Annotated in this window: 36 protein-coding genes and 1 riboswitch (1 of these 37 cut by a window edge); of the genes, 22 read left to right on the top strand and 14 right to left on the bottom strand. The window is 72.7% G+C overall.

Translation table 11 applies throughout. The annotated features are described in order from the left end of the window. Positions 1-699, bottom strand: a 699-nt coding sequence (locus DSZ44_RS14595; protein WP_146237575.1) for an N-acetylmuramic acid 6-phosphate etherase, incomplete at its 3' end; no start/stop codon positions are given. A gap of 147 nt (positions 700-846) precedes the next feature. On the opposite strand from DSZ44_RS14595, the gene DSZ44_RS14590 reads away from it, so the two are divergent. From DSZ44_RS14590 to DSZ44_RS14580, 3 genes are all read left to right on the top strand, one after another. Continuing rightward, entirely contained in the window at positions 847-1,722 is an 876-nt protein-coding gene (locus tag DSZ44_RS14590) for a MurR/RpiR family transcriptional regulator (RefSeq protein ID WP_220035212.1), read from the top strand. Between the two features lie 107 nt (positions 1,723-1,829). Then, on the top strand, positions 1,830-2,669 hold the full coding sequence (locus DSZ44_RS14585) for an endo alpha-1,4 polygalactosaminidase (protein WP_110853362.1): 840 nt from the start codon (positions 1,830-1,832) through the stop codon (positions 2,667-2,669). A gap of 23 nt (positions 2,670-2,692) precedes the next feature. Next, the gene (locus DSZ44_RS14580; protein ID WP_110853361.1) at positions 2,693-3,688 is read left to right on the top strand and encodes a Gfo/Idh/MocA family protein; all 996 of its coding nucleotides are present in this window, start codon (positions 2,693-2,695) and stop codon (positions 3,686-3,688) included. A gap of 4 nt (positions 3,689-3,692) precedes the next feature. Here the strand turns inward: DSZ44_RS14580 and DSZ44_RS14575 are convergent, their stop codons facing one another. Beyond that, on the bottom strand, positions 3,693-4,292 hold the full coding sequence (locus tag DSZ44_RS14575) for a GNAT family N-acetyltransferase (RefSeq protein WP_258369549.1): 600 nt from the start codon (positions 4,290-4,292) through the stop codon (positions 3,693-3,695). 166 nt (positions 4,293-4,458) lie between these two features. Between DSZ44_RS14575 and DSZ44_RS14570 the strand changes: the two genes are divergently transcribed. After that, positions 4,459-5,535: an NAD(P)-binding domain-containing protein gene (locus DSZ44_RS14570; protein ID WP_110853369.1), complete on the top strand. Its 1,077-nt coding sequence runs from the start codon at positions 4,459-4,461 to the stop codon at positions 5,533-5,535. Positions 5,536-5,622: 87 nt separating this feature from the next. Here the strand turns inward: DSZ44_RS14570 and DSZ44_RS14565 are convergent, their stop codons facing one another. Both DSZ44_RS14565 and DSZ44_RS14560 read right to left on the bottom strand, forming a co-directional pair. Next, on the bottom strand, positions 5,623-7,524 hold the full coding sequence (locus DSZ44_RS14565) for a SpoIID/LytB domain-containing protein (protein ID WP_110853359.1): 1,902 nt from the start codon (positions 7,522-7,524) through the stop codon (positions 5,623-5,625). A 148-nt stretch (positions 7,525-7,672) separates the two neighbouring features. After that, on the bottom strand, positions 7,673-9,334 hold the full coding sequence (locus DSZ44_RS14560; RefSeq protein WP_110853358.1) for an FAD-dependent oxidoreductase: 1,662 nt from the start codon (positions 9,332-9,334) through the stop codon (positions 7,673-7,675). A 63-nt stretch (positions 9,335-9,397) separates the two neighbouring features. Here DSZ44_RS14560 and DSZ44_RS18390 point away from each other — a divergent pair, with 63 nt between their 5' ends. The 4 genes from DSZ44_RS18390 to DSZ44_RS14540 all read left to right on the top strand — a co-directional run bounded on the left by DSZ44_RS18390 (position 9,398) and on the right by DSZ44_RS14540 (position 14,124). Next, positions 9,398-9,961 (top strand): TetR/AcrR family transcriptional regulator, encoded by a 564-nt coding sequence (locus DSZ44_RS18390; protein WP_110853357.1) that lies wholly within the window; start codon positions 9,398-9,400, stop codon positions 9,959-9,961. Positions 9,962-10,049: 88 nt separating this feature from the next. Further along, positions 10,050-10,625: a PadR family transcriptional regulator gene (locus DSZ44_RS14550; RefSeq protein WP_110853356.1), complete on the top strand. Its 576-nt coding sequence runs from the start codon at positions 10,050-10,052 to the stop codon at positions 10,623-10,625. Next, entirely contained in the window at positions 10,622-11,365 is a 744-nt protein-coding gene (locus tag DSZ44_RS14545; protein ID WP_110853355.1) for an ABC transporter ATP-binding protein, read from the top strand. Before DSZ44_RS14550 ends, DSZ44_RS14545 begins: the two co-directional genes overlap by 4 nt. Further along, on the top strand, positions 11,365-14,124 hold the full coding sequence (locus DSZ44_RS14540) for an FtsX-like permease family protein (protein ID WP_110853354.1): 2,760 nt from the start codon (positions 11,365-11,367) through the stop codon (positions 14,122-14,124). Before DSZ44_RS14545 ends, DSZ44_RS14540 begins: the two co-directional genes overlap by 1 nt. Before the next feature lie 136 nt (positions 14,125-14,260). On the opposite strand, the gene hrpA is transcribed toward DSZ44_RS14540, so the two are convergent. Then, positions 14,261-18,508 carry an ATP-dependent RNA helicase HrpA gene (hrpA, locus tag DSZ44_RS14535; protein ID WP_258369547.1) on the bottom strand — a complete coding sequence of 1,416 codons (4,248 nt, stop codon included), beginning with the start codon at positions 18,506-18,508 and terminating at the stop codon, positions 14,261-14,263. 151 nt (positions 18,509-18,659) lie between these two features. Here hrpA and DSZ44_RS14530 point away from each other — a divergent pair, with 151 nt between their 5' ends. Further along, positions 18,660-19,655 carry an endonuclease/exonuclease/phosphatase family protein gene (locus DSZ44_RS14530; RefSeq protein WP_146237574.1) on the top strand — a complete coding sequence of 332 codons (996 nt, stop codon included), beginning with the start codon at positions 18,660-18,662 and terminating at the stop codon, positions 19,653-19,655. A 47-nt stretch (positions 19,656-19,702) separates the two neighbouring features. Here DSZ44_RS14530 and DSZ44_RS14525 read toward each other — a convergent pair whose 3' ends face one another. Beyond that, the gene (locus DSZ44_RS14525; RefSeq protein ID WP_146237573.1) at positions 19,703-20,158 is read right to left on the bottom strand and encodes a hypothetical protein; all 456 of its coding nucleotides are present in this window, start codon (positions 20,156-20,158) and stop codon (positions 19,703-19,705) included. Positions 20,159-20,292: 134 nt separating this feature from the next. Then, positions 20,293-20,757, bottom strand: a complete 465-nt coding sequence (locus tag DSZ44_RS14520) for a hypothetical protein (protein ID WP_110853351.1) — start codon at positions 20,755-20,757, stop codon at positions 20,293-20,295. A 212-nt stretch (positions 20,758-20,969) separates the two neighbouring features. Beyond that, positions 20,970-21,063, top strand: a riboswitch (SAM riboswitch). A 31-nt stretch (positions 21,064-21,094) separates the two neighbouring features. Here DSZ44_RS14520 and DSZ44_RS14515 point away from each other — a divergent pair. Then, on the top strand, positions 21,095-21,988 hold the full coding sequence (locus DSZ44_RS14515; RefSeq protein WP_258369546.1) for a methylenetetrahydrofolate reductase: 894 nt from the start codon (positions 21,095-21,097) through the stop codon (positions 21,986-21,988). Then, positions 21,985-24,378 (top strand): 5-methyltetrahydropteroyltriglutamate--homocysteine S-methyltransferase, encoded by a 2,394-nt coding sequence (gene metE / locus DSZ44_RS14510; protein ID WP_110853349.1) that lies wholly within the window; start codon positions 21,985-21,987, stop codon positions 24,376-24,378. The genes DSZ44_RS14515 and metE overlap by 4 nt, the downstream gene beginning before the upstream one ends. A gap of 90 nt (positions 24,379-24,468) precedes the next feature. Here the strand turns inward: metE and DSZ44_RS14505 are convergent, their stop codons facing one another. Next, complete coding sequence (locus tag DSZ44_RS14505; RefSeq protein ID WP_110853348.1) at positions 24,469-25,704, bottom strand: saccharopine dehydrogenase family protein; 1,236 nt, start codon at positions 25,702-25,704, stop codon at positions 24,469-24,471. 120 nt (positions 25,705-25,824) lie between these two features. After that, the gene (gene trpS / locus DSZ44_RS14500) at positions 25,825-26,949 is read right to left on the bottom strand and encodes a tryptophan--tRNA ligase (protein ID WP_110853347.1); all 1,125 of its coding nucleotides are present in this window, start codon (positions 26,947-26,949) and stop codon (positions 25,825-25,827) included. Between the two features lie 90 nt (positions 26,950-27,039). Between trpS and DSZ44_RS18385 the strand changes: the two genes are divergently transcribed. Continuing rightward, the gene (locus DSZ44_RS18385; protein WP_181424660.1) at positions 27,040-27,372 is read left to right on the top strand and encodes a YtxH domain-containing protein; all 333 of its coding nucleotides are present in this window, start codon (positions 27,040-27,042) and stop codon (positions 27,370-27,372) included. After that, positions 27,270-28,373 (top strand): Gfo/Idh/MocA family protein, encoded by a 1,104-nt coding sequence (locus DSZ44_RS14495; protein ID WP_258369551.1) that lies wholly within the window; start codon positions 27,270-27,272, stop codon positions 28,371-28,373. The genes DSZ44_RS18385 and DSZ44_RS14495 overlap by 103 nt, the downstream gene beginning before the upstream one ends. A 15-nt stretch (positions 28,374-28,388) precedes the next feature. On the opposite strand, the gene DSZ44_RS14490 is transcribed toward DSZ44_RS14495, so the two are convergent. Both DSZ44_RS14490 and DSZ44_RS14485 read right to left on the bottom strand, forming a co-directional pair. Then, positions 28,389-30,371: a heavy metal translocating P-type ATPase gene (locus DSZ44_RS14490; RefSeq protein ID WP_110853346.1), complete on the bottom strand. Its 1,983-nt coding sequence runs from the start codon at positions 30,369-30,371 to the stop codon at positions 28,389-28,391. Between the two features lie 69 nt (positions 30,372-30,440). Beyond that, the gene (locus DSZ44_RS14485; RefSeq protein ID WP_110853345.1) at positions 30,441-30,680 is read right to left on the bottom strand and encodes a heavy-metal-associated domain-containing protein; all 240 of its coding nucleotides are present in this window, start codon (positions 30,678-30,680) and stop codon (positions 30,441-30,443) included. Between the two features lie 186 nt (positions 30,681-30,866). Here DSZ44_RS14485 and DSZ44_RS14480 point away from each other — a divergent pair, with 186 nt between their 5' ends. The 7 genes from DSZ44_RS14480 to DSZ44_RS14450 all read left to right on the top strand — a co-directional run bounded on the left by DSZ44_RS14480 (position 30,867) and on the right by DSZ44_RS14450 (position 40,772). After that, positions 30,867-31,652: a Crp/Fnr family transcriptional regulator gene (locus tag DSZ44_RS14480; RefSeq protein WP_110853344.1), complete on the top strand. Its 786-nt coding sequence runs from the start codon at positions 30,867-30,869 to the stop codon at positions 31,650-31,652. 85 nt (positions 31,653-31,737) lie between these two features. Continuing rightward, positions 31,738-32,817 (top strand): VIT1/CCC1 transporter family protein, encoded by a 1,080-nt coding sequence (locus DSZ44_RS14475; protein ID WP_502530291.1) that lies wholly within the window; start codon positions 31,738-31,740, stop codon positions 32,815-32,817. A gap of 56 nt (positions 32,818-32,873) precedes the next feature. Continuing rightward, the gene (locus DSZ44_RS14470) at positions 32,874-33,422 is read left to right on the top strand and encodes a hypothetical protein (protein ID WP_110853343.1); all 549 of its coding nucleotides are present in this window, start codon (positions 32,874-32,876) and stop codon (positions 33,420-33,422) included. 210 nt (positions 33,423-33,632) lie between these two features. Further along, the gene (locus tag DSZ44_RS14465) at positions 33,633-37,772 is read left to right on the top strand and encodes an Ig-like domain repeat protein (RefSeq protein WP_146237572.1); all 4,140 of its coding nucleotides are present in this window, start codon (positions 33,633-33,635) and stop codon (positions 37,770-37,772) included. A gap of 175 nt (positions 37,773-37,947) precedes the next feature. Further along, positions 37,948-38,571, top strand: coding sequence for a bifunctional 4-hydroxy-2-oxoglutarate aldolase/2-dehydro-3-deoxy-phosphogluconate aldolase (gene eda, locus DSZ44_RS14460; RefSeq protein WP_110853341.1), 624 nt, complete (start codon positions 37,948-37,950; stop codon positions 38,569-38,571). Positions 38,572-38,601: 30 nt separating this feature from the next. Next, positions 38,602-39,702, top strand: coding sequence for a sugar kinase (locus tag DSZ44_RS14455; protein WP_110853340.1), 1,101 nt, complete (start codon positions 38,602-38,604; stop codon positions 39,700-39,702). A 20-nt stretch (positions 39,703-39,722) separates the two neighbouring features. Next, positions 39,723-40,772, top strand: coding sequence for a LacI family DNA-binding transcriptional regulator (locus DSZ44_RS14450; RefSeq protein ID WP_110853339.1), 1,050 nt, complete (start codon positions 39,723-39,725; stop codon positions 40,770-40,772). A 57-nt stretch (positions 40,773-40,829) separates the two neighbouring features. On the opposite strand, the gene DSZ44_RS14445 is transcribed toward DSZ44_RS14450, so the two are convergent. Further along, positions 40,830-41,375: an NADPH-dependent FMN reductase gene (locus tag DSZ44_RS14445; RefSeq protein WP_110853338.1), complete on the bottom strand. Its 546-nt coding sequence runs from the start codon at positions 41,373-41,375 to the stop codon at positions 40,830-40,832. A gap of 154 nt (positions 41,376-41,529) precedes the next feature. On the opposite strand from DSZ44_RS14445, the gene DSZ44_RS14440 reads away from it, so the two are divergent. Both DSZ44_RS14440 and DSZ44_RS14435 read left to right on the top strand, forming a co-directional pair. Then, positions 41,530-42,693, top strand: coding sequence for a Gfo/Idh/MocA family protein (locus DSZ44_RS14440; protein WP_110853337.1), 1,164 nt, complete (start codon positions 41,530-41,532; stop codon positions 42,691-42,693). Next, entirely contained in the window at positions 42,690-43,565 is an 876-nt protein-coding gene (locus DSZ44_RS14435; RefSeq protein WP_110853336.1) for a sugar phosphate isomerase/epimerase family protein, read from the top strand. Before DSZ44_RS14440 ends, DSZ44_RS14435 begins: the two co-directional genes overlap by 4 nt. A gap of 87 nt (positions 43,566-43,652) precedes the next feature. On the opposite strand, the gene DSZ44_RS14430 is transcribed toward DSZ44_RS14435, so the two are convergent. Next, a complete protein-coding gene (locus tag DSZ44_RS14430) occupies positions 43,653-44,612 on the bottom strand; it encodes a hypothetical protein (RefSeq protein WP_110853335.1) in 960 nt (319 codons plus the stop codon). 197 nt (positions 44,613-44,809) lie between these two features. Beyond that, positions 44,810-46,374: the 3' portion of an FAD-dependent oxidoreductase gene (locus DSZ44_RS14425; protein ID WP_110853334.1), read on the bottom strand. 502 nt of this gene lie beyond the right edge of the window; 1,565 of the gene's 2,067 nt are visible here — the last part of the coding sequence; the start codon falls outside the window, past its right edge; its stop codon occupies positions 44,810-44,812.

The raw sequence follows: 46,374 nt of genomic DNA, 5'->3' as shown, positions 1-46,374 counted from the left end.
CGAGACCATGAGGTTGGACCAGGTCCGCCCGAGGCGGACCATGAGCGCCGTCGAGAAGCTGTGCAGGACAAGCTTCTGCGCGGTGGCCGACTTCATCCGGGTGGAGCCGGTCAGCGCCTCGGGGCCGGTCTCGAGGACGATCGGGACGTCGACGTCGTCGAGGAGCAGCGCGCGCGGGTTGGAGGTGACGAGGGCGGTGAGGGCGCCGCGCTCGCGGGCGTGGGCGAGCGCGCCGGCCACGTACGGGGTGCGCCCGGACGCCGCCAGACCGACGACGACGTCCTGCTCGCACACGTCGGCGACGGCGTCGGCACCCGCGCCGCGGTCGTCCTCGACGTTCTCCGCGGCGCGCACGATGGCGGGCGGTCCTCCGGCGAGGTGGGCGGTGACGACCCCCTCCTCGAGCCGGAACGTCGGCAGCAGCTCGGCGGCGTCGATCACGCCGAGGCGTCCGCTCGTGCCGGCCCCGACGTAGTGGACGGTGCCGCCGGCGCGGACCCGCTCGGTCGCGCCGTCGACGAGGCGGGCGAGGTTCGGGAGGCTGGCGGCGACGGCGTCCGGGACGAGCCGGTCCTCGGCGTTGATGAGGGCGAGCAGCTCGAGGGTGTCGACGACGTCGAGGTCGACGGTGCGGGGGTTGCGCTCCTCGGTGGGCGAGTCGACGGTGACACCCCAGCGGGTGCCCTCTCCTGGCGACATCGCGACTCCTGTTCGGTGGTGCTCCCGGCGCTGGGCCCGTGACAGTCTTGCTCCCGAGGACGATGCCGCCTCGTCGGGGGGATGTCAAGGAGTTACGTCCTTGTACGATTCATGCAAAGTTACTTTCATCGACGAAGGATGGTCACCATGGCCGAGGCTGCCCCGCCCGACGGCGCCGCACTCGTGAGCCGGATCGGCGCGCTGCTGCCCGAGCTGCGCCCCGCCGAGCGGCGCGTGGGGGAGGCGGTCGTCGCCGACCCGACCTCGGTGGCGCGCGAGTCCATCACGGCGCTCGCCGAGCGCTGCCGGACGTCCGCGCCGACGGTCGTGCGCTTCGCCAAGCGGATGGGCTTCTCCGGCTACCCGCAGCTGCGCCTCGCGCTGGCCAAGGCGGCCGGCATCGAGGAGGGCCGCACCGCCCGCGGCCCGATCTCCGGCACGCTCGACGCCGGGGACACCCTCGAGCAGGTGGTCGCGAAGATTGGCTACGCCGACGCGCGCGCCGTCGAGGACACCACCGCGATGCTTGACATCCCGGCCCTCGAGGCGGCGGTCGACGCGCTCGTCGGGGCCCGGCGCATCGACATCATCGGCGTCGGGGCGAGCGGCGTCACGGCGATGGACCTGTGCCAAAAGCTCTCGCGCCTGGGGCTCAGCGCCGTCGACCACCACGACCGCCACGCCGCGCTCACCGCGGTGTCCCTGCGGGGCCCGGGCGACGTCGTCATCGCCGTCTCCCACTCCGGCAGCACGCCCGACGCGATCGCTCCCACCCGCCTCGCCGCCGAGCAGGGCGCGACGACGATCGCCCTCACCAACCACCCGGGCTCCAAGCTCGCGCAGACCGCCGACATCGCGCTCGTGACGACCACCCGGGAGACGACCTTCCGCTCGGGCGCGATGGCGAGCCGGATCGCCCAGCTCGTCGTCGTCGACTGCGTCTTCGTGGGCGTGGCGATGCGGGACATGACCGCCACCCGCTCCGCACTCGACGCCAGCTTCAAGGCCGTCGCCGACCTGTAGCCCCGCGCCCTCCCGGCAGGTTCGCAGGGACGGCCGGCCACCCGGGCAGCGTGGTGACGGACGCCGGCGGTGCGGGAAGGTGCGACGCGCCGGTCTAGCATCCACAGATGCGCACCGTGCCGGCCGTCGCCGCCCTCGCGGCCGGACTCGTCCTGGCCTCGTGCGCCGGGCCCACCTCACCCGACGACATCGCTCGCGACAGCGGGACCTCCGCCCCGCTCCCGCCCACCTCGGGCGCCTTCGACTACCAGCTCGGGGCGGCGTACGGCGAGCCGGGGGAGCTCGACGTCGTGGTGCGCGATGCGGCGGCCGACCCCCTCGAGGGCGCCTACAACGTCTGCTACGTCAACGGCTTCCAGACCCAGCCCGGCACGTTGCCCGACTGGGAGCGCCTCCGCCCTGAGGCGCTCCTGCGCGAGGACGACGGCGCACCGGTCATCGACCCCGACTGGCCTGACGAGGCCGTGCTCGACCCGTCCACGCCCGGGCAGCGCGAGGACATCGTCGCCGTCGTGGGCGTGCTGATCGACGGGTGCGCGGAGGCGGGGTTCGACGCCGTCGAGATCGACAACCTCGACACCTTCCTCCGCTTCGACGGCGTGGAGCGCTCCGGCGCGCTCGCCCTCGCCCGGAAGTACGCGGACCGGGCGCACGCCGCCGGGCTCGCGATCGCGCAGAAGAACGCGGCGGAGCTCGGCGCCGTCGGCCGCGACGAGGTCGGGTTCGACCTCGCGGTCGTCGAGGAGTGCGCGGCGTTCGAGGAGTGCGGTGCCTACCGGGCGGTCTACGGCGCCCACGTCCTGCAGGTCGAGTACGACGACGGCGACCTCTCGCTCGACGAGCTGTGCGCGGCTCCCGAGCGTGCGCCGCTCACCGTCCTGCGTGACCGCCGCCTCGTCGGGCCGGCGACCGAGGGGTACGTCCGCCGGCACTGTCCGACGACGTAGCCCCCACCGCTACCATCACGCGGGTGGAGACAGTGCGGTGGGGCATCATCGGCGTCGGCAACGTCACCGAGGTCAAGAGCGGGCCCGGCTTCCAGCAGGCCGAGCGCTCCACGCTCGTCGCGGTCATGCGCCGTGACGCTGAGAAGGCCGCGGACTACGCCCGCCGCCACGGCGTCCCGCGCTGGTACGACGACGCCGACGCCCTCATCCACGACGACGAGGTCGACGCCGTCTACGTCGCCACCCCGCCCGACTCCCACCGTGACTACGCGGTCCGGGTCCTCGAGGCCGGCAAGCCCGTCTACGTCGAGAAGCCGATGGCCCGCACCACCGCCGAGTGCGAGGACATGATCGCTGCCGCCGAGCGCACCGGTCTGCCGTTGTTCGTCGCCTACTACCGCCGCGCCATGCCGCGCTTCGTCACCGTCAAGAAGATGCTTGACGACGGCGTCATCGGCACCGTCCACGCCGTCGCGGTCCACGCGTCCAAGCCGGCCGTCATCGACGACGGCGCGGACGCGCCCTGGAGGGTGCGGCCCGAGGTGAGTGGGGGCGGGCACTTCGTCGACCTCGCCTCCCACACCCTCGACCTCCTCGACCACCTCCTGGGGCCGGTCACGAAGGTCACCGGGCACGCCGCTCGTTTCGGCCGGGCGACGCTCGCGGAGGACGTCGTCAGTGCGTCATTCCAGCTGGAGTCCGGGGCGCTCGGCAGCGGCCTGTGGAGCTACGGCACCCAGGAGCAGCGCGACGAGGTCCGCATCCTCGGCACGGCCGGGTCGCTGCAGTTCTCGACCTTCGGCCAGGAGCCGATCCTCCTCACCACCGCCGACGGGGAGCGCCGCATCGAGGCGCCCTACCCGGCCACCGTCCAGCTGCCGCTCATCCAGACCGTGGTGGACGAGCTCACCGGTCACGGCACGTCCCCGAGCACGGGGCGCAGCGCGGTCCGCACCGCCCGCGTCGTCGACGCCGTGCTCGCCGACTACCGCGCCGCGAACGGCATCGCGCTGCCCTGAGGCGTCAGCGCGCGCCGAGCGCGCGCAGCCGCTCCGTGAGCCCGAGCCGCACGGTGGGCCACTCCCGGTCGATCACCGAGAAGACGACGACGTCCCGGACGGTGCCGTCGCGCCACACGTCGTGGTTGCGCAGCACGCCGTCCTGCTTCGCTCCGAGCGCGGCGATCGCGCGGCGGGAGCGGTGGTTGTGCCAGTGGGTGCGCAGCTCGACGGCGATGCAGCCGAGCGTGTCGAAGGCGTGGCTGAGCTGGAGCAGCTTGGCCTCGGTGTTGACCCCGGTGCCCTGGGCGCTCGCGGCGATCCACGTCGAGCCGATCTCCAGCCGGCGGTTGTCCTCGCGGATGTTGAGGAACGTCGTGACGCCGAGGGCGGCGCCGTCGGCGTTGCGCCGCAGCACCCACGGCACCACGCGGCCGGCGGCGTGCTGGGCCAACCGGGCCGCGACGTCGTCGTGCATCGCGTCAGGTGAGGGGACACGGGTGTACCAGAGCTCGTGAAGGCGCCCGTCCTGCACGGCCACGGCCAGCTCGTCCGCGTGGTCGAGGCGCAGCGGCTCGAGCGTGACGAGCGCGCCAGCAAGGGGAACGGCGACGGAGAAGCTCACGTGACGCATCCTAGAGACCCCCGCTGTCGTTGAAGGCGACCAGGTGCGAAGGTGCGGGGCGGGGGAGGGGCGGGCGTCACGGAAGGAAGTGGCGGGCCGGTGTGTTGTCACCGGCGTGCCCCCCGTCCTCCTCCAGACCGAGCGTGCCCGTGCGCACGGCGAGACCGTGCACACGGCCGACGTCGTCGTCATCGGGGCGGGGCAGGCGGGGCTGTCGGCGGCCTACCACCTGCAGCGGCGCGGCTACCGGCCCGCACCGGAGACGCGTCCGCGCGGTTTCGTCGTGCTCGACGGCGAGGAGGGCCCGGGCGGCGCGTGGCGCCACCGCTGGGACTCGCTGCGCATGGCGACCGTCAACGGCATCCACGACCTGCCCGGCATGGAGCAGGACCCGCCCGACGCGTGCGAGCCGTCGAACACCGCGCTGCCGCGGTACTTCTCGCGGTACGAGGAGCGTTTCGACCTGCCCGTCGTCCGCCCGGTCCGGGTCGAGGCCGTGGAGCGGACGGATGAGGACCCCCGCGGCCTGCTGCGGGTGCGCACCGACCGCGGCACCTGGCTGACGCGGGCGGTCGTCAACGCCACCGGCACGTGGAACCGGCCGTACTGGCCGAGCTACCCCGGGCAGGAGACCTTCACCGGACGCCAGCTCCACACCGCGGACTACGGGAGCGCCGAGGAGTTCCGCGGCCGGCACGTCGTCGTCGTGGGCGGCGGGATCTCCGCCGTCCAGCTCCTCGACGAGATCTCCCAGGTCACCTCGACGACGTGGGTGACCCGCCGTGAGCCCGTCTGGCGGGACGGCCCGTTCGGCCCCGACGAGGGACGCCGAGCGGTCGCCATGGTCGAGGAGCGGGTGCGCGCCGGTCTGCCGCCGCGCTCGGTGGTGAGCGTGACCGGGCTGCTGTGGACGCCGGCGCTGCGGGCGGCCGCGCGGCGCGGTGCCCTGGACCGCCGGCCCGTGTTCACGAGGATCGTGCCCGACGGCGTGCGCTGGGCGGACGGCACCGTGCAGGCCGCCGACGTCATCCTGTGGGCGACCGGCTTCCGTCCCCAGCTGAGCCACCTCGCCCCGCTGCGTCTGCGCGGGCCGGGCGGCGGGATCGTCATGGACGGCACGCGGGTGGCCGACGAGCCGCGCGTGCACCTCGTCGGGTACGGGCCGTCGTCGTCGACGATCGGCGCCAACCGCGCCGGGCGGGACGCCGTGCGGGAGATCGACACGCTGCTCGCGCAGGACTAGCCGCAAACGACCCGTGCCGCCGTGCGGGAGGAGAGCTGCCGGCGGAGGGCTGGTGGGGCGGCCGGTGGTGCCGGCCGCCCCGACGCCTCAGCCGAGGCGGCGCAGGCCGAGGGTGTCGCGGCGGTCGCCGTTCCAGTCACCGACGAGCACCTCGTCGGTGGCGCGGCCGAAGGCGACGACGCGGTCGGCGTCACCGCCGCTGATCGAGTTCTTCAGGTGGTAGACGTTGCCGCGACGTACGCCGAAGGTGTCGCGCCCGTTGCCGTTCCAGTCCCCGACGATGACGTCGTCGTCCGCCCGGCCGTAGCTGATGACGGAGTCGGCGTCACCACCGGTGAGGGAGTTCTTCACGTGGTAGACGGAGCCGCGGCGCACGGCGAGCGTGTCGCGCCCGTCGCCGTTCCAGTCCCCCACGAGGACGTCGTCGTCCGCGTGCCCGTAGGTGATGACGCGCTGAGCGTCCCCCGGGCGGTTGTCGTTGCGGATGTGGTACTCACGGCCGCGGCGCACGGCGATGGAGTCGCGCCCGTCCCCGTTCCAGTCGCCGATGAGGATGACGTCGTTCGCGCGCCCGTAGGGGAAGGAGTAGTCCGCACCGCCGGCGCGCAGGGAGTTGCTCACGTGGAAGATCTTGCCGCGGCGCATGGTGATGGTGTCGGTGCGGTTGCCGTCCCAGTCACCGATGAGGACCTCGTCGTCGTCGCGGCCGTACTGGAAGACGATCTCCGCCTCGGCGCCGAGGGTGTTGGACAGGAAGAAGCCGGTGGGCGGCGGGGTGACGCGCCACCACTCGCTGAACAGGTCGAATCGGAGGTTGGTCAGCGTGCGGTTGCCGGTGCTGCACTCCACCCGGGCCTCGGTGATGCGGCCGCCGAAGGCGCCGTTCCCGTCGCGCTCGGTGATGACGAGGTTGCGCAGGCGTCCGTTGCTCGGGCAGTAGGCCTCGACGGTGCCCACGCTCAGCCGGTCGGTCCATGTCGTGCGGGTGTCACCGGGAGCGGTGCCGGTGTAGGGGTCGGGCTTGGCGACGAGGTAGGGGCGGGTGCTGGCCTTCGTCCACCCGCCGTTCGTCGAGGAGAACTGGGTGAAGGCGACGGAGCCGCCGTAGGTGCGCACCTCGCCGGCGGTGTCGGCGACCGCGGCGTCCGTGCGGGGGTGGTCGTGAGCGGTGAGGACGTCGCCGTCACGGTCGACGGTGGCGCGGCCGCCGTAGACCTGGCACTGCGTGGTGTCACAGGTGAGGCCGGCAGAGTTCCCGGCGATCTCGGCGAGCACGTAGCTGCGGGCCGCGACGCTCTGGGCGCGCAGCGCCTGGGTGTGCCAGGACGCCGGGACCTCCCGGGGGACGACGCCACGCAGGTACTGCTCCAGCGCCACGTGGTTGCGCACGTCGAAGAGCGTGCTGTTCTCCCGGACGAGCTGGATCGTCCCGCGGTACCAGGTGCCGCGCGTGGAGCTGGAGCCGACGACCGCCCCGACGTTGTTGTTGTCGGCGTTGCGGGCGGTGACGGTCAGCTCGGTGGCCGTGAAGGCGTGGACCGCACCGCCGCTGTGTCGGACCCAGAACCGGTTGTCGTCCGCGCGGTCGACGGTGACGTACCCGCCCGCGTAGGAGCGGGTCGTGTTGCCCGCGCCCGCGACCTGGAGCCGGTTCGCCCCCTGCGGCGCCCACAGCCGCACCGAGTCGGTGTTCTGGTGGGCCATGAGCCGCACGTCCAGCGGGTTGTTCCTCACCGAGCCGACGGCGGTCCCGGGGTAGTAGAACCCGAGGATCTGGCGGTGGGTCAGGCCCTGCAGGGCCGCGCCCTGCGCGCCCCACTGGGACATGCCGATGCCGTGGCCCCAGCCGCGACCCTGGATCTCCCAGGAGCCCGAGCCCGGGCGCGGGTAGGTCTCGTCCGCGGAGGCTGCGGTCGGCAGGCCGACCACCACCCCGAGCGTGAGAGCCGCCGCCAGGGCGGAGGAGAGCAGGTGACGGACGGAACGCATGGCGGCCTCGGCAAAGTTCAGGAGCGGGTGTCTCTGAGCGAGCGTATCCGCCCGCACGGGCGTCCGTCTGCCCCCTCGGCAGCGGATGGCCCCCCGGGGCAGGGCAGGTGCCCCGGGGGACCACCCGGTCAGGCGACGAGGCGGCGGATCAGCGTGCCGTCGTCGCCGTCTGTCGGGCACCGACCGTGGCCATGTGCCGGGCGGCGCGCATCCCGAACACGGCGGCCGGGCCGATGGTGGACCCCGGCCCGGGGTAGGTCCGGCCCATGACGGAGGCGGAGTTGTTGCCGGCCGAGTACAGGCCCTCGATGACGGAGCCGTCCTCCCGCAGCGCGCGCCCGTCGGCGTCGGTCACGACACCGCCCTTGGTGCCCAGGTCCCCGACGACGAGCTTGAAGGCCGTGAACGGGCCCTTCTCGATCGGGCCGAGGTTCGGGTTGGGACGCACGGTCGGGTCGCTGTAGTAGCGGTCGTAGGCGGAGTTGCCTCGGCCGAAGTCACCGTCGATGCCGGAACGGGTGAAGCCGTTGAAGCGGCGGACCGTCGCGGCGAAGCGCTCCTTGTCCACGCCCATCCTGGCCGCGAGCTCCTCGAGGGTGTCGGCCTTGATCATGATCCCGGCGTCCTGCATCTTCTTGTTCGCCCGCGGGTCCATGGCGTAGGTGCGCAGGTAGCGGCGTGCGTGACGGACGTCGGAGACCATCCAGTACGGGCCGTCCTTGTCGTGCTCGAGCATGTGGTGGCCGAGGTCGACGTAGGACTCCGACTCGTTGGCGAACCGCTCGCCGGTGGAGTCGACGATGATCGAGTAGGGGAAGGACCGCTCGCCGACGATGAAGGACGGCGAGCCGCCGGGCAGCGCCTCGATCGAGGCACCCCACCAGGCGTCGTCCATGAGCTCGAGGGCCGCCCCCGCCCGCGCCGCGATGTCGATGGGCTTGCCGAGGTTGCCCGGGGCGCCGGAGGGAGCGCCGTCGATGCCGTGGTGCTTGCGCCGCCACTCGACGTTCTGGTCGAAGCCCCCGGCCGCGAGCATGACGCCGTGCGTCGCTCGGACGGTCACCGCCTTGCCCTCGCGCGTCGTCCGGACGCCGACGACGCGGTCGTCCTCGACGACGAGCTCCTCGAGCGGGGAGCCGAGCCACAGCTCCGTACCGAGCTTCTGGACGACGACGTCGAGGAAGGCTGCCGTCCAGCCCGCCCCGATCCCTGCGAGCTTCTTGCCCGTGAGGAGGCCGCCGAGCGCGCGGAACACGAACTGGGCGCCGCGGACGAAGCCGCCCGGGGTGGACCAGGCGCGGCCGAGCAGCCACACGTCGTCGGTCTTGGCGGGCAACGGGATGGGCGACTGGCTGGTCCTCCACCAGTCCCCGATGCGCTTGGCGTCGAAGGGCTTGACCTCCAGGCCGCGGCCGATCTTGCCGCCGGGCAGCTCGGGGTAGTAGTCGGCGTAGTCGGGTGCCCGGACGAGCTCGATCCCGTACTTCTCCGCGGTGTCGACGAAGTCGGCGACGCCGTCCACGAAGGCTTCCTTGCGCTCGCGGCTGGTCGCGCGGCCTGCGTCGCCGATGGTGGCCTCCAGGTACTCCAGCGCCTCCTCGCGGGAGTCGCTGACGCGGTCGCGCGCCATGAGGGGGTTGTTCGGCAGCCACATGCCGCCGCCGGACATCGCGGTGTTGCCGCCCCACTTGTCCGTGCTCTCCAGCATGAGGACGCGCAGGCCCTTGTCGGCCGCGCCCAGCGCCGTGGCCATTCCCGCGGCTCCGCTACCGACGACGACGACGTCGTAGGTGTGGTCAAAGGTGGTCATCTTTGCTCCCTCCAGTCGGGACAGGTAGACCGGACACAACTGTCCGGTTCCTATGATGCGAGCATGGCGCTTACGGCCCGCGGAGGCAACCGAGGTCCGGCAGCGGCCGCCGACAACCGGCGCGCCCTGCTCCGGGCGGCACGCGACCTCTTCGCCGACAAGGGGTACAACGTCCCGCTGAGCGCGATCGCGCGTGAGGCCGGCGTCGGGCAGGGGGTGCTCTACCGGCACTTCCCGCGGCGTCTCGACCTCGCCTTCGCCGTCTTCGAGGAGAACTTCGCCGAGCTCGAGGCGCTCTCTGCGCGGACCGACCCCGACGTCTTCGAGCGCTTCTTCGAGCGGATCGTCGAGCTCATGGTCGAGTCGGTCGGCTTCGTCGAGCTGGTCGTCGGAGCCCGCGGCGTCGTCGAGGAGTACGACGGTGACGAGCGCCTGGCACGGCTCCTCACCACGCCTCTGGCGCGCGGCCAGGAGGCGGGTCGCGTCGCTTCGCGTGTCACCGTCGACGACGTCGGCCTGGCGCTGCGGATGATCTACGGCGTCGCGGCCACCGCCCGCGGGGACGCGGGGAGGCGGGCCGACGTCGAGCGGGTGCGTGACCTCGTCCTGAGCCGATGGCGCATCTGAGCGTGGCCCGGCTGCGAACGCGCACTCATTGACACGCGCTGGTTACCGAGTAACCTCAGCGGTACTTACTCAGTAACCAAGGAGTGTCATGTCCGTGCGGCACGGTCTGCTCGCCCTTCTCGTCGACGGGCCTATGCACACCTACCAGCTCAAGCAGCAGTTCGAGGAGCGCACCGGCGGGACCTGGCCACTCAACATCGGGCAGGTCTATACGACGGTCCAGCGCCTGGTGCGGGACGGCCTGGTGGAGACCTGCGCGGACGATGGTGGCGAGGTGGAGCGCTTCCGGCTCACGGCGACCGGTGCCGATGCCGCCGCCGCGTGGTGGACCACGCCGGTCTCGCGCGGCACCCCGGCCCGGGACGAGCTCGTCATCAAGCTCGCACTGGCGGCCACCGCGGAGGGCGTCGATGTCCTCGACCTCGTCCAGCGTCAGCGGCGCGAGTCGATGCGTTCCCTGCACGAGTACACCCGGCTGCACCGGACCACCGGTGACGATCTCGCGTGGAGCCTCGTCCTCGACCACCTGATCTTCACCCTCGAGGCGGAGCTGCGGTGGCTGGATCACGTCGAGGCGAAAGTCGTCCGCGCCGCGCGGACACGGACGGAGCGGCGACCCGCCGACCGTGCCGCGACCGAGGAGACGCAGGAGGCACGGTCGTGAGTGCAGCGGACCCCCGGCCGGTCCTGCTCAGCCTGCGCGGCGTGAGTCGCGTGCACGGCTCCGGGGCCACCGCGGTCCGCGCCCTGCGCGGGGTTGACCTCGACGTCCGGATCGGTGAGCTGGTGGCCATCATGGGGGCCTCCGGCTCCGGCAAGTCGACCCTGCTCAACATCGCCGGCGGTCTCGACACCCCGACCGAGGGCACCGTGAACCTCGGCCGGCACGACATCGCCAGTCTCGACCAGAAGGCGCGCGCCAGGCTCCGACGGCGCTCCATCGGCTACGTGTTCCAGGACTTCAACCTCATTCCGGCTCTCACCGGGCTCGAGAACGTCTCGCTGCCACGCGAGCTCGACGGCGTCCCGTTGCGCACCGCCCGCAAGGAGGCTCGCACGGCGCTGGATGAGGTGGGCATGGCGGACCTTGCCGACCGTTTCCCCGACGAGATGTCCGGAGGTCAGCGCCAGCGAGTGGCGATTGCCCGCGCATTCGTGGGCCCGCGTCGTCTCGTGCTGGCTGACGAGCCGACCGGGGCACTCGACTCGGCCACCGGGGAGGATGTCCTGCGGCTCCTGCGTGCACGCGTCGACGCCGGTGCGGGTGGGCTGCTCGTCACCCACGAGGCGCGCCACGCCGCCTGGGCGGACCGGACGATCTTCATTCGCGACGGCGTGGTCATCGACTCCACCGGTGAGCTGGCGGAGCCGGAGTCCCTGTTGAGCGCTACGGACGGGCACTGATGGGCCGCCGCCTGGTGGCGCTGCGCGCCGCCGGACGCATCGCGGCGCGTGATGCGAGACGGGCGAAGGGCCGCACGGCGCTCGTGGCCACCATGATCGGGCTCCCGCTCCTCGTCGGGACCGCCGGTGGCACGCTCCTCTCGTCGCTCGACCCCAGTCCCGAGCAGGTCGTTTCGGAGCGGCTCGGCGAGGTCGCCCAGGCGGAGGTCACCGGGTGGTACGACGAGGGTGTCGAGCAGGGGCCGCTCGGGCACTACGGGGGGTGGTCGACCTTCGGGTCGGTAGACCCGGAGCCGCCGAGTGTCGAGGAGCACGAAGATGCGGTCGCGGCCGTCCTGCCAGCGGGAAGCGTGCTCGTCCGTGCGGGCCTGGGCGGTGGCATGGCCACGAGCGAGGAGCGCGCCCGGCCGAGCTACGCCGAGATCCTCGAGCTGCCGCCCGACCGCCTCACCCAGGTCGTCTCCACGCCATTGGCGGTGGGTTCCATGCCGCGCGCGCCAGGTGAGCTCCTTCTCGACCACGGCACCGCCGAGACCTTCGCCGTCGGTGTCGGTGACCCGCTCGCCGTCGAGGTCGGCGGGCCGCAGCCGGTGACCGGCACGGTGGTCGGCATCCTCGAGCCGGCCTTCCAGGCCGCCCCAGTCCTGGCACTACCCGGCACCCTGCCCGATGACCGGGAACGTGCCGGGGGATGGGGCGCGATGCCGGTGCGCTGGTTCGTCTTCGGTGACGAGCCGGTCATGGCAGAGCACGTTCGGGAGATCAACGCCCTCGGCTCGCTCGTCCTCAGCAGGTATGTCGTCCTTCACCCGGAGGGGCTGGGCTCGGGGTCCATGACGGGCAGCGCGGACGCCGGTGCCGTCGCCGTCGTCGGTGCCGTCGGTGCCGTCGCCCTCATCGAGGCGGTGCTGCTCATCGGGCCCGCCTTCGCCGTCGGCGCACAGCGCAACCGTCGTCAGCTGGCGATGGTGGCGGCCACCGGCGGCAGCGCACGAGACGTGCGCCGGGTGGTCCTCCTCGGCGGTGTCACGACAGGACTCGCCGCATCGGTCCTCGCCGTCGTCCTCGGACTGGTGCTCACCGCCATGGGCGTCTGGCTCGTCAACCTCGTGCGCCCCGCCACGATCCCGGGCCTGCAGGTGCCGTGGCTCGTGCTGCCCGCCATCGTGCTGCTCGGCACCCTCGTCGCGACGGCGGCCGCGTGGCTGCCGTCCCGGCAGGCCGAACGTCTGGACGTCGTCGCGGCGATCGCCGGCCGTCGCGCCGAGGCACGTCCTCGCCGCCGGGTGCCGATCGCCGGCGCGGGGCTCGCGGCCGCGGGTGTCGTCGCCGCGCTCGCCGGAGCCGGAGCCTCCCAGCCCTTCCTGGTCGTCGGTGGGGTCATCGCGCTCGAGATCGGCATCGTGGCCACGGCCGGCAGTATCGTCGCCCTCCTGGCCAGGCTGGCACCGCGCCTGGGAGTCGCCGGTCGCTTCGCCCTGCGCGACGCCGCACGGCAACGGTCCCGCACGGCCCCGGCGGTCGCCGCCATCGTCGCGGCGCTGGCAGGTGCCACCGCTGGGGCCGGGTTCATCGCCTCCTCAGAGGCACAGCAGGAGGCGACGTACCTGGCGTCGGGGCCCGAGGGAACCGTGACCGCGGGCCTCCTGCCCTGGGAGTCCGTCGCTGCGGTGACCACCGACCAGCTGGCCACGCTGACGACAGTTTTGCGGCAGACCCTCCCGGTCGAGGACGTCCACGTCGCCACCATGGCGGCGCTCGCAGATCCCGACAGCCCCTCGGCCGACCAGGCGGCCTATCTCGTCACGAGGTGGCCGGGCGACCAGTCCGAGTGCCCGCTGGACGAGCTGAGTGACCCCGATACCGCCGAGCTCGTCGAGCACGCTGACGATCCGCGCTGCCAGCGCAGCGCGTGGCAGCAGACGCAGCCACTCGTCTCCAGGCTCACCGGGGCGGTCCTCGTCGACGACGGCACCCTGATGACAAGTCTTGGCTTCCCGGAGGGGCAGAAGGCCGCGGCGGCCCTTGCCCGGGGCCGGGTCGTGGTTCCCAGCGAGCTCATGGTTCATCCTGACGGGAAGGTCCACCTGGACGTCGACACCGGCCAGTCCGGCGTGGTCGACACCTACGAGCTCCCGGCCACCGCCGCAGAGCTTGGCGGCAGCCCGATGGACGACGTCTTCGGCATGGTCTTCCCGCCCCGGGTGGTCGAGGAGCTCGGCCTCCACAGCGAGCCCGTCGGACTCCTCGCCGCGACCTCCCGCATTCCCACGGAAGCCGAGGAGGCTGCCGCGTCCGACGCCCTCTACCGGTTCGACGAGACGTCCTACCTCGGTGTCGAGCGTGGGCCGGGAGGCGGGTCGATCGCCGTCTGGGTCGTCGTCGGTGCTGCTCTCGTCGTCGGGCTGGGTGCGACGACGATGAGCATCGCGCTGGCCCACACGGAGACGCGGCCGGACCTGGCCACCCTCGCGGCCGTCGGTGCCTCGCCAAGGCTCCGCCGGCGTATTGCCGCGGCGCAGGCCGGCGTGCTCACACTCGTCGGCGGTGTGCTGGGGACCGGCACCGGGCTTCTGCTCGCGGCGGTCGTCGTCATCGCGATGCGGCACCAGTGGGGGGTGTTGGACCCGCACTGGCAACTCGTCGTCCCGTGGCCGGCCGTTGCCGCGATCGGGCTCGGCGTTCCGCTGCTGGCCATGGCCGCCGCGTGGCTCCTCACGCGGTCACGGCTCCCTATGGTGCGGCGGATCGCGGCGTAGTCCGCGACTCAGGACAGGCTGCGTCGCAGGCGTTGGAGGGCGCCTGCGACGCAGCCGATCGCGATTGAGCAGGTTGATCGGGCGGAATCCCATGTCGGCGGGACGGTGGGCAGGACCGGCGCCCCGGGCGGCGCGGTCAGGCGCTCGCGAGCAGCTTGCGGATGCGCTTCTCGCTCACCTTGACCGGGGTGCCGAGCTGCTGCGCGAAGAGGCTGACGCGCAGCTCCTCGATGAGCCAGCGCACCTCCTCCAGTGTGGCGGCGCGCGCGGGGTCGGCGGTCGCGTGGCGCGCGGCGGAGGCGGCGGCCTCGTACTCCTCCTCCAGCTCGCCCACCCGCCAGGCGAGGTTCGCGTCCTGGTGGACGTTGTCCTTGGCGCGCTCCACCCGCCGGCGGGCGGCCCGCAGGTAGCGCGGGAGGTGGACGAGGCGGTCCGGCGGGGTCCGCGAGACGAAGCCCGGGTAGATGATCCGACCGGCCTGGTCACGGACGTCGGTGAGGGTGTTGAGGAGGAACATCGAGGTCGCCTCCTTGACCGCTGCCTCGAGCTCGCGCTGTGCCTCCAGGGCAGCCACCACCTGCCCGACCACCCGGTAGACCCGCTCCTCGAGGCCAGCGCGGACGGCGTCGCGCAGCTGCGTGTAGCGCTCGGGGTCCATCGGCTCGCGGCCGCCGTGCGCGGCCACCCACTCGTCGGCCAGCGCCGTGACGGCGGCCAGCTGGACGTCCTCCACGAGGGACTCGGTGTCGCGGTAGGGGCTGGCCGCCAGGGTGAGCGCCTCGCGGCCGGTCCAGCGGGACGTCACGCGTCCGCTCGCCAGGGCGGTCTCCTGCAGGAGCAGGCGCCGCACGCCGCGCCGGTGCGCCCGGGACTGCTCGCGCGAGTCGGCGAGGACGAGGAGGTCCACCCGCGGCGCCTTGCCGCGCTCGGTGGCCACCTCGACGAGCGCCGGGTACCCGCGCACGAGCAGCCCCTGCGGGCCGGTCGACTCGACCTGGGCGGGGATCGTCCCGGCGGCCGGCCACCCGGTGAGCCCGTGCTCCTCCGCCAGCGCCGGCGCGGACGGACGTGCGCCCGCGGCGGGTGTGGCGCCCGACGGCTCGGCCTGCGCCGTCGTCGTCGGCTTGCCCCCGCCGGACTCGCGCGCCTCCTCCATCGCCAGCGCGACGGCACCCTTGACCGCGCTGCGCACGGCGGCCTGGGTCTGGGCAGCGAGCCGGCGCTGGAGCATCGGCAGGGACGTGCTCTCGCCGAGCACCTTGCCCGTGTCGTCGGTGACGCGGAAGGTCAGGCGCAGGTGGGAGGGCAGCTTCTCCTCGTCCCACGCGTCGGGCGGGATCGTCACGTCGCGCGCCATGGCGACGGCGGCGGTGAAGGCCTCCCGGAAGGACGGCGCGCCGAAGGGGGCCGGGGCCACCTCCGCCCACGGGGGCAGCAGCGCGAGGACCTCGCGCGCGACGTCGGGTGCCGGCACGAGCTGGACGCGGACCTTCTTGGGCAGCGAGCGGATCGTCGCGACGGCGAGGTCGGGCAGCAGCCCGGGCACGAGCCAGTCGAACCCGTCGGGGCGCAGGCGCCCGAGCACGCTGATCGGGACGTGGACGGTCACGCCGTCGGCCGCGGAGCCCGGTTCGAACTGGTAGGTGAGGGGCAGGGTGAGGTCGCCCTGCTTCCACGTGTCGGGGAAGTCGCCGGAGGTGACGTCGGGCTCGCCGCCGAAGAGCAGCTCGCGGGTGAAGTCGAGCAGCTCGGGCTCCTCGTGGCGGTGCTTCTTCCACCACGAGTCGAAGTGGCGGGCGCTGACGACGGACTCGGGCAGGCGCTCGTCGTAGAAGTCGTAGATGCCGTTCTCGTCGATGACGAGGTCCCGGCGCCGGGTGCGGTTCTCCAGCTCCTCGGCCTCGGCGAGCAGCGCACGGTTGCGCTTCCAGAACGTGTGGTGGGTGCGCCACTCGCCCTGGACGAGCGCGTGCCGGATGAACAGCTCCCGGGCCAGCGCGCGGGCGGAGCCGGTGCCGACACTCGCGAGCGGCACGGTGCGGTCGGCGACGAGCGTCATCCCGTAGAGCAGGACCTTCTCGTGGACCATGGCCGCGCCCTGCCGGGTGGACCAGTACGGCTCGGAGTGGACCTTCTTCGTCAGGTGGGCCGCGGCCGGCTCCACCCACGCGGGCTGGATCCGCGCGGCGGTGCGCGCGAAGAGCCGGGAGGTCTCGACGAGCTCCGCGGCCATCACCCAGTCGTAGGCCTTCTTGCTCAGGCCCGAGCCCGGCCACACGACGAAACGCGTCCCGCGCGCCCCGGCGTACTCCCGGCGCCGCTCGTCGTAGCTGCCGAGGTTGGACAGCAGCCCGACGAGCAGCGACTGGTGGATCGCGTCCGCGCTCGCGGCGTCGGAGGACTGCCCGACGGCGACGGCGGCCGCCGCGGCGTCCTCCCCGACGTCGTCCGCGTGGGGCAGCGCGAGGGGGCGCATCGTCAGGCCCAGCGGCTTGGCGAGCTGGCGCAGCTGGCTGACGACGTCCTGCCACTCGCGCACCCGCAGGTAGTTGAGGAACTCCGCCCGGCACAGCCGCCGGAAGGCCGAGCCCGACAGGTCCCGCTGCTGGGTGCGCAGGTAGCGCCACAGGTTGAGGTAGGCGAGGAAGTCGGAGGTCGGGTCTGTGAAGCGGCGGTGCTTGGCGTCCGCGGCCTGCTGGTGCTCGGAGGGCCGCTCGCGCACGTCCTGCACGGACAGCGCCGCGACGATGACCATGACCTCGGCCGCGCAGCCGTTCTCCTGCGCGGCGAGCAGCATGCGGCCCAGCCGCGGGTCGATGGGCAGGCGGGCGAGCTGGCGGCCCACGGCGGTGAGCCGGTGGCGACCGGCGCCGCCGGGGCGGGCGTCCTCGTCGGCGCCCTCGAGCGCGCCGATCTCGACGAGGAGCTGGACGCCGTCGCGCACGGCGCGGGTGTCGGGCTGGTCGACGAAGGGGAAGTCCTCGACGTCACCGAGGCCGAGCGCCGCCATCTGGAGGATGACGGAGGCGAGGGAGGTGCGGAGGATCTCCGGCTCGGTGAACTCGGGCCGTGACTCGTAGTCGGTGCGCGAGTAGAGCCGGATCGCGATGCCGTCGGCCACGCGGCCGCAGCGGCCCGAGCGCTGGTTGGCGCTCGCCTGGGAGATCGCCTCGATCGGCAGCCGCTGCACCTTGGTGCGGTTGGAGTAGCGGGAGATGCGCGCCGTGCCCGGGTCGACGACGTAACGGATCCCCGGCACCGTCAGCGAGGTCTCGGCGACGTTCGTCGCGAGCACCACGCGCTGGTGGCGGTGCTGCTCGAAGACCCGGTGCTGCTCGGCGGCGGACAGGCGCGCGTACAGCGGGATCACCTCGACGACGCCGGGCTGGCCGGCGCTGGCCCGGCCCGCGTACCGCGGCCCCAGGTGCTCGGCGAGGGCGACGTCGGTGTCCCGGATCTCCCGCTCGCCGGAGAGGAAGACGAGGATGTCGCCCGGCCCCTCGGCCAGGAGCTCGTCGACGGCGCGGCAGATGGCCGTCGGCTGGTCGAGCTCCTCCTCGCGGGCGGCGGGTGCGTCGTCCTCGCCGTCGTCGTCGGTGTCGGGCACGAGGGGCCGGTAGCGGACCTCGACGGGGTAGGTGCGCCCGGAGACCTCGACGACGGGGGCCGGGACGCGCTCGCCGTCCTCGCCCTCGCTCCCGAAGTGGGCGGCGAAACGGGCGGAGTCGATCGTCGCCGAGGTGATGACGACCTTGAGGTCCGGGCGGCGGGGCAGCAGCCGGGCGAGGTAGCCGAGGATGAAGTCGATGTTGAGGGACCGCTCGTGGGCCTCGTCGACGATGATCGTGTCGTAGCGGCGCAGCATCGGGTCGCGCTGGATCTCGGCGAGGAGGATGCCGTCGGTCATGAGCTTGACGAGCGTCGTGGGGCCCACCTCGTCGGTGAAGCGCACCTGGTAGCCGACGGCCCCGCCGAGCTGGACGTCGAGCTCCTCGGCGATGCGCTCGGCGACGGTGCGGGCGGCGATGCGCCGGGGCTGGGTGTGCCCGATGGTGCCGGTGACGCCGCGGCCCAGCTCGAGGCAGATCTTCGGCAGCTGGGTCGTCTTCCCCGAGCCGGTCTCGCCGGAGACGATGACGACCTGGTGGTCCCGGATCGCCGCGGCGATCTCCTCGCGGCGCGCGGAGACGGGCAGCTGCTCGGGGTAGGTGATGGTCGGGACGGCGGCGCGGCGCGCCTCGAGCTGCTCGGGGGAGTAGCCGCGGTGCTCGGCCGGGCGGCGTCCGCCGGAGCGACGACGGCGTCCGCCGCGTCCGCCGTCGTCGGCTCGCCTGGGCGGCCTTCCGCCGTCGGCGTGCTGCGCGGCGCCCCGCTCCGTGGTCACGGTCGACCATTCTCGCCGATCCTCGCCGCCCGGGGCACCTCGTTTCCTCCGGGTGAACGCCGTGGGCGACCGGTGGGGAGGGGTTGTGGGCAGTGTGTGAGGACCCGACCGGCCACGCCGAGGTGGCCGGCTCGCGGGTGACAATGGCGAGGTGTTCAAGCTTCTCGGCTGGGTGCTCACCCTCGCCCTGGCCGCGATGGCCGTGCTCACGCTCGACCCGGCGCGGCTGGGCATCTCGACGTACGCCCCCGTCACGCAGGCGATCGCCATGCGGCCCTACCTCGTGGCCGGGTTCGTCGCGCTCGGCGGGGTGCTGCTCCTCGGCGTCCTCCTCGCCGCGCTGCTCGGGCGCCGGTGGCCGCGACGGACGCTGCTCGCGGTGGTGCTGCTCGGCGTCGGCGTGGGTCACGCGGCGGTGCTCTGGGACCGCGGCCTCGGTGACGAGCCGCTGCCCGCGGCGCGCGAGGGCGCCGTCACCGTGCTCAGCCTCAACACTCTGGGCGGTGGGTCCAGCCCCGAGCAGGTGGCCGACGCCGCCGACGGCGCGGGCGCGGACGTCGTCGTCCTCCCGGAGACCTCAGCGGAGAGCGCGCGGGCGATCGCCGACGGGCTGACCGAGCGCACCGGCACGGCCTTCCAGCTCTTCGTCGACCGCACCGGGGAGTGGGACGCGAGCTCGACGGCGCTCCTCGTCAGCGAGGAGCTGGGGGAGTACACGCAGGCCGCGGCCCCGGTGACGGCGCACGGCGCGGTCCGCGCGGAGCCGGCCGACGGCTCCGGGCCCGTCCTCGTGGGCGTCCACCCGATGAGCCCGCACGCGCCCGGACCGGCGATGACGCGGTGGCGTGCCGACCTCGACGCCGTCACCGAGCCGTGCCGCAGCGAGCCGGGCGTCATCGTCGCCGGGGACTTCAACGCGACCCTCGACCACGCGCCCATGCGGGACATCGGGTCCTGCGTCGACGCCTCCGTCGAGGGCGGCGTCGCTGGTGTGGCGACCTGGCCGGCCCACCTGCCCCGGCTCCTGGGTGCCCACATCGACCACGTCCTCGTGGACGGAGACGTCTACACGGTGGACGCGGCCGCCGTGCTCGAGGTCGGCGAGAGCGACCATCGCGCCGTCGTCGCCCAGATCTCCCCGACGTAGCCCCGAGCCGGACCCCGTCCACCCTGCCGCGGCTCGAGGCAGTACAGCTAGTCCGCGAGGACGACGGCGTGCCAGGCGCCGTCGTGCTCGGCACCGTAGGCGTCGACCCGGATCCGGTCGGCCTCCGGGCTGTCGACGTCTGCGGTGTAGGCCCCCTCCGCGCACGACACCTCGTGCTCGACGCCGTCGGACCGCACACCGTTGCCGACCTCGCGCACCACCTCGACGAAGAACGTGAGGGTGTCGTCGCCGAAGCAGGAGAGCCGGACGCCGCTGACGGGCGTGGGCGCCGCGAAGTCCATGGCGATGCCGCTCCCCGGCTCCGCGGGCGGGTCGTCGGGGCTGACGCGGCCGGACATCTGCCCCAGCCCGTCCTCGACCGAGTGCTCGTGGTCGCTCATCCACTCGCCGATCTGCGAGGCGTCGACCTCGGCGCTCGAGCAGCCCCCCACGAGCGCCGCGAGCAGCACGAGACACGCGGCACGCGCCGTGGCTCTCCTCATGGCGACACGCTACTGGGCAGCGACGGCCGCCGGGTGGGACTTCACGGTCGCCTCATCCGGACCTGCGGGGAGGACGGAGTCGGATGTCGAGCCCGGTCGATCACCGGGCGGCCGATCGCCCATCGGCCGCGACGTCAGCGCCGCGAGGTGGTCTCGCCGAGGACCTCGACGTAGACCGCGCCCACGTAGTCCGCGTCCCCGAAGACGTCGACCGTGGCGCTCTGCGCACCGGGGAGCGCGAACGACTCCTCGTGGGGCCCGTCCCCGCAGTCGACCTCCAGCTCCACGGCCTCGTTCCCGTCCGCGTTCGGCACCTCCATGGTTACGAGGAGCGTGCCATCGCCGAGGCACTCGGCCCGCAGGCCCGCGACGTCCGCCGGCTGGCCGATGTGCAGGGTGGCGGCGGGCTCGGCGGCATCCGGCCGTGCCGCCGGGACGGCTGCGGACATCGCCGCCACGGCATCGTCCACCACGGCCCGCGGCCGCTCGTCGAGCCAGTCCTGGATCTCGGCCTCGCCGGGACCCGGCGCCGAGCAACCGGCGGCGAGGCCACCGAGCAGGACGAGGCCGGCGGTGCCGATGGTCGCGTGTCTCCCCATCCCGCGACGCTATCCCGGCTCGTCCCCGTCCCCGTGCCCGGTCGCACGGGCAGCGAGCCGTCCCAGTGCCGCCCTCCAGAAGTCCTTCCCAAGACCCACGCTACGCGGCACCGACCGGCCCAGGTGTCTCATCCCCGGCCCTTCACCACGGCCACGGTCTCGGATGCCGGATGGCCTTTGCCCGCCGCGTGAGCCGGCCGCCACGCTCGGGACCACCATCCAGAGCGGCCGAGAGTCCTGGCTCGACGACGCCGCAGCAACCCCCCGGTCCACGGGTGCGGGTGCTTCCGCCAGGCCCGATGGGAGAGACTTCTTGAGCACCGCTAGCCTCGTGACCGTGCCGCATGGACGACCGACGGTCTCTTTCGAGCTGTACCCACCACGCACGCCCGCCAGGGAGGCGTCGGCGTGGGAGACGGTCGAGCGTCTCGCTGCCTCCGGCCCCGACTTCTTCTCGGTCACCTACGGCGCCTCCGGATCCACCCGCGACGCCTCACGCACCCTCGTGCGTCGCATCCTCACCGAGACGAGCGTCGCCCCGATCGCCCACCTCACGTCCGTCGGCTCCACCCGTGCCGAGCTGGAGCGGTTCGTCGAGGAGCTCGTCGACGACGGCGTCCGCGACTTCCTCGCCCTGCGCGGCGACCCGCCGGCGGGCCAACGGGAGTGGGTGCCGCAGCCAGACGGGGTCAACACCACGGCCGAGCTCGTCACGCTCATCCGGTCGGTGGAGCGGGCCCGCTTCGGGACCACCGGGGAGCTGAGCGTCGCTGTGGCGGCCTATCCCGCCGGCGCCAGCCACACCCGCACGCAGGACGTCGTCGCCCTGCTCGACAAGCAGGCAGCCGGCGCGGACTTCGCCATCACCCAGGTCTTCTACGACCCCGCCGCCTACGTCGACCTGGTCGAGGAGGCCCGCTCCGCGGGGGTGGCTCTCCCGTTCGTCGCCGGCATCATCCCGATGACCGACCCCCGGCGCCTCACCCGCCTGGCCCAGCTCACCGGCGTCCCGGTCCCCGAGGCGCTGCTCGAGCGCCTCGCCTCCGCCGCCGACGACGAGGAGCGCCACCGCATCGGCATCGACGCGACCGCCGCGCTCGTCGAGGAGGTCGTCTCCGCCGGCGCCCCCGGCCTGCACCTGTTCACCTTCAACCAGCACCGGCCCGCTCTCGACGTCGTCGAGCGCCTGCGCCGCCCGCTGTCCACCACGAGCACGAGGACCACCTCATGACCGACCCCACCTCGCCCCAGCTACCCGCCGCCACCATCCTCGGGTACCCACGGATCGGGCCACGGCGCGAGCTCAAGCGGGCGGTGGAGTCCTTCTGGGCGGGCCGCAGCGAGCTCGACGACCTCCTGATCGCCGCCGCGGAGCTGCGCCGTCGCCAGCGTGCCCGGCTCATCGACCTCGGCCTCGCCGCCGACGACGCCTCGATCCCGTCCGACTTCTCGTTCTACGACCAGGTGCTCGACACCGCCGTCACCCTCGGCGCCGTCCCGCCCCGCTTCAGCCACCTCCTCGACGACGACGGCGCCCTCGACCTGCCCGGGTACTTCACCCTGGCCCGGGGAGCCGGCGAGCGTCCCCCGCTGGAGATGACGAAGTGGTTCGACACCAACTACCACTACCTCGTCCCCGAGATCAGCCCGCGGACCCGCTTCCGGCTCGCCGACGACCGCGTCCAGCAGTGCTTCCTGGAGGCGGCGGCGGAGGGGGTGACCACGCGGCCGGTCATCGTCGGTCCCGTGACCTTCCTCCTGCTGAGCAAGGCCGTGGCCGAGGGGGACCCGGGCGACGGCGCGGTGCCCGCAACCGCCCCTCCGGAGGACTTCACGCCGCTGGACCGCCTCGAGGACGTCCTGCCCGCCTACGTCGAGCTGCTCCACGCGCTGGCGCACGTCGGGGCACCGTGGGTGCAGCTGGACGAGCCGGCGCTCGCCGTGGACTGGGGCGTGCCCCGCGAGCGGGTGCTGGCCGCCGTCGAGCGTGCTTACACCGTGCTGGCGGCCGAGACGACGCGGCCCGAGCGGCCCGCCCTCTTCGTGCCGGTCGCCTACGGCCCCGCGGAGGACGCGCTCCCGATCCTGGCCGGTGCAGGCGTCGAGGCCGTGGGCATCGACCTCGTCCGCGGCACGGTGCCATCCGGTGAGGTGCTCTCGCAGCTGGGTGACGCCGTCGTCGTGGCGGGGGCGATCGACGGACGCAACGTGTGGCGCACCGACCTGGACGGCGCCCTCGAGCGGCTCCAGGAGCTCGAGGCGGGGCTGCGGCCCGGCGCTGCGCGTGACGGCGGCCTGTGCGTGGCCACCTCGACGTCGCTGCAGCACGTGCCCTACGACGTCGGCGCGGAGACGACGCTGGACCCGCAGCTGAGCAGCTGGCTCGCCTTCGCCGACCAGAAGGTGGAGGAGGTCCTCGCGCTCGCCACCGCGCTCACCCAGGGGCGCGACGCCGCGCAGGAGGCCTTCGCGACCGCCGCCGACCGCCGTCGCAGCCGACTCGAGCACCCCGGCGTGCGCCGGGCCGAGGTCCGTGACCGGGTCGCCGCGCTCACCGAGGCCGACCGTCGCCGTGCACCCTTCGCCGAGCGTGCGGCCGCGCAGGCCGAGGTCCTGGACCTGCCGCCGCTGCCGACGACGACGATCGGCTCCTTCCCGCAGACCGTCGAGATCCGCCGGGCGCGGGCCGCGTACGGCCGCGGCGAGCTGAGCGCGGAGGCGTACACGGCCGCCATGCGCGAGGAGATCGCCCGTGTGGTGCGGCTGCAGGAGGAGCTGGGCCTGGACGTGCTCGTCCACGGGGAGCCCGAGCGCAACGACATGGTCCAGTACTTCGCGGAGCACCTCGAGGGCTTCGCGGTCACCCAGAACGGCTGGGTGCAGTCCTACGGGACGCGGTGCACGCGGCCCTCGATCCTCTGGGGTGACGTGGCGCGGTCCGCGCCCATCACCGTCGAGTGGTCCCGGTACGCCGCCTCGCTCACCGACAAGTCGGTCAAGGGCATGCTCACCGGGCCCGTGACGATCCTCGCGTGGTCCTTCGTGCGCGACGACCAGCCGCTGGCGGACACCGCGGCGCAGGTGGCGCTCGCTCTGCGCGACGAGGTCGCCGACCTCGAGGCCGCGGGCATCGGCGTCATCCAGGTCGACGAGCCCGCGCTGCGCGAGCTGCTGCCGCTGCGTGCGGAGCACCACGCGGCGTACCTGGAGTGGTCGGTGGGTGCGTTCCGGCTGGCGACGGCGGTTGCCGCACCTGCCACCCAGGTGCACACCCACCTGTGCTACTCCGAGTTCGGTGAGGTCATCGGCGCGATCGACGCGCTCGACGCGGACGTGACGAGCATCGAGGCGGCGCGCTCGCGCATGGAGGTGCTGCCCGAGCTGCAGGCCGCCGGCTTCGCCCGAGGTGTGGGACCGGGTGTCTACGACATCCACTCCCCCCGCGTGCCGAGCGAGGAGGAGGTCGCCGAGCTCGTGGCGCTCGCGGCGGAGTCGGTGCCCCCGCAGCTGCTGTGGGTCAACCCCGACTGCGGCCTCAAGACGCGCGGCTACGACGAGGTCGAGCCCAGCCTGCGCCACCTCGTGGCAGCGACGCAGAAGGTGCGGGCGCGCCTGTCCTGAGCGCGCGGGAGGGGGTGTGTGCTGGAGACGTTCAGCTGAGTCACCCGGTGACTCAGCTGAACGTCTCCAGCACACCTCTCCCTCCCGGGCCTACCCGAGGCGCTCGGTGGTGATCTCGAAGCCTGCCGCGACGAGGCGGTCAGCCAGGACGCTGCCCAGCGCCGTCGCCGGGGTGAGGACCCCGCCGCCGCCCGGCAGGCGGGACCCGTCGTGGGCGAGGGCGAGCGCGGACTCGCCGATCATGACCGACGTCGCCGCGTAGCCCGGGTCCCCCTGGGCGGCGACGACGGTGCGGTAGGTCGCCCCCGACGTCGTGCGGGCGAGCACCTCCATGCGGAAGTGGCCGTTGCGACGGGTCTCCTCGTCGGGGCCGTCGCCGGGGGAGGGGAGCACGCGGTCCGCGACCCACCGGGTGGGCGGAAAGGCCATGACGCCGACGGCGGCCCCGGTGCCGAGGGCCAGCGCCTGGGCGCGGCGTCGTCCACGGGTGCCGGGACCGAGGTCCATGACCTCCCGGTAGCGGAGCTCGCGGCCGTAGCGCCAGCCGCTGAGCGCGTTGCTGCGGTGGACGATTCGGCTGTTGAAGGCGGCCATGGGAAAGGTCGTCACCCACGTGCCGGTCTGCCCGTCGCGGAAGGGCTGCGACGGCGTGTGCTGGTCGACGTCGGGTGCGTCGGCCCGGTCCGGGACCAGCGCGTACGGGTCGGCGAGGATACGCCGGTTCTCCGGGTCCCGGCCGGCGTCCACCTGGATGCGCATCGAGTCGATCGTGCCGCCGCTGATGCCACCGGAGACCTCGCGGACGGCGAGCGTGGTCGCGAGCAGCTCGCCCGCGCCGTCGGCCCGCGCCCGCTCGGCGGTGAGGTAGGCGCCGAGGTCGGAGGGGACGGAGTCGAAGCCGCACGAGTGGACGATCCGGGCGCCGGTGCGCTGCGCGGTGGCGTGCAGCCGCTGGGAGGTCTCTCGGATGAACAGGACCTCACCGGCGAGGTCGGCGTAGTTGGTCCCGGCCTCCGCGCAGGCACGCACGAGTGGCATGCCGTGGCGGCTGTAGGGGCCCACCGTCGTGACGACGACGCGCGTGGACCTGGCGAGCTCGGTGAGCGCGGCGTCGTCCTCGGCGTCGGCCACGACCACGGGCCACGTGGCCGCGGTGGGGCCGAGGCCGTCCCGCACCTGCTCGAGACGCTCGCGCGAGCGGCCCGCCAGCCCCACCCGGGTGCCGGGCGCGTGCTCCGCGAGGTACTCGGCCACGAGCCGTCCGACGAATCCGCTGGCGCCGTAGACGACGACGTCCAGCGCCCGGTCAGGGGTAGGCGCACTCATAGGTCGAGGCTAGGTCCCACCCCCAACTTCGCAATTGGTGGGTGCGACGACGCTCCGGCGCCCTCCGCCGTCGTCCGAGCCACCACCTGCGACCCTGGGGACGGGGACGGGGACGGGGGGTCAGGTGTAGATCATGCCCATCGCGGTGCGGACCTCGGCCAGGGTCGCCTCGGCGACGGCGTTGGCGCGCTCGTTGCCCTCGTCGAGCACCTGGCGCAGGTAGCCCGGGTCCGCCACGAGCTCGGCGCGGCGGGCGCGGATGGGCGCGAAGTGCTCGTTGACCGCCTCGGTGACCACGCGCTTGAGGGTGCCGCCCCCGCCGTCACCGATCTCCGCGGCGACCTCGTGCGGGTCGCGGCCGCTGGCGAGCGCGGCGAGGAGGACGAGGTTGGAGACCTCCGGACGCCCGGCCGGGTCGTAGGTGATGTGCCGGTCGGCGTCGGTGACGGCCTTCTTCAGCCGCTTGGCCGTGGTGTCGGCGTCCATCCCGAGCTCGATGGTGTTGCCCTTGGACTTGCTCATCTTCTGCCCGTCGGTGCCGAGCAGGTTCGTCGCGGCGGACAGCAGCGCCTCCGGCTGCGGGAAAACCGGGCGGTCCGCCTCGGCGCGGCCGTAGCGCTCGTCGAAGCGGCGGGCGATGATGCGCGTCTGCTCCAGGTGGGGCAGCTGGTCCTTGCCCACGGGCACGAGGTTGGCCTTGCAGAAGAGGATGTCGGCGGCCTGGTGCACCGGGTAGGTGAGGAGCAGCCCGGACATCGGCCGCCCGCCCGTGGCCTCGAACTCCGACTTCACCGTGGGGTTGCGGCGCAGCTCGGAGTCGGTGACGAGGGAGAGGAAGGGCAGCATGAGCTGGTTGAGCGCCGGCACGGTCGAGTGGGTGAAGATCGTCGAGCGCGCCGGGTCGATGCCGATGGCGAGGTAGTCCGCGACGAGCGACAGCACGCGGTCCTGGATCTCGCCCACCGCGTCCCGGTCGGTGATGACCTGGTAGTCCGCGACGAGCACCCACGTCTGCACGCCCCGGTCCTGCAGCGCCACCCGGTTCGCCAGGGTCCCGAAGTAGTGGCCCAGGTGGAGGTTGCCGGTGGGCCGGTCCCCGGTGAGGACGCGGAACCGCGAGGGGTTCGCGTCGATCTCCGCCTCGATCGCCTGGGAGCGGGCCCGCGTGCGGTCGAGGGAGGCGTCGGACGTGGACTCCGCCAGCGCGTCCGAGACGGGGGCGTCGGCGTTCTGCTCGGTACTCACCCGGCGATCCTAGTCGTGCCCGGAACGCGCGCGGCGGCGCGTCCGACCCTAGGGTGGTGCCCCACACATCACTCACGGAGGTGGACGTTCATGGGCAAGCTCTCGTTCTTCGTCGGGGCCGGTGTCGGCTACGTGCTCGGTGCACGGGCGGGCCGCCAGCAGTTCGAGAAGATCAAGTCCGCCAGCCAGCACGTGTGGGACAACCCCAAGGTGCAGTCCAGCGTGAACAAGGTCGAGGAGAAGGTCAGCGAGGTGGCCAAGGACAAGGCCTCCGCGGTGACCGACAAGGTCACCGGCACCGTCAAGAGCCGCATGGGCGGATCCTCGGGCTCCGGCTCCTCGGGCTCCTCGGGCACCGGGGACGCCTCGCAGACCGGCGTCGGCGGCTCCATGCGTCCGACCCAGCCGCAGCCCGAGCTCTGACGGCTCTCTCCACCGCCCTCGTCGGCTTCGGCCACGCGGGGCGGGTCTTCCACGGGCCGCTCATCACCGACGACGCACGGTTCAGTCTCGACCTCGTCGTCACCTCGGACCCCGGCCGGGCGGCCGACGCCGCGCGCCTGCACCCGCGGGCGCGCGTCGTCGCCGACCCTGCCGAGGCGCTGGCGGCGCGACCCGACCTCGTCGTCGTCGCGAGCCCGCCCGCAACGCACGTCGCGGTCGCGACGGCCGCGCTGGACGCCGGCTGCGCCGTCGTCGTCGACAAGCCGCTGGGTCCTGACCCGGCGCAGGCGCGCACGCTGATCGAGCACGCGGAGGCGCTCGGCCTGCCGCTGACCGTCTTCCACAACCGCCGGTGGGACAGCGAGTTCCTCACCCTGCAGCGGCTGCTGGCGGACGGCGCCCTCGGGCGGGTGCGGCGCCTCGAGTCCCGCCTGGAACGGTGGAAGACGGCCGAGACCAAGCCGTGGAAAGCGGCCGCCACCTGGCGGGAGGGCGGCGGGGTCCTCTTCGACCTCGGCTCCCACCTCCTCGACCAGGCCCTCGCGCTTCTCGGCCCGGTCACCGACGTCCACGCCGAGCTCGACGCCGTCCGCGGCGGGGCGGACGACGACGCGTTCGTCTCCCTCGCCCACGCGGGCGGCGTCCGCTCCCACATCCGGGTGAGCACGACGACGGCGGACCCCGGCCCGCGGCTGCGCGTCGTCGGCACGGACGCGACGTTCGTCACGGTGACGGGTGACGGGCAGGAGGCTCAGCTGGCCGCCGGCACGCGTCCCTCTGCGCCCGGGTACGGCCACGGCGACGACGGCCGGCTCGTCACCGCCGAGGGCTCCCGGCCGGTGCCGAGCGAGCCCGGGCGCTACCAGGACTTCTACGGACTGCTGGCAGTTGCCCTCCTCGAGGGCGGACCGCTGCCGGTCGACCCGCGGGACGCGCTCGCCGTCGTCGAGCTCGTCGAGGGCATCCACCGGCGGGTGTGACCCTCCCCGTCGCGGTCAGACCGGCTGCGCCTGCGTCGTCGTGACGCGGGCGGTCCGGGGCGCGGTGGTCGTGCCCGCGCCGTCGTCGCGGCGGCGGAGCAGGCGCATCGCGTTGAGGATGACCGCGAGCACCGAGGCCTGGTGGACGAGCATGCCCACCGCCATCGTGACGCCGCCCGCGAGGACCCCGGCGAGGAGCACACCGACCGTGGCCAGCGCGATGCTGATGTTCAGTCGCATGACCGATACGGTGCGCCGGGCGAGGCTGAGGGCCAGCGGCACCCTGAGCAGGTCGTCGTTCATGAGGGCGATGTCCGCCGTCTCGATGGCCACGCCCGTGCCGGCGGCCCCCATCGCGATCCCGATCTCCGCGGTGGCCAACGCGGGGGCGTCGTTGACGCCGTCGCCCACCATGGCGACCACGCGCCCGTCCGCCTGGAGCTCCATGACGGCGGCGACCTTGTCCTCGGGCAGCAGCTCCGCCCGGACCTCGTCCACGCCGACGTCGACGGCCACCGCCTCGGCGACGCGGCGGTTGTCACCGGTGAGCATGACGACCCTGGTGATCCCCGCGTCGTGGAGCCGGACGACCATCTCCCGCGCCTCCGCCCGCACCCGGTCGGCCACCGCGACGACGCCGACCACGTCGCCGTCGAGCGTGACGACCATCGGGGTGCGGCCGAGACCGGCGAGCCGGTCGACCTCGGCGGCCGCGCCACGGTCGTCGGTGATCCCCTCGTCGGTGAGCAGGGGCAGGTTGCCGACGGCGACCCGGTGGCCGTCGAGCGTCGCGACGATGCCCTTGCCGGGCACGGGATCGGTGCGCTCGGGGAGCCCGTTCACCGGGAGGCCCTCGGCGGAAGCCGTGTCGATGACCGGACGGGCGAGGGGGTGCTCGGACCCGGCCTCGGCGCGTGCTGCCCAGGTGAGGACGTCGGCTCGGCTCAGACCCGGGGCCAGCACGACGACGTCCGTCAGGTGCGGCCTGCCCTCGGTGAGGGTGCCGGTCTTGTCCAGCGCGACGGTGTCGATGCGGGCGCTCACCTCGAGGTGCTCCCCACCCTTGATGAGGACCCCGTCCCTGGCGCCGCGACCGACGCCCGCGACGATCGCCACGGGGATGGAGATGACGAGGGCGCCGGGGCACCCGATGACGAGGAGGGTGAGGGCGAGGACGACGTCACCGGTCACCAGGGTGGTGGTGAGGGCCAGCACGATGATCGCGGGGGTGTACCAGGCGGAGAACCTCTCGAGGAACGTCTGCGACCGCGCCTTGGCGTCCTGTGCCTCCTCGACCCGGTGGATGATGCGGGCGAGCGTCGTGTCGGCGCCCACGCCGGTGGCCCGCACCTGCAGGACGCCGCCGCTGGAGACGGTGCCGGCGAAGACGAGGTCGCCCTCGGTCTTCTCCACGGGCATGGACTCGCCCGTGATGGACGCCTCGACGAGCGCCGCGGCGCCTCCCGTCACGACGCCGTCGACGGGCACCTGCGCACCGTTCTTGACGAGGACGGTCTCACCCGGTGCCACCTCGACCGAGGAGACCTCGACCTGCTTGCCGTCCCTCAGCACGACGGCGACGTCGGGGGCGGCGGCGACGAGCTCGGCGAGGGCCGAGCGGGTCCTGTTCATGGTGCCGGCCTCGAGGGCGTGACCGACGGAGAAGAGGAAGGTCACCGCGGCGGCCTCCCACACCTCACCGATGACCAGCGCGCCGATCGCCGCGACCGAGACCAGGAGGTCGATGGCGACGGTGCGGTGGTGCAGCGCCCGCACGGCCCTGAGGAGGATCGGGAGGCCGGCGACCACGGCCGCGGTGGTCATGAGCACGTGGGAGGCGGTGAGTGCCGCCGTGGTGCCTGCACCGCCGCCCGCGTGGCTGCTGGAGAAGGGGTTGACGCCTGCCGAGAAGGAGGCGACGGCGGCGGCGGCAATGAGTGCGCCCGCGGCGGCAGGGGCTGCCCCGGGGGTGCGTGACCAGCGGGTCAGGACGTTCATGGCGGTGCCTTTCGGGATGGGTCGTGGCGGCCGGGCAGAATGGCCCGGCCGCCGGGTGGGGGCGAGGCGTCAGAAGGCCGACAGCGCAGCCTTGTAGCCGGCCCTGCCGATGGCGTTGACGATCTCGTCCGTGGTCGTCACGTCGGGGAGGTGGTCGACCTCGACGCGGCCAGACGCGAACTTCACCGACACCTCCTGGACCCCCTTCAGGCGACCGACCTGCTTCTCGATCGCGGTGACGCAGCTGGGGCAGCTGAAGCCCTCGGCGCGGAAGACGGAGCGGGTGACGGTTCCACTGGTGGTGGTCATGGTGTGTGTTCCTTTCTTCGCTGTGAGGGCGCTTCCCTCGCGGCACTCACCAACGTATGAAGGCTCGGCGGAAGGGAACATGACGGCCGTCAATCAGTCGCAAGGTCCCCCGCACGGTTCCCCGGGCCCGTTAGCCTGCGGACAGGACCTGCAGCGACCGGAGTAGTGGCCGGAGGGAGGATCGACATGTCGTCCCAGGGCGCGGCGCAGCCGCCAGCGGCATCGGGACGGCGCACGATCCCGCTGCGGGAGATCACGCTCCCGCACCGGTGCCCGCTACCGGTGCGGGTGCGGGTGCTGTCCCGGGCGCTCTACTTCCAGGGCCTGAGCGAGGACGCCATCCTCGGCATCGACCGGCGGATGCGGACCTCCTCGTGGGCCGCGGGAAGCTCCCTCTACCGGGCCGGTGAGCCGGCGTCCGCCCTCTACGTCGTCGCCGAGGGACGCGTGAAGCTCTCCCAGGTGACCGCTGCTGGGACGGAGACGGTCGCGGACATCCTGGTGCCGGGTGAGCTCTTCGGGGCGATGGGGACGCTCGGCGAGCCCTACCACTCGCACACCGCGACGGCGCTGGTGGGCTCGTGCACGCTGCGCATCGACCAGGACGACTTCCGCGAGGTGCTCGTCGAGCACCCCCGGGTGGCCCTGCGGGTCCTCGAGGACGTGGCCGCGCGTCTGGCTCGTGCCCGTTCCGACATCGGCGGTCAGAGCACCGACACCGTCCCGCAGCGAGTGGCGACGGTCCTGCTGCGCCTGGCCGACAAGCTCGGCGAGGCCAGCGGTGACGGGGCCGTGATGCTCGAGGTCCCGCTGTCCCGTTCCGATCTCGCGGGGCTCGCACGCTCGACGCCGGAGTCGGTCTCCCGGGTGATGAGCCGCTGGAAGAAGGAGGGCATCATCGACTCCGGGCGCCGCTGGACCGCGCTTCTGGACAGAGGCCGCCTCGTGAACGAGGCCGCCGGCGACACGTGAGCCGCTCCGGTGTGAGGGCGCCCGAACCTGGGGCGTCAGGGAAGGCGGGCCTCGTTTCCCCACGGTGGGGAACCCTGTGAGGCTGGTGCCCGTGAGTCCGACGAACCGTCCCGAACCGACCCGCGCGCAGGTGCGCCGCTGGCGGCGCTACCTGGCCGACGAGCGCGCCGAGGCCGCCGTCTACCGTGACCTCGCCCGCCGGCGCGAGGGTGAGGAGCGGGCGATCCTCCTCGAGCTCGCCGAGGCCGAGCGCCGCCACGAGGAGCACTGGCGAGAGCTGCTCGGGCACCACGTCGGCCACCCCAAGCGCGGGGCGGTGCGCACCCGGGTGCTCGGTTGGCTCGCCCGCCGCTTCGGGGGCGTCTTCGTCCTCGCCCTCGCGCAGCGCGCCGAGGCGCGCTCCGGCTACGCCGGCGACGACGACGCGACGTCCGCGATGGTGGCCGACGAGCAGATCCACGGGGAGGTCGTGCGCTCCCTCGCCACCCGGGGCCGGAGCCGCATGTCCGGGATGTTCCGCGCCGGCGTCTTCGGTGCCAACGACGGTCTCGTCTCCAACCTTGCCCTCGTCCTCGGCATCGGCGCCACGGGGGTGGCGGCGCAGACCGTCCTCTTCACCGGCCTCGCCGGCCTCCTCGCCGGGGCCCTGTCGATGGCGGCGGGGGAGTACGTCTCGGTGCGCTCGCAGCGCGAGCTGCTCGAGGCCTCCATCCCCGACCCGCGCGCCCAGGAGGCCATCCCGCACCTCGACGTCGACGCCAACGAGCTCGCGCTCGTCTACCGCGCTCGCGGCATGAGCCCGGATGCTGCGGAGGACCGGGCACGCGAGGTGCTCTCGGCCACCGAGCCGAGGCGCGCCGAGGACGCCGAGCCGGACTACGAGGAGATCGGCACGGGCGTGAGCGCGGCGCTCTCGAGCTTCGGCTTCTTCGCCTCAGGCGCCCTGCTGCCCGTGCTGCCGTGGATCTTCGGGCTCTCCGGGACGACGGCGGTCGTGGCCGCCGCCGTCATCGTGGGCGCGGCGCTCCTGCTCACCGGCGCCGTTGTCGGCGTGCTCTCCGGCGCTCCGCCGCTGAAGCGCGCCCTGCGCCAGCTGGCCATCGGATATGGCGCCGCGGCCGTCACCTACCTCCTGGGGCTGGCCTTCGGGACGACGGTGAGCTGACGTCCATGTCGACGCCCGACTAGCTTCTCGAGGGCGCAGCTGCGAAGCTCAGCTTCGTGGCGAAGGAGCATGAGCGTTTCGTGCGCCACTCGCTCAGCGCCGCCGAGGTGAGTGAACTCGAGCGAGTGGACGCCCTCGCCGCCGACCTCAGTGATCACCTCGTCGACCGCACGGACGACATCGACGCCGTCCATATTCATCGTGCGCAGAGCATGGCCGTGCAGCGCATCGTGTCTGAGCTGCTGCGGGAGCGGTTGGGCTTCGACGAGGAGGTCGTGATCGAACCCGGTGACGGGTTCGTCACACGAGCCCGGCCGGACTTCTACTACCCCTTGGAGCACGGGCGAGGGGTTCTTGCGGAGGTCGAGCGCGGAGGCACGACGACGAACAATCACGACCTCAAGGACCTTTGGAAAGCGCACATTTCACCAAACGCGCAGCACCTCTTCCTCATCGTGCCCAACGCGAACTGGAACGAGTCGGGAGCGCGCCGAGAGCGGCCGTTCGCCCGTGTTGTCCAGCGAGTCGGTTCGTTCTTCGGCCACCCTCGCCGGGAGGTGGACGTCGTCAGCGCGCACGTCTTCGGGTACGGCCGATCTAGCTGACGCGGCTCGCTCGGCTCTCTCGCCTTGCGTGTGGACTTTTCGACCTCTGAGGTCTCAAAGTCCACACGCAAGTAGCTGGCGCACACGCCGAGCACGGCCCTGAGCCCGACGATTCGATTCGTCGTTCTTTCGCAGGATGCTCGGCGCGCCGAGGCGGGACTAGCGTGGTTGATTGCCAGAGAAAGCGCTTACCAACGAAGGAGCGTGACGATGACGTCTGAACGGCGACCGACCAGACGCAGGGCGGTGACGGCAGCGGCGACGGGCATGGCGATGTGCGCGACGCTGCTCGCGGCCCCCGCCGGAGCGCAGACCGAGGAACCCGGGTTCACCGAGATCCTCAGTTTCGAGGGCTACACCACCGGTGCCCTCGACGGCCAGGACGGCTGGACGGCCTCCTCCGCTGCCACCGTGATCCCCGACCCTGTGAACCAGAACAACCGTGTCCTGGAGATGACGGGGAACGGTCACCGCGCTCACCGCGCGGTGGCACCGATCGAGGAGGGGGACACCGGCACGGTGTTCTTCCGCATCCGGCGTGACGCGAACGCCGACACCTCCTTCGGCATCACCGACAACGACGACCCCTCCGACTACGCCCACAGCCGCGCGTACGTTAACAACCAGAACAACGACACCCTGCTCGTGCGCGACGGCGGCCAGTTCCGTACCGCCGGCACGTGGTCCGAGGACGTGTGGCAGTGCGTGTGGATCGTCGCCGACAACGCGACCGACCGCGTCACCGTCTACAGCCAGGGCGGCCCGTACGAGGAGCAGACCCGGCTCCCCGAGGGTGCCGAGCAGACGTTCGGCTTCCGCGCTCCCGTCGACGGTCCCCTCGACCGCTTCTTCTGGATCAACGGCGCCAACAGCGCCGGCCGTCTCATGCTCGACGACGTCGCGGTCGACACGGCCGGTGCCAACCTCGACAACCCCACCGGCAACCCTGCCGACTGCGAGGTCGCCGACGTGGCGGCCCAGCCCCTCCTCAACCCGCTTCCCGACCCCGAGCTGTCGACCCTCGGCATCGAGGTCGAGGAGCTCGTCCAGCTCCCCGAGTCGCAGACGACCCCTGAGACCCAGGACCAGCGGCTCATCCGGCACAACCGCATCACCCACCTCGACGAGGTGCCGGACGGTTCCGGCCGTCTCGCGGTCCCGGACATGAACGAGATCCTCTACATGGTCGACGAGGACTCGGGCGAGTACACCGCCTACCTCAACGTCCGCGACCAGTTCATCGACAACTTCCACAACCACGCGGGCCTCGGCACCGGCTTCGGCTTCGTCGAGTTCCACCCGGAGTTCGCCGAGAACGGCATCTTCTACACCGTCCACACCGAGGCCGGCTCCGCCCTGACCGAGGACACCCCCGACTTCCCGGCGTTCGGCAACACCGGCTTCCACAGCGTCATCACCGAGTGGACCGCCACGGACCCGAGCGCCGAGACCTTCGAGGGCACGAGCCGCGAGCTGATGCGCGTGCCCTTCGGTGGACGCGTCCACACCGTCCAGCAGATCGCCTTCAACTGGACCGCCGAGCCCGGCGACGCGGACTACGGCAACCTCTACATCCTCGTCGGCGACGGCGGGAACGGCGTGGGCAACAACAACCCGCAGGACCTGTCCACCCCGCAGGGCAAGATCTTCCGCATCGACCCGCTGGGCGACGACAGCGCCAACGGAGAGTACGGCATCCCCGAGGACAACCCGTTCCTCGACGAGGACGGCGCGCTGCCGGAGATCTACGCCGTCGGCATGCGCGACCCGCACCGCATCAGCTGGGACACCGAGACCGGGAAGATGTACCTCGGCCACATCGGCGAGTGGCAGGTCGAGTCGATCTACGAGGTCGAGCCGGGGGACAACTTCGGCTGGTCCGTCCGCGAGGGGCCCTTCCTCGCCGAGAACCGCCAGATCTACCCGCTCCCGGAGAACGACGCCGAGCTCGGGTTCACGTACCCGGTGGCCGCCTACGACCACAACCGCGACCCCGGCCAGACCGGTGACGCGGGCGTGGCCGTCAACGGCGGGTTCGTCTACCGGGGTGAGATCGAGGAGCTCCAGGGCAAATACCTGTTCACGGACATCGTGCGTGGGTGGGTGCTGTCGACCGAGGCCGACGAGATGGTCCGCAACGACGGTGACATCGAGGACCTCGCCACCATCGAGCAGCTCCGCGTCTTCCACGACGGTGAGGAGACGACCTTCCAGGAGCTCGTCGGCCACCAGCGGGTCGACCTGCGCTTCGGCGCCGACGCCGAGGGCGAGCTCTACCTCGTGTCCAAGGCCGACGGAAAGGTCTGGACCGTCACCGGTGCGCGCGAGGTCGAGGAGGACAACGTCGTCGCCCACTACACCTTCGACAACCCCGTCGAGGGCAACCCTGCCTGGGAGGACGACCAGGGCTTCTCCGGCACCGACATCGAGCTTATCAACGGTGGCGCCCTGCAGCGCGTCGCCGACGCCGCCTACCCCGGCGCGGGCCGCGCGCTGCAGACCCAGCAGCTGAGCCCGGGCGAGAGGTCCAACGACGACTGGAAGGCCGGCATCTACGACCCGGACGGTGTCGAGACCCTCGACGCCTTCGCCGGCGCCGAGCAGATCAGCGTCATGGGCTGGTTCAAGCGCACCGGCGACCTGCCCGCGCCCAACAGCGAGTCGGCCGACCCCGACGACCGCTACAACGCCATCGGTCTCGCCGGCGTCCTGTCCGGCAACTCCGACGGCCACGGCGTGCGGGCCCTGCTCGAGATCATCGACGTGGGCGGCGAGCAACGTCTCGTGGCCCTGGGCCGGCGTCTCGACGACGGCAGCTCCTGGACCTTCGCGGCCGACATGCCGTGGGACGAGATCCTCGAGCGTAACCAGTGGGTGCACCTCGCCGCGACGTTCGACTACGTCGAGGGCGAGATGAAGCTCTACATGAACGGTGAGGAGCTCGAGGGCGAGTACACGGCGGACAACAGGTGGGGCTCGGGCCCGACCTCCGACACGCTCCCCAACGGCATCAAGATCGGTGGCAGCTTCCCGCAGGACACCGCGGAGCGTAATCCGTTCAACGGCCGTATGGACGACCTCACCTTCCTCGACACGGTGCCCACCGCCGAGGAGATGGCCGAGCTGTACGCCGGGTTCGGCGTCGAGCCGGTCGAGCCGCCGCCGGCGCCGTCGTGCACCTTCGAGGAGTCCGAGACGGACCTCATGGCCGGGGAGAGCTGGACCCCGCGGACGCCCTCGAAGTGGGACTTCCCCGGTGACCAGGTCATCCTCACCGAGGCGGGGGACAACCCGAACGACGGCATCCGTCGCCCGTTCGAGTACGCGATCCTCGACGACCGCGAGTACGAGTCGGTCCAGATCGACGCGGAGGTCCGCCTCGACGCTCCGTCGTCGGTCAACAACCGGGACATCATCGTCGTCTTCGGCTGGCAGTCCGACACCGAGTACTACTACGCGCACATCTCGCAGGACAACACGATCTACGCGCACAACGGCATCTTCAAGGTGAACAACAAGGACCGGGAGCGGATCGACCACCAGTGGGACGGGTCGGTCGGCGCGCCCCCGGCCATCACCGACGAGGAGTGGCACGACGTGCGCGTCGTCCACTGCGCCGGCAGCGGCGAGATCGCCGTGTGGGTCGACGGGCACGACACGCCGCTCATGACGGCGACCGACACGACCTTCGACTCCGGTCAGATCGGCTTCGGTTCCTTCGACAACACCGGGCGGATGCGCGACCTCGTCGTCTCCGTCCCGGCCGCGCCGCAGGAGGACGTCGCCACGACGACGTCGCTGAGCCTGTCCCGCCAGCTCACCACCTACGGCACGGAGACGACGGCGCGGGTCACCGTCGCCGCCGACTCCGGGACGCCGTCGGGGACGGTGGAGATCCACGCCGACGGCGAGGTCGTCGCCACCGGCGAGCTCGGGCCCGACGGCCGGGCGTCGGTGGCGCTGCCGCGGGACCTGCCCGCGGGCGTGCACCGCCTCACGGCCGTGTTCCCCGGCAGTGACGGCTTCACGGAGTCGGCCAGCCGGGCCGCCACCTACGTCGTCCTGCCCGCCCTCTCGCGGGTGGACATCGACGCGGACTCGCGGGTGCCTCGCGGCAGCACCCCGGAGATCACGGTCGACGTGTCCGGGCGGGGCGGCGCGCCGACCCCCACGGGCACCGTCACCGTGACCGCCGGGTTCCGCGTCGTCGGGACGGTGCCGGTCGGTGAGGACGGCAGTGTCGAGGTGCAGCTGCCGCCGGTGCGGGGGCTCACCCTGCTCACGGCGACGTACAGCGGTGACCACGGCTACCTGCCGGGTCTGGACATCGACACCATCTGGGGTCGCTGACCAGCAGCACTGCCGAGGCCCTGCACCGATAGGGTGCAGGGCCTCGGTCCTGCTCGGAACCTTCCTGCGGGAAGCGCTTTCTGCTACCGTTTGAACGGCATCGCAGCACCACCGACGGGCTGCGACTCAGCGACGAGACGGCCGCGCCGAGCGCGGCAGACGAAGGAGACCGGCGATGTCCGAGACGCTCGACCAGCTTGCCGCCACCCGGCTCGTGCCCGTCGTCGTCCTCGACGACGCCGCGCACGCCCGTCCGCTGGCCGGCGCCCTCGCCGAGGGCGGCCTGCCGGTCGCGGAGGTCACCTTCCGGACGGCGGCCGCCGCCGCGGCGATCGCGGAGATGGCGAGCGACGGTCGCGTCCTCGTCGGTGCCGGCACGGTCCTGACCCCCGCGCAGGTTGACGAGGCCGTCGACGCCGGAGCGCGCTACGTCGTGTCCCCCGGCTTCTCACGCGCCGTCGTCGAGCGCTGCGCGGCACGCGGTGTGCTCGCCCTGCCCGGTGCGGTCACCGCCACGGAGGTCCAGGCGGCGCTCGAGGCCGGCCTCTCGACCGTGAAGTTCTTCCCCGCCGAGACGTCCGGTGGCGCCGCCGCGATCAAGGCGCTGTCGGCACCCTTCGGCGGGGTCCGGTTCGTGCCCACCGGCGGCATCGGACCGACGAACCTCGCCGAGTACCTCGCGCTGCCCGCGGTCGCGGCCGTCGGGGGCAGCTGGATGGTGCCCCGTGACGCGATCGCCGCCGGCCGCTTCGACGACGTCGCCGCCATGGTCGCCGACGCCGTCGCCCTGGCCCGCTGACCGTCGTCGGCCCGATCCAAGGAGAACCCGTTGAGTCTGCAGATCCGCGACGCCGCCGAGTGCCGTTACGACGTGCTGTCCCTCGGTGAGGTGATGCTCCGGCTCGACCCGGGCGAGGGACGCATCCGCACCGCCCGCAGCTTCCGCGTGTGGGAGGGCGGGGGCGAGTACAACGTCGCCCGCGGCCTGCGCCGCGCCTTCGGGCTGCGCGCCGGGGTGCTGACCGCCCTCGTGGACAACGAGGTGGGCCGGCTGGTGGAGGACTTCATCCTCACCGGCGGGGTCGACCCCGCCCTCATCCACTGGGTGCCCTCCGACGGCATCGGGCGCAGCGTGCGCAACGGGCTGAACTTCACCGAGCGCGGCTTCGGCGTGCGCGGCGCGGTGGGGGTGTCCGACCGCGGGCACACCGCCGCCTCCCAGCTGCGACCGCAGGACGTGGACTGGGACCACGTCTTCGGTGAGCTCGGGGTGCGGTGGCTGCACACCGGCGGGATCTACGCCGCCCTGTCCGACACCTCCGCGGAGGTGGTGCTGGCCGCCGTCGAGGCCGCGAAGCGGCACGGCACGGTCGTGTCCTACGACCTCAACTACCGGCCGAGCCTGTGGAAGGACATCGGCGGGCAGGCCCGCGCGCAGGAGGTCAACCGCGAGATCGCCCACCACATCGACGTGATGATCGGCAACGAGGAGGACTTCACCGCCTCCCTCGGCTTCGAGGTCGAGGGCGTGGACGAGAACCTCACCGACCTCGACGTCGCGAGCTTCCGGGCGATGATCGAGAACGTCCAGGCGGCCTACCCGAACTTCGAGGTCATCGGCACGACGATGCGCAGCGTGCACACGGCGACGGTCAACGACTGGGGCGCGATCGCGTGGTCGAAGGACGAGGGCTTCGCCCAGGCCACCCACCGGGAGCGTCTGGAGATCCTCGACCGTGTGGGCGGCGGGGACTCCTTCGCCTCCGGCCTCGTCTACGGCCTGATCTCCGGGGAGTCGGTGGCCACCGCAGTAGAGTACGGTGCGGCGCACGGAGCGCTGGCGATGACGACCCCGGGCGACACCTCGATGGTGACCAAGGCCGAGGTCCTCAAGCTCGCTGCCGGCGGCAGCGCACGAGTGCAGCGCTGACGGCACCGAAGGAGCCTTCGATGACATCCACCCGCACCACTGTCGCGGGCAACGGGCGGGCGGCGACGCTGAGCGACGTCGCCCGGGAGGCCGGTGTCTCGCTCGCCACCGCCTCGCGCGCCATCAACGGCAGCACGAACCGCTCCGTGCGCGCTGACCTGCGCGAACGCGTCCTCGGCGCCGCGGCTCGGCTCAACTACTCGCCCAACGCCAACGCCCAGGCGATGGCCCGCGGCAAGACGGCGACGCTGGGCCTCATCGTCCACGACATCGCCGACCCGTTCTTCTCCACCATCGCCGCCGGCGTCACGGAGGCGGCCGACACCGCCGGGCTCGCGGTCACCCTGGCCAACACCCAGCACGACGCCGAGCGCGAGGTGGGCTTCATCCAGACCCTGCAGAACCTGAGGGCGCGCTCGATCATCGTCGTCGGCGGCCGGCAGGACGACGACGAGGCGAACCAGCGGCTGCGCGAGGCCCTGGCCGCCTACCAGGAGCGCGGGGGAGCGGCGGCGATGGTCGGCCAGCCGATCCTCGGCGTCAAGGCGGTGCACGTGGACAACCGCGGGGCGTCCGCGGCCCTGGCCCGCGCGCTGCACGGGCAGGGTTACCGGCGCTTCGCCGTCCTCGGCGGACCCGAACGGCACCTCACGGCCGCCGAGCGGCGCGGGGGCTTCTGCGCGGCGCTGGCCGAGCTCGGTGCCCCCGTGGCTGCGGAGGCGATCATCCCCTCGCCCTTCGTCCGTGACGGCGGGCACGAGGCGATGGTCGAGCTCATGCGCCGCGAGCTCGACGTCGAGGTCGTCTTCGCCGTCAACGACGTCATGGCCCTGGGCGCCATGACGGCGGCCCGCGAGGCGGGCCTGGTCCTGCCCCGTGACATGGCCTTTGCCGGCTTCGACGACATCTTCGCGCTCCGGGACGTCACGCCCACCCTCACCACCGTGCGGATCGACATGGTCGAGATCGGCCGTCAGGCCACCGCCCTCGCGCTGGGGGATGGCGAGGCACCTGACCTCGTCACGGTCACCGGCGAGGTCGTCCTGCGCGAGTCCACCCCCGCCCGGTAGCACGGAGGCGGTGGCCCGCGTCGGGCCACCGCCTCACGTGAGGGGGTCAGACGCCGCTCAGACGGTCACCTTCTCGCGGACCGCGGTGAGGACCTGGTTGTAGAGGCCCTGCACGTCCTCGGCGGGGGCCGCCTCGAGGATCTCGCCCTCGGGCGTGAGGTCCTGCCCGAAGCTGAGGCCCGGGCCGGGCAGGTGCACGGCCTTGACGCGGTCGAGGACCTCGCCGAGCTGGCGGGCGGCACCGGCGGCGGCTCCCCAGCCGTAGCCGACGACGCCGATCGGCAGGCCGTTCCACTCCGCGTGGAGGGAGTCGATCGCGTTCTTGAGGACCGCGGGGTAGCCGGCGTTGTACTCCGGGACAGTGATGACGAGGCCGTCGTAGGAGCGGATGCGCTCGGACCAGGCCACGGTGCTGGCGAGGGTGTAGTTGCCGGTGGCGGGCAGCTCGGGCTCGACGAGGAAGGGCAGGTCGACCTCGGCCAGGTCGACGACCTCGACCTCGGTGCCCTCGGGGGCGATGGAGGCGACCCACTGCGCGACCTTGTCGCCGACGCGGGTGGGGCGGGTGGAGCTGACGATGACGCCGATCTTCTGAGTGCTCATGCGACCGTCAATAGATGAACCTTCAACATTGTTCCCGAAATCGTCGACATGTGACCAGGTTCACGGCCTTGACAGCGGAGAGTGCCGCTGAGTAAGTTGGAAAGCGCATTCCCCCCAGTTGTCCGCCATACCGGCACGTCTCATTGGAGAGCACATGACCACGCGTACGCTGCGGATCGCGATGAACGGCATCACCGGCCGGATGGGGTACCGCCAGCACCTCGTCCGCTCGGTCCTCCCGATTCGCGACGCCGGCGGCTTCCTCCTCGAGGACGGCACCCGGGTGCAGGTGGAACCGATCCTCGTCGGGCGCCGCGAGGGAGCGGTCCGCGAGATCGCCGAGCGTCACGGCGTCGAGCACTGGACCACCGACGTCGACTCGGTGATGAACGACCCGAGCGTCGACATCTACTTCGACGCCCAGCTCACCTCGCTGCGCAAGGCCACGCTCACCGCTGCGATGAAGGCCGGCAAGCACGTCTACACCGAGAAGCCCACGGCCGAGTCCCTCGAGGAGGCCGTCGAGCTCGCCCGCCTGGGCCAGGAGACCGGCGTGACCGCCGGCGTCGTCCACGACAAGCTCTACCTGCCGGGCCTGGTCAAGCTCCGCCGTCTCGTCGACCAGGGCTTCTTCGGCCGCATCCTGTCCCTGCGCGGTGAGTTCGGCTACTGGGTCTTCGAGGGCGACGTCCAGCCCGCCCAGCGTCCGAGCTGGAACTACCGCAAGGAGGACGGCGGCGGCATGGTCGTGGACATGTTCTGCCACTGGAACTACGTCCTCGAGGGCATCCTCGGCAAGGTCGACGCCGTGACCGCCAAGGCCGTCACCCACATCCCCACCCGCTGGGACGAGCAGGGCAAGGAGTACACCGCCACCGCCGACGACGCCGCGTACGGGATCTTCGAGGTCACCACCCCGGACGGCGACCCCGTCGTCGCCCAGATCAACTCCTCCTGGGCGGTGCGCGTCTTCCGCGACGAGCTCGTCGAGTTCCAGGTCGACGGCACCCGCGGCTCCGCCGTCGCCGGCCTGCGCAACTGCGTGGCCCAGGAGCGCGCGCACACGCCCAAGCCGGTGTGGAACCCCGACCTGCCCGTCACCGAGCCCTTCCGCGACCAGTGGCTCGAGGTGCCGAACAACGCCGACCTCGACAACGGCTTCAAGCTGCAGTGGGAGGAGTTCCTCCGCGACGTCGTCGCCGGCCGCCCCCACCGCTACGGCCTGCTCTCCGCCGCGCGCGGGGTGCAGCTCGCCGAGCTCGGCCTCCAGTCCTCCGCCGAGGGGCGGCGCCTGGAGATCCCGGAGCTCACCCTGTGAGCGCGGACCTGTCCCGGCTCTCCCTCAACACCGCGACGACCAAGGCCCTGACCCTCGAGGAGGCCGTGGACGTCGCGGCGCGGGCCGGGCTCGGCGCGGTGGGGCTGTGGCGTGACAGGGTCGCGGAGGCGGGCCTCGAGCGAGCCGCCGCGGTGGTGCGCGAGGCCGGTCTGCGGGTCTCCTCGCTGTGCCGGGGCGGCTTCCTCACGGCCGTCGACGCCGACGGGCAGCGGGCGGCACTGGAGGACAACCGCGCCGCCATCGTCGAGGCGGCGACCCTGGGGACCCGGGAGCTCGTCATGGTGGTCGGCGGGCTTCCCGCGTGCCCCGAGCCAGGGCGCGCCGCGCGGCCCGACGGCGACCGCGACCTCGTGGCCACGCGTCAGCGGGTGGCCGACCGCATCGGGGAGCTCGTGCCCGTCGCGGCCGAGCACGACGTGCGGCTCGTCCTCGAGCCGATGAACCCGATCTTCGCCGCCGACCGTGGCGTGCTCTCGACGCTCGAGCAGTCCCTCGACCTCGCCGCGGACTTCCCCGCGGAGACGGTCGGGGTGGTCGTGGACACCTACCACGTGTGGTGGGACCCGAAGCTGGAGTCGCAGATCGCCCGGGCCGGCGCCGAGGGGCGGCTGGCGGGCTACCAGGTGTGCGACTGGGTGCTGCCCCTGGCCGACGACTCCCTGCTCTCCCGCGGGTACATGGGCGACGGCTACGTCGACTTCCCCACGATCACCCGGTGGGTGGCCGAGGCCGGCTACACCGGCGACGTCGAGGTGGAGATCTTCAACCAGGCCGTCTGGGACACCCCCGGCGACGAGGTCGTCACCACCATGGCCGACCGCTACCAGCGCCTCGTCCACCCGTACCTGTAGGGGCGCGCCGTCGTCACACCCTCCTCACGATCGTGTGGGTTTCGGGTTCCCAGGGAGTCCGAAACCCACACGGTCTGCAGAGTGGCGTCAGTGCACCTGGCATCCGGGCCGTCCGCACCTGCGTGGCTGGCCTTTCCAACCGCCGAGGCGGAGTGCGTCGACGACCTGCTGGGCCGTGCGGCACGGGGTCCCCACGACGTGCGTCCAGCGGTACCGCAGCGTCACCTCCCTGGAGGCGAGCAGTGCTGCGTTGTCGCGCCACGTGTCCTTGTCGGTGCGCCCGCCCGGGTGTGCCAGCTTGCCGTCGAGCTCGATTCGCACCTGCCACCTGCGGTAGCGGCAGTCCGCGCGGATCCGGGACCCCGCGAGCTGCTCGCGCACCTGGAGCTCCGACACCGGAAGCCCGTGGTCGACCTCGACGTCACGGTGGTAGTGCCGTTCGAGGGGTGACTCCATGCCCGCCGTGGCGTCGGTGAGGATGTCGAGGAGCAGCTCCCGACGGCGGACTCGTGACCGCCCGGCGACGGCAGCTCTGATGTCGGCCGGCTCAGCGACACGGAGGGCGCGCGTGAGCACGCCGACGACGTCGTCCTCCTTCTTCGCGCGGCAGGCGAGGTCGACGGCGGTCTCTGCTGCGGTCGTCACCGCGATCCGGCCCTCCCAGACGGCGGGGACCGAACGGCGGCGGTGGATCCGCAGCCCGCGCTGGGCGATCACCGTTCTGCGGGCGGGCACGCTGATCTCCACCGTGTTCGACACTCGCTGGGCACGGGTGGCATCGTTCTTGAACCACCAGTCCCCGGCCGTGGCGTGAGAGAGCGCTGCTCCCTTGCCCGCGTACGCCAGGGCGGCGACGACCCGGGTGTCCCACGTCGGGTGACCGGCGTGGGTGATGTAGACGCCAGGGTAGGCCCGGCGCCAGATGCGGTGATCGACCTGAGAGCGGATCCACGTGTCGGAGACGCCGCTCTCCTCGAGCTGGGAGCGTGTGAGGACGAACCAGTTCTGTCCTGCCATGCGGTTGATCCGCCGACGGTCGGGCGTCATGGCGGCAGCGTCCAGCAGGGGACGGCCGCCGCGGTGCGGACGCCGGTGACGCCGTGGACGTGAGGTACGCCGGACGGACCTGTGGAGCGGTCCCTCCCTGGCCCGGAAAAAGACCGTGTGGGTTCCGCGCTCTCAGAGAACGCGAAACCCACACGATGTCGAGAGGGGCGCGCCTGCGCCTGCGAGGCGGGCGAGGCTCAGTGGATGTTCTGGTGCTCGCGGTACTCGCGCCAGACGTTCTCGAAGAAGTCGTCGGCCTCGGGGATCGACCGGCGCGGGCGCCAGGTGACGGCGACGTCACCCGCCTCGCTCGGCGACGCCGGGTCCGCGGCGCGGTGCGGCGTCCACGACACCTCCTGGACCTCGTCGTCGAGCGCGCCGCCGTCGAGGGTGAAGCGGAACAGCTCGGGCAGCTCCAGCTCCTGCGAGGCGTCCGGCCCGTAGCCCACGAGCGGCAGCGACCCGGCCGGGTCGGTGTAGAGCACCGAGCCGCGCGAGCGGCCGCCGTGGTCGACGTAGTCGGCCATGGCCGTGAGGTACACCTGCGCCGTCGTGAGGATGTCGCGCACGAGGAAGGCGCGGTTGACGGCCCGGCGCGACCCGGCGTCGGCCACCACGAGCTCGCGGTAGGTGCCGAGCCACTCCTCCACCTGCTCCAGGGCCTCGGCGATGGACTGGCGCGAGCGGACCGGGCCGGCCTTGGCGCTCATCAGCTCCCCGACCTCGCGGAGCAGGTCGCCGGTGTTGTCCTCCGCGCCCGCGGCGGCCCGATCCGTCGCGCGGTGCACGAGCTCGACGGCGTCGCGCAGCGGCCCCTCGGCCGCGGCGGCGAACTCCGCCTCCCCGAGCGGCGCACCCGACCGCCGCGCCGCGATGAACTGCGCCGCGCGCGTCGCTCCGACCTGCCCGCTGTTGAGCGCCGCGCCGCCGGGCCGGTACACCCCGTGCGCCCCGCCGGCCTCGCCCACCGGGAAGAAGCCGGGCAGGTCCGACTGCCACCACGCGTCCACGAGCAGTCCGCCGTTGTTGTGCTGGGCGCACACGTCCACCTCGAGCATCTCCTGCTCGAGGTCCACGTACGGGTTCTTGTTGAGGTAGAACTCGTACGCGGGCAGGTTCATGTGCTTGAGCCGCTCGATCGGCGTGCCGAACAGGACGCCGGCCTTCTCGAGGTACTCGTAGGCCTCCGGGTCCAGCGCGGAGGGGTAGAAGTCCTCCCGCACCGGGTTGCGGCGGAAGTCGAGGAACACCCGCCGGCCGCGGAGCACCGTCTCGCGGTAGACGAGCAGGTCGACGAGCGAGGAGCCGTCGCGCGCCTTGCGCACGTCGAAGGGCCACTGGTAGCCCTTGAGGAACACGAGCGACATGAGCCGGCCGTAGTCGGGGATCGCCTCGGTGAGGAACTCCCGCTCGTCCCCGCCGTCCTGGTCGGTCGACACGAATCGCGGCACCACCTGCATGTAGGTGCCCGACACGTTCCACCGCGGCTTGGTCGACGCGAGCCCGAACTGCCACTCGGTGACGTTCTTCCCGCCGATCCCCGCGCGGTAGGCGGCGCCCGAGGCGCCCCACTGCCCGTTGGGGAAGACCCGCGTCGCATAGAGGCCGGCGGGCCCGCCGGTCGCGTAGACGACGTTGGTGCACCGCACGAGCAGGTACGGGCTGCGCTCGCCGTCGTGGGGGACGTCGGTGCGCAGGAGGAGCAGCCCGGCGACGGCGCCGTCGCGGGTGAGGACGTCGACGACGCGGCACTCGGGGAAGA

Source organism: Georgenia satyanarayanai, assembly GCF_900116375.1.
Lineage (GTDB): Bacteria > Actinomycetota > Actinomycetes > Actinomycetales > Actinomycetaceae > Oceanitalea > Oceanitalea nanhaiensis.
Note: the sequence above shows the minus strand (reverse complement) of the source record. Positions and strands in the feature narration are given on the sequence as shown.

Coding starts and splice junctions, on each gene's coding strand:
- DSZ44_RS14465 (WP_146237572.1), top strand. CDS start 33,633: ATGACGTCTGAACGGCGACCGACCAGACGCAGGGCGGTGACGGCAGCG.
- DSZ44_RS14560 (WP_110853358.1), bottom strand. CDS start 9,334: ATGACCACCTTTGACCACACCTACGACGTCGTCGTCGTCGGTAGCGGA.
- DSZ44_RS18390 (WP_110853357.1), top strand. CDS start 9,398: ATGGCGCTTACGGCCCGCGGAGGCAACCGAGGTCCGGCAGCGGCCGCC.
- eda (WP_110853341.1), top strand. CDS start 37,948: ATGTCCGAGACGCTCGACCAGCTTGCCGCCACCCGGCTCGTGCCCGTC.
- DSZ44_RS14525 (WP_146237573.1), bottom strand. CDS start 20,158: ATGAGGAGAGCCACGGCGCGTGCCGCGTGTCTCGTGCTGCTCGCGGCG.
- DSZ44_RS14590 (WP_220035212.1), top strand. CDS start 847: ATGGCCGAGGCTGCCCCGCCCGACGGCGCCGCACTCGTGAGCCGGATC.
- DSZ44_RS14450 (WP_110853339.1), top strand. CDS start 39,723: ATGACATCCACCCGCACCACTGTCGCGGGCAACGGGCGGGCGGCGACG.
- DSZ44_RS14520 (WP_110853351.1), bottom strand. CDS start 20,757: ATGGGGAGACACGCGACCATCGGCACCGCCGGCCTCGTCCTGCTCGGT.
- DSZ44_RS14550 (WP_110853356.1), top strand. CDS start 10,050: ATGTCCGTGCGGCACGGTCTGCTCGCCCTTCTCGTCGACGGGCCTATG.
- DSZ44_RS14540 (WP_110853354.1), top strand. CDS start 11,365: ATGGGCCGCCGCCTGGTGGCGCTGCGCGCCGCCGGACGCATCGCGGCG.
- DSZ44_RS14445 (WP_110853338.1), bottom strand. CDS start 41,375: ATGAGCACTCAGAAGATCGGCGTCATCGTCAGCTCCACCCGCCCCACC.
- metE (WP_110853349.1), top strand. CDS start 21,985: ATGACCGACCCCACCTCGCCCCAGCTACCCGCCGCCACCATCCTCGGG.
- DSZ44_RS14505 (WP_110853348.1), bottom strand. CDS start 25,704: ATGAGTGCGCCTACCCCTGACCGGGCGCTGGACGTCGTCGTCTACGGC.
- DSZ44_RS18385 (WP_181424660.1), top strand. CDS start 27,040: ATGGGCAAGCTCTCGTTCTTCGTCGGGGCCGGTGTCGGCTACGTGCTC.
- DSZ44_RS14490 (WP_110853346.1), bottom strand. CDS start 30,371: ATGAACGTCCTGACCCGCTGGTCACGCACCCCCGGGGCAGCCCCTGCC.
- DSZ44_RS14485 (WP_110853345.1), bottom strand. CDS start 30,680: ATGACCACCACCAGTGGAACCGTCACCCGCTCCGTCTTCCGCGCCGAG.
- DSZ44_RS14440 (WP_110853337.1), top strand. CDS start 41,530: ATGACCACGCGTACGCTGCGGATCGCGATGAACGGCATCACCGGCCGG.
- DSZ44_RS14585 (WP_110853362.1), top strand. CDS start 1,830: ATGCGCACCGTGCCGGCCGTCGCCGCCCTCGCGGCCGGACTCGTCCTG.
- DSZ44_RS14430 (WP_110853335.1), bottom strand. CDS start 44,612: ATGACGCCCGACCGTCGGCGGATCAACCGCATGGCAGGACAGAACTGG.
- DSZ44_RS14480 (WP_110853344.1), top strand. CDS start 30,867: ATGTCGTCCCAGGGCGCGGCGCAGCCGCCAGCGGCATCGGGACGGCGC.
- DSZ44_RS14565 (WP_110853359.1), bottom strand. CDS start 7,524: ATGCGTTCCGTCCGTCACCTGCTCTCCTCCGCCCTGGCGGCGGCTCTC.